Genomic DNA, 56,304 nt, shown 5'->3' with positions numbered 1-56,304 from the left:
GGTCTTCTACGACTGGAGCGGCTCCAACAAGATCGACAACATCGACCACGTGGGCATCGTCACCAGGGTCGAAGGGGACACGATCTTCACGATCGAAGGCAACATCGACGGCGGCATCGCCAAGCGCAAGGAGCGCGACCAGAGCAAGGTCGCGGGCTACGGCTATCCGGAGAAGATCAAGAAGCGGCTCGACGCGGCCAAGCTGAAGGAGGCAGAGGTCGACGGGTCACTGGCGCCCGACACCGAGCCCAGCCAGGTCGACCGGCTCCAGCTGCCGGCGCAGAACGAGACGACGAGCGTCACTGCGCTCATCCCCAGGCACGAGGCCCCCTCGACGGCCCCCTCGGTGTCCGTGGCCGGCCGCGAGCACGCCGTCTCGCCCGCCGCTCCGCTCTCCACCTCCCCGCTCAACACCTCTGCGGTCTCCGCTTCCCCTTCCCCCAGCCCGTCGCCCGGCACCTCGACCGGCACCTCGCGGCCCGCCGAGGCGCCTGTGGCGACCGCCGCGCGGCAGCCCGACACCAACGCACAGCAGCCGAGCGCCAAGAAGGGCAAGCACGCCAAGCCCGCCACCGCCGACACCGAGGCCACCACCCGCGAACCCGTCACGGCCTTCAAGGACGCCTCGTCCACGACGCCGGCGCCCGGCCTCGGCTCTCCCGCGATCATCGGGCCCGTGCTGCTGGCCGCCCTCGGGTTGCTGGCCGTGGCCCGCACCCGCCAACTGCGGGTACGGCCCGCCGCCCCTGCCCCGTCCCGCACGACGCGCCGGCCAGGGCGCCGTTCCGCCGGAACGCGCCGCCGCGCTCCAGGGCAGGCGCGTCCCGAGCCTCTGCTCGCCGCCACGACGACCACCCCCGAACTGGCGCCCCCCACGGCGACCCCGTTCTCCGTCACCGGCCTTCCCTCGGCCGCGCCCCTGCTCACCGGCCTGCCCTCGGTCGCGGACGCGTCCCTCGCCCTCAGCGCCTCGGCCGGTGCGGCGGCGTCGTCGACGGTCGCCGCCACCGGCTCGGCCGCGATCGACGCGCTCTCGCATGCCCGGCGGTCCGGCCTCGACGCGGCCGCCGCACTCGCCGCGGGCCTCGAGGCGTCGAACGCGGTCCTGGCCGAGCTGGAGTCCTCGACCACGGCGACGTTCGACGCCTTCAGCGCGGCCCGCCAGGGCGACGTCCTGAGCACCGACCTCAACCTCTTCGGCGCCGGCGGCAACCCGTTCAGGGACGACGACGCCATCCTGGGCACGGACCTCGACCTGTTCGGCGGCCCCAGCCCCTTCAGGGAGGAAGACGCCACCCTCAGCACCGACCTCGACCTGTTCGGCGGCCCCAGCCCCTTCAGGGAGGAAGACGCCACCCTCAGCACCGACCTCGACCTGTTCGGCGGCCCGAGCCCGCTGAGGCACGACCTCTTCGGCGCCTCGCACGGGGACGCGGCGCCCGCCTCCTGGGAGGGCTCCGCCTTCGCCGCCGCCCAGGAGTCCAGGTCGCTGGGCGGCTACCGGGGCAGGCGCCGCCGCCGGGAACACCCGGTGGAGGAGAGCACCACGTTCCGTCCCGACCTCCCGGCCCGTGGCCGCCGGCACCGCACCACCGAGAACGTCCGCCCCCACCGCGCCACCTCCACGGGCGCCCCCGCCACCGCGTTCTCCCCCGACGCCCCGCTCCGGGGCCGCCGTCACCGCCTCACGCCCGTACCGGCCCACCCGAGCCCGGCCTCTTCAAACCGCCCCACCCACACCGCCGCCGTCAACCCGAGCACGGCGCATGCGGCCCTCACCCACACGGGCGCCACTTACCCGAGCACGGCGCACGCCGGCCTCACCCACACGGGCGCCACCCACCCGAGCACAGCGCACGCCGGCCCCACGCACACCGCCACCGCCGACCTGAGCCCGGCCAGCTCAAACCCGGGTCAGGAGCACGCCGGTCCGGCCCTTCCGGGTTCGTTCCGCACGCTCATCGAGCCGCTCCCGGCGCGCCGCCCCCTCTTCCAGAGCCCGGTCGTCCCGACCCCCGAGCCATGGGACACCCTGTGGGAGGCCGTCGCGAAGGAACCCGTGCTCACCGGCGCAGCCCCCTCCCGCGACACCTCCGCCGACACCGGTTCCGACACCGGTTCCGACACCGGTTCCGACACCGGTTCCGACACCGCAGGCCGTACCTCCGCCCGGAACCGCAGGGGCCGCCACCGCGCCTGACCCCGCCGCCGCGCCGCGCCCTCCCACAGCCCGGCCCGCGCTTCCCACCACCCCGCCCGGGCCTCCCGCCCGGGCACTTCACGACCCGGCCCGTGCCTCCCGCCCGCGCCTCTCGCACCCAAGGCCGCAAGGGCCGCTGCGCCTGGTCCCGCCACCACGCCAGGGCGGCGGAGGTCGGCGCGGCTGACCGCGCTGGGGTCGCACCAGGCCAACCGGCGTGGGCGATCAGATGCCGTGGTCCGCGGCGAAGGCGGTCAGGCGGGCGACGGCGTCCCGTGTCCGGGTCCACGGGCGGACGATCAGGCGGTCCACGCCCATCGCCGCCCACGCGTCCACCTCCCGGGGCGACTCCAGCGAGGAGGCGTGGACGGTGACCGAGAAGGGCCGCCCGTCGCGCAACCGGGCCAGCCGTTCCAGCTGGGGCGCCGCCGACTCCAGCGTGTGGGGCATGCTGATCCAGCCGTCGCACAGCGTGGCGGCCCTGCGCAGCGCCGCCGCCGACTCGCCGCCGGCGAGGATGGGCAGCGGGCGCTGGACGGGTTTCGGCTCGAAGGCCACCTCGGGGAAGGTGAAGAACCGGCCGTGGTGGGCCACCGACCGCTCCGACCACAGGCGGCGGGTGACGGTGATGGCTTCGTCGAGACGCGGGCCGCGGGTGGCGAAGTCGATTCCGGCGGCCACCCACTCGCCCTGGTACCAGCCCGCGCCGACCCCGCAGACGGCCCGCCCGCCGGAGACGACGTCGAGGGTGGCGAAGGCGCGGGCGGAGACGAAGGGGTGGCGCAGCGCGAAGAGGTGCACCGCCGTACCGAGCCTGATCCTGGAGGTGAGGCCCGCCAGCCAGCACAGGTAGGCGGGCGCGTCGAACAGCGGCGTGTGCGGGGTGATGCCGGGCGAGGACGTGCCCGGGTAGCGGGCCAGTGACAGGTCGGTGGCGAACACCAGGTGTTCGGGTATCCACAGCGACTCGAAGCCGAGCTCGTCGGCGGCGACGGCGACGTCCTTCCACGCGGCGGGGTGGAGGAGCCCGAGCGGAACGCCGAACCTCACGCGCCGAACACCGCCTCGGTGACCCTGGCCCGGTGGGCGGCGGTGGTGCCGTAGGCGGCGGTGAGCGACCAGGTCCTGGACAGCCAGAAGCGCAGGTCGAGCTCGTCGGTGTAGCCGATGGCGCCGTGCACCTGGAGCGCGGCGCGGGCGGCGAGCGCGGCGGCCTCTCCGGCGGCGACCTTGGCGGCGCTCACGTCCCGATCGACGTTCTGCCGGGAACCGGCCCGGTCCACCGACAGGGCGGCCCGGTGGACCAGGGGCGCGGCGAACTCCACCGCGATCGCCACGTCCGCGAGCTGGTGCTTGACCGCCTGGAACGCCCCGATCGGCTGTCCGAACTGGGTGCGGGTCTTCGCGTACTCGACCGACCTGGCCAGCAGTTCCCTGGCCACCCCGACGAGCTGCGCGGACACGCCGACCGTGACCCGCCGCAGGAGCGGCCCCGTCGCGCCGGGCCCGGCGGCCACGGCGAGCGGGGCTTCCCGGACGGGGTCCGCGGTGAGTGTCGCCTGCCCCGGGGCAGCGGCGGCCGGCCGTTCCCGGGCGGGGTCCGCGGTGGGCGACGCCTGCCCCGGGCCGACAGCAGCCGGCCGTTCCCCGACGGGGTCCAACGTGAACGGCGCCTGCCCCGGGCCGGCAGCGGCCGGCCGTTCCTGGACGGGGGCCACCGTGCGCTCCCGGTCGACGGCGAACGGCATCCGCCCCGGGTCCACGGCGGCCAGCGGCTCCAGGACGCAGTCCGCCGGCGCGCCGCCCGTGGCGTCCAGCACCACGTCGGCCAGGTCGGCGTCCAACGCCACCCCGTCCACCAGGAGGGCGATCCGCCCCGCCCCCGGCGCGTACGGCGCGGCGGCCAGCGTCTCGACGACCGGCCCCGGCATGGCCGCCCGCCCGGTCTCCTCCACGGCGGGGATGACGTCGATGAGCGCGAGGCCGAGCCCGCCCGCCTCCTCGCCCACCAGCGCGGTGAAGAAGCCCAGCTCGGCCAGCTGTTTCCAGCCCGATCCGCGGTCGGAGGGGTGGCAGTGGTCGCGCAGCGCCTGCCGTACGGCGGCGCCGAGGGAGAGCTGCTCGTCGGTGAAGGTGAAGTTCATCGGGGCAGCCCCAGGACGCGTTCGGCGATGATGTTGCGCTGGATCTCGTTGGTGCCCGCGTAGATCGGGCCCGCGAGGGAGAACAGGTACGCGTCGAACCACGGCGTGGATGCCGCGCGCGGCCCGAGGAGTTCCATGGCGAGGGTGTGCATGCGCACGTCCAGCTCGGACCAGAAGACCTTGCCGAGGCTGGTGGTCGCGCCGAGCTCGCCCATGACGGCCGCGAAGGTGTGCAGCCGGTAGGCCTCGGCGTCGATCAGGCATCGGGCCGCCCGCTCGCGCGGCACGGGTCCGGCGTCCCTGGCGAGGGAGACGAGCCGGTTCGCGGTGGCGAGGAAGCGTCCGGGGCTGCGCAGGGTGAGACCGCGCTCGGACGAGGTGGTGGCCATCGCGATCTTCCAGCCCTGTCCGACCTCGCCCAGCACCATGTCGTCGGGCACGAAGACGCCGTCGAAGAAGAGTTCGGCGAAGCCGTGCGTGCCGTCGAGCTGGGCGATGGGCCGGACGAGCACGTCGTCCAGCGGGAAGAGGAAGTAGGTCAGTCCCTGGTGGCGCGATCCGGAGGTCCTGAACAGGCCGAAGCCGTGGGAGGCGAACGCGGCGCGGGAGCTCCACGTCTTGTGCCCGTACAGGAGCCAGCCGCCGTCGACCTGGACCGCTCGCGAGGCGAGCGCGGCCAGGTCGCTGCCGGCTCCGGGCTCGGACCAGGCCTGGGCCCAGACGTCCTCGGCCCGCGCCATCCTGGGCAGCAGCGTGGCCCGCTGCTCGGGCGTGCCGAAGGCGAACAGGGTGGGCGCGAGCAGGAAGATGCCGTTCTGGCTGACCCTGCCGGGGGCGCCGCAGGCCCAGTACTCCTCTTCGAAGATCAGCCACTCGATCGGGGAGGCGGCCCGCCCGCCGTACTCCTCGGGCCAGGAGACCACTGACAGGCGCGCGCCGGCCAGGGTCGCCTCCCACGCGCGGTGCGCCTCGAACCCTTCGCGCGTGTCCATGGAGGGCAACCGCGCGGGCACGTGAGCGGCCAGCCAGTCGCGTACCTCGGCGCGGAAGTCCTCCTCGGCGGGGGTGAAGTCGAGATCCACCCACCCAACCTAGCGCACGCTTGGTTACTTGAGAAGGTCGGCCACGCGTTCGGCGAGCGGGGTGGCGCTGGCCGGGTTCTGCCCCGTGGCCAGGCGGCCGTCGACCACGACCTGGGGCTGCCAGTCGGGCGCGGGCACGTGCGTCGCACCCTGGGCGACCAGGGCGTCGGCCAGCAGGAACGGCACGACGTGGTCCACCCCCGCGGCCTTCTCCTCGGAGTTGGTGAACCCCGCCACCCGCTTGCCCGACACCAGGGGGGTGCCGTCGGACAGCGTCAGGTTCACCAGGGCGGCGGGACCGTGGCAGACCGCGGCCACCACACCGCCGTTCTCGTAGACCTCGCGGCCGACGCGGGCGACGTCGGGGTCGTTCGGGAAGTCCCACATGGTGCCGTGGCCGCCGGCGAACAGGACCGCGTCGAAGTCGCGGCCGTCGAGGTCGGCCAGCCTGCCCGCGTCGCGCAGCTCGCCTGAGGCGAGGAAGGCGGACTGCGCGGCGTCCTCGGGGTCGTAGCCGTCCTGCGGCGGCTGCCCGCCGAGGACGCTGGCCACCCGCACCTCGAACCCGGCCTCGCGGAAGACGTGCCACGGATGGGCGGCCTCGGAGACGTAGTATCCGGTCTTTCGCACCCCGCCCAGGTCGTCATGACTGGTCAGGGCGATCAGAATGCGCTTGCTCATGCCTCGATGATGCGCGGCGCCCGCCATCGGCCACAAATCGCCGAACCTGCTATCAGACATCAGAATGCTGATATGTCGCTCTCGCTGGACCTCCTCAGGGCCTTTCTCGCTGTGCACCGGACGGGCTCCATCACGGCCGCCGCGCAGACGCTCGGGCTGTCGCAGCCCGCGGTCACCGCGCAGGTGCGGGCGCTGGAGGCGGCGCTGGACCGGCCGCTGTTCGACAGGCTGCCGCGGGGCGTCGCCCCTACCGCCGCCGCCGACGAGCTGGCCAGGCGGGTGGCGGGCGCCCTCGACGAGCTCGCCGCGGTCGTGGGGGCGGAGCTGCCCACGCAGCAGAGCGTGCACCTCGGCGGGCCGGCCGAGTTCGTCTGCGTGGAGGTCGTGCCCGTGCTCGCGCCGCTGGTCGCCGAGGGGCTGGTGCTGCGCACCACGTTCGGGCTGACCGACGACCTGCTGGCCGAGCTGGCGGCGGGCCGGCTCGATCTGGTGGTCTCCACGGTACGGCCGCGCGTGCGGGGCGTGCAGGCCGAGGCGCTCTACGACGAGGAGTTCGTGCTGGTGGCGGCGCCGGGCGTGACGAGGGACGCGCCGATCATCGCCTACGCGGAGGACCTGCCGATCATCAGGCGCTACTGGCGGACGGTCTTCGGCCGGCGGGCCGGCATGACGGCGGGGGCCATCATCCCCGACCTGCGCGGCGTGCTGGCCGCGGTGCGCGCCGGAGCCGGCGTCTCGGTGCTGCCCGCCTACCTGTGCGCCACCGACCTGGCGGCAGGACGCCTGGTCGCTCTCGCCGCGCCGGAGATCCCGCCGCTCAACACCGGCTACCTCGCGGTGCGCGCGGGCGGGCTGGCCAGGCCCGCGGTGGCACGGGTGTACCGGCACCTGCTCGGGGAGTTCCGCGGCAGGCTGCTGGAGGAGTCCTAGCCGGCGAAGCGGGCGGCGAGGGCGTCGAGCTCGGCGACCACCTCGGTGGAGACGGCGCGGCGGGGCAGCCGGGAGGCGAGCGCCGTACCGAAGCCGACCATCCTGACGGTGTCGTCGATGAACCCGTCGAGGTCCTCGGGCCACGGGAAGGACGGCTGGCTGATCAGCAGCGACGCGCACCCGTGCGCGGCCGACCACACCCCCAGGGCGAGCGCCTGCGGGTCGCCGTGGAGCACCCCGGCCGCCACGCACGCCGAGACCGCCGCCACTATGTAGCCGAAGCACGCCTCGGCGGCCGAGCCCGAGCCCTGCCGCATCATCAGCACCCGGTACTGCACGGGGTGGTCGAGCGCGAAGCGCACGTAGACCCGCCCGCACCTGCCGAGCGCCATGAAGGGATGGCCGACGTCGCGCGTGGCCTCGCGCATCCGCCGTTCGAGCTCGTTCCAGGCGCGCAGGCAGACCGCCTCGATGAGCGAGTCCTTGTCGGCGAAGTGCAGGTAGACCGACGGGGTGGACACCCCGGTACGGCCCGCGACCGCGCGCAGCGTCAGCGCCGCCTCGCTGCCCGTCTCGACCAGGAGCGCCTCGGCCGCCGCGAGGATCTCCTCGCGCAGCCGTTCGCCGTGACCCGGATTGGCCCGCACCCGTTTCATCCCATCAGGTTGACATCGTCAGGTTGACGCCGTCAATGTGACCATATGACGACATTTGGGGAAGCGACCGCTGTGGTGCCGCGCGCGGACGGTGGTTTCGACGCCACGCTGGACGAGACGTGGAGCGTCGGCGGCAAGGCGCACGGCGGCTACCTGCTGGCCGTCATGGGCAGGGCCGCCGTGGAGAGCGCGGGCCATGACCATCCGCACGTGACCGCGGTGAGCGGCGCGTTCGTCTCGCCCCCTGCCTTCGGACCCGCGCGGGTCGAGGTGGAGACGCTGCGGCAGGGCAAGGCCGTCACCCAGGTGCGTGCCCGCCTGTCACAGGACGGCGCCCCGCTGGTCGAGGCGCTGATCACGCTCGGCCGCCTCACGGAGGAGGACCCGTGGTGGTCGGACCTGGAGCCGGTGGACCTGCCCGACGAGCAGGAGTGCTGGCTGTCGCCGACCGAGCCGCCCGGAGCGGGGATGCGGGTGCCGCTGATGGAGGTCATCGAGCAGCGGCTCAACCCCGCCCACCTCGCCTTCGCCTTCGGCGAGCCGTCCCGCAGGGGAGTGATCGCGGGCTGGCAGCGTCTGGCCGACGGCTCCGACTGGGACCCGCTGTCGCTGCTGGTCGCCATGGACCCGGTGCCGCCGGTCTCCTTCGACCTCGGCGCGACCGGGTGGGTGCCCACCATCCAGCTGTCGGCCTACATCAGGCGGCTGCCCGCCCCCGGCCCGCTGAGGGTACGGCTGACCGCCTCCGACGTGACCGGCGAGCGGATGGACGAGACCGCGCACGCCTGGGACGCCAAGGGCCGCCTCGTCGCCCAGGCCACCCAGCTCGCCGCCGTCCGCACCCCCGCCCGGCCCTGAACGTGAAGCCCTCATGAGGCCGGCGAGCGTGACCCCGCGCGCCGGACGGCGCTCAGCCGAGGTAGGCGGCGCGGACCACGGGATCGGCCCGGACCGACGACGGCGGACCCGTCGCGATGACCTTGCCGAGGTCGAGGACGACCAGACGGTCACAGGTGTCCATGACGAACCCCATGTCGTGCTCGACCAGCAGCACGGTGGTGTCGAGCGCGGCGATGACCGCGCGCAGCCGGGCGGTCTGGTCGGCGTCCAGGCCCGAGGTCGGCTCGTCCAGCAGGAGCACCGAGGGCCGGTCGGCCAGCGCGCGGGCCAGCTCGACCAGCCGCCGCTGTCCCACGGGGAGCGCGGCGGCGTAGGCGTCACGCAGCGGCAGCAGGCCGCACAGCTCCAGCACCTCGGCGGCCCGCTCGCGCCGGGCCGCCTCCAGGGCGCGCCTGCCGGGCAGGCCCGCCAGGTCGGCGAGCACGCCGCCCCCTCCGCCGCGCCACTCCATGGCGGCCAGGACGTTGTCGGCCACGGTGAGCCGGCCGAAGACCTGCGTGCGCTGGAAGGTACGGCGCAGCCCCGCCCGTGCCCGCCGTACCGCCGGGACGCCGGTCATGTCGGCGCCCGCGACCAGCACCCGCCCCGACTGGGGACGGCGCAGGCCGGAGACGACGTCGAACAGGGTGGTCTTGCCCGCGCCGTTCGGGCCGATCACGCCGCAGACCTGCCCCTCGGGCACGGTGAAGGAGACCTCGGACAGGGCGCGGACCCCGCCGAAGGCCACGCAGACGCCCTCGACGGCCAGCGCGGGCTCGGTCATGGTGACACCCCCAGGTAGGCGGCGGTCAGGCGGTCGGCGTCCACGTCGGCGCGAGGGCCCGTCCAGGTGACGTGGCCCAGGCGCATGAAGGCGACCCGGTCGGCGAGCGCCAGCGCCTCGGTGGCCTTCTCCTCCACCAGCAGCAGCGCCACGCCGCGCTCGCGCAGCTCGGCGAACACGGCGAAGACCTGCTCGACGACCAGCGGGGCCAGGCCGAGCGAGGGCTCGTCGGCGATCAGCACGCGGGGCGGCCTGACCAGGGCGGGCGCGAGCGCGAGCAGCTGCTGCTCGCCGCCCGACAGCGCTCCGGCCGGCACGGTACGGCGGGCGGCCAGCTGCGGCATCCGCTCGTAGACCTGGTCGGGCGCCTCCAGCCAGGTCCGCAGGTTCTCCTCGACGGTCAGCCCGGGGAAGACGCCGCGTCCCTCGGGCGCCAGGAACACCCCCGCGCGGGCACGCCGGTGCGCGGGCCGGCCGGTGACGTCGTGACCGTCGAGCAGCACCCGTCCCGTGGTGACCGGCACGTCCCCGGCGGCGACGGCGCAGGTGGTGGACTTGCCCGCGCCGTTCGCGCCGAGCAGGGCGACGACCTCGCCCGGCCTGATCTCCAGGTCGACGCCCCGCAGGACGGTCACGTCGCCGTAGCCCGCGACGACGCCGTCGAGCGCGAGCACCGGGACGGGATCGGGCGCCCCTTCCCGCCTGACCTCCTCGCCGGGACGCGCGGAGGGAGCCGGCCGCGCCGCCCCGGAGGCGAGCCAGGACCGCGCCGCGGAGGCACCCCCGGACGACCCGTTGGGCGATGGCGCGGAGGGATCCTCGGGCGGCCCGCCGGGCGGTGCCGCCAACGCGGCGGTGCTCACGGTGCCGGCGGTGCCGGCGGTGCCGGCAGTGCTGACCGTGCCGGCGGTGCTAGTGCCGGCGGAGCGGGCGGTGCGGCGGCGGTGGCGGGCCTCGGCGAGTTGGGCGAGGACACCGTCGGGATGCCGGGCGAGGATCATCCCGCCCGTCCCGAACAGGATCGCCCCGACGTGCGCGGAGATCTCCCAGCCGGCGAGCAGCTCGGGGAAGATCGCCGCGATCAGCCCGCCGAGCACCGCGCCGCCGATCCTGCGCACGCCCTGCAGCACCACGACGGCCAGCCACACGAACCCGGCGAACGCCGGCAGGTCCGTCGCCGTGATCGACCCCTTCGACGTCGCGTACAGCACCCCGCCGAGGCCGGCGATCGCCGACGCCAGCGCGAACAGCATGACCTTCGTCCGCGGCCCCGACACCCCGACCGTCGCCGCCGCGGCGGGCGCCGACCTGACGGCCAGGATCGCCCGGCCGGACACCGACCGTTCCAGGTTGCGGACCACCAGCCCGGCCAGCCCGATGAGCGCCAGCAGCAGCACGACCCGCACGCGCGGATCGGTGGTGTCGGCCACGCCGAAGGACAGGGCGGGCAGCGGCCAGCCGATGGTCCCGTTGCTGAAGGCGTCGACCTGGAAGAGCACCTGGTCGGCGAGCAGCGCCAGGGCGAGCGTGGCGAGTGTGAGGATCCTGCCGCCGAGCCGGAGTGCGGGCAGGGCCACCAGCACCCCGACGGCCGTGGCCGCCAGCACCCCGACCAGGATGGCCACGGGCAACGGCCAGCCGGAGGCGAAGGCCCACCCGCAGGTGAGCGCGGCCATCGCGGCGAAGGCCGCCTGCGCGAGGTTCACCATGCCGCCGATACCCGTCACGACCACGAACGAGCAGAAGATCAGCGCCAGCACCAGCCCCTGCGCCACCACGCCGACGTAGAAGTCGTCCGCGGGCCTGGTGAACGTCCACACCAGCAGCGCCGCCAGGCCGGCCAGCCACGGCAGCCGGCGCCGCCAGACGGGCAGGTCGGCCAGGTGGTCGGGCGGCGGCGCGTCCTGGGCGGCGCTGCCGGCCACCCGCTCCCGCGACCTGTTCAGCAGCACGAGCCCCACGAACAGCAGGATCACCGGGACGGCCGTGCGCAGCCCGGTGATCTCGGCCGCGAAGTCCGCGTAGCCGGCGACCAGGTTCTGCACCACGCCCAGCCCGAGGCCCGCGGCGAACGTCCACGGGATCGAGCGCAACCGGCCGAACACCGACGCCGTCGCCGAGGCGAACAGCAGCACGGTGAACGCCCCCGAGTCCAGCCCCACCACCGGCAGGGCCAGCACGCCTGCCAGGCCCGCCAGCCCGGAGCTGAGCGTCCACGCCAGCGCGGAGGTCGCGTCGGCGTCGATCCCGCGCAGCGTGGCCAGGCCGCGCCGGTCGACCGCGGCCCGCATCCGCAGCCCGTACGGCGTGTGCCGCATGAACAGCCACAGCCCCGCCGCCACCAGCGCCGCCACGCAGAAGGTGATGACCTGGTCGGAGTCGAAGCTCATCCCGCCGAGCGAGACCTGCGCCGCCGGATAGGGGCCGACGCCGTGCGGCAGGGCGGTGGCGTCGGCGGGCGGCAGGCCGAGCGGCTCGTCCAGCAGGTCGGCGACGAGCAGCCCGAGCGCGGGCAGCGCGATGGTCAGCCCGATCGTCGCCACGATCTGCGCGGTCTCTCCCGCGTGGGCCAGACCCCTGAACATCGCCTTGTGCAGGCCGTAGCCGAGCAGCGGGGCGAACCCGGCGACGGCGAGCAGGGCCGCGGCCCATCCAGGCCAGCCCAGACCGACGTTGAGCTCGAAGAAGACCAGCGCGGTCAGGAAGCCGACCGCTCCGTGGGCGAAGTTGAACACGCCGGTGGCGGCGTACGACAGGGTCAGGCCCGACGCCATCACGGCGAAGACGGCGCCGGTGACCAGCCCGCTCAGGACGTAGGCGAGCATCTACTTGAGCGGGACGTTGTCGAAGCACTTCATGTTCTTGGCCACCTGGTAGGCCCCGGCCTGGAGCCTGACCAGGGCGCCGCAGCCGTTGGGCTCGTCGTGGTCCTTGGGGTAGCGGATCCTGCCGAATCCGGCGTTCTCGTAGCTGAACGAGCCGTTGCCCGTGGCCAGGAACTTCTCGCGGGTGAGGTCCTTGCCGGTCTGTTCGAGCATCTTCAGGAAGATGTCGGCCGACCAGTACCCGATGGCCAGGTGCTGGGTGAGCGCGGTGCCGGGGGCGATCTTCTCCACGTCCTGCCTGAGCTGGGCGATCTCGGGGGCGCTCGACTCGAAGGGCTCGAACATGGGGGCGGCGATCACGCCCTCGAGGGCCTGGGCTGTGGCGGCGTCCTTGAGGATGGCCGCGTCGTAGCTGGTGGCGTCGCTGAGCACGCCCTTGTAGCCGGCCTTCTTCAGCGCGGAGTAGAGGCCGACGTTGAACTTGGTGCCGGCGATGATCGACACCACGATGTCGGGTGGCCCGCCGCCGTCCGAGGTCATGATCTTGTCGACGTAGGGCAGCCAGTCGGCGGGCGGCGCGGCGGCCGGCAGCGCCGAGTTGAGCCCGACGAGCTCGAAGCCCGCGGCCTGGAAGGACTGGGAGATGGTCTTGCCGCCGTACTTGCTGCCGCTGGAGTCGGAGGTCTGCACGTAGACGGTCTTGCCCGCGGCGCCGCCGAGCAGGTCGGCCATCTGGTTGCCCCACCAGGTCTGGGAGCCCGCGCCCGGCTTGGGCGCCAGGCAGCCGTTGTATCCGAAGCCGGTTCTGGTGCCGCACCACTGCGGGCCGGTCGCCCAGCCGAACCACGGCACGCCCTGCTGCTCGAGGAAGACCGCGCCGCCGAAGTTGGGGGCGTGGACGGGGACGAGGGCGAACACCTTGTCCTTCTGGACGAGCTTCTTGGCCGCCGCGTCGCCCTTGGCGGCGTCCTGGGTGTCGTCCTCGGCGCCGACGAACTCGATCTTCCGGCCGTGGACGCCGCCGGCCGCGTTCGCCCGCTCGAATCTGGCCCTGGCGCCGATCTCGGCGTCCTTGGTGGAGTAGCCGCTGGCGCTGGTCTTGGTGAGTACACCGCCGACCCGCACCGTCGTGTCGGTCACCCCCGGGGTCTGCCCGCCCGGAGCCGCCGCCTTCTGTTGCGCCGCGCATCCCGCGATCGCCATCACCGTTGCCAGCACCACGAGTTCTCGCCGCAACCCAGCCTCCGCCTTTTTGGCCTAGCGCTCGCTTGGTTTTGCGTCAGAGTAGGTTCGGGCCGAATAGGTGTCAACGCTTCTCAACCAAGCATGTGCTTGCTACGGTTCGGACATGCTGATGCGCGCCGCCGTCCTGACCGGATTCCACCGGCCGATGGAGATCCGCGAGGTGGAGATCGCCGATCCCGGCCCGGGCGAGGTGCGCGTCCAGATCAAGGCCTCCGGCGTGTGCGGGTCCGACCTCAAGGCCATCGACGGCAAGAGTCCCGTGGTCCGGCAGCCGCCGTTCATCCTCGGCCACGAGAGCGCGGGCATCGTGGAGAGCGTCGGCGAGGGCGTGACCGCGGTCGCGCCGGGCGACCACGTGATCATCTCCATGAGCGGCCCGTGCGGGAAGTGCCGGCAGTGCGGGGCCGGCCGCTTCCACCTGTGCTCGGGCCCCGCCAGGATGACCGCGATCATGGGCGGCGAGCCCAGGGTCACCATGGACGGGCAGGAGACGCGCCGGTTCATCGGCATCGGCGCCTTCGCCGAGTACGCCGTCGTCAGGGAGGCGATGTGCGTGAAGATCGCCCCCGACGCGCCGTTCGACGCCATGTGCCTGCTGGCGTGCGGCGTCATCACCGGGGTCGGCGCCGTCCTGAACGTCGCCCGGGCCGGCCAGGGCTCCAGCGTGCTGGTCGTCGGCTGCGGCGGCGTCGGGCTGAACGTCGTCCAGGGGGCGGTGCTGGCGGGCGCCACCACGATCATCGCCGCCGACGTCGTCGAGCAGAAGCTCAAGCTCGCCGCCCGCTTCGGCGCCACCCACACCCTGCTCGCCGGCGACCTCCCCCGGCAGGTCGGCGAGATCGTGCGCGGCGGCGTCGACCACGCCTTCGACGCCACGGGCGTCGCCGGCGTCCTCGGCCAGGCCTTCGCCGCCACCCAGCCGGGCGGCACCACGGTCATGGTCGGCAGCCCCGCCGCCGCCACCCCCCTGACCATCGAGCCCGGCCTGCTGTTCGCCTCCCGCCGCCTCATGGGCACCCAGGGCGGCGACGCGGCCCCCCACCGCGACCTGCCCATGCTGGCCGCGCAGTACCAGCGCGGCCGTCTCGATCTCGACGGCCTGATCACCGAACGCCTCCCCCTGGCCGACATCGACCAGGCCGTCGCGCACGTCCGCCAGGGCACCGTCGCCCGCTCCGTGATCGTCTTCTAGCCCGCCGTCCGCCACGGCGCCGCCCGGCCCTACGATGGTGTGATCATTGGCGACGGCCCCGGGCGGAAGCGGGACGATGACCACACTCGAGCAGGGACGCGACACCCGCACCAGGATCCTGGCCGCCGCCCGCACGCTGTTCGCCGAGCGCGGCTACGCCGCCACGTCGCTGGCCGACATCGCCGCCGCGGTCGGGCTGACCAAGACGGCCGTCGCCTACCACTTCCACCCCAAGGACACGCTGGCCGCCGAGCTGATCGCGCCCTGCGCCGACGACATGCTCGACCTGCTGGGCACCGACTTCGCCGACCGGCGCGCGCTCGTGACGGCGCTGGCGGCCTTCACCGTACGGCACCGCGCGGTGATCAGGCTGGTCATGGAGGACCTGGGCGGCGCCGACGACGCGCCCGCCGGATCACCGGGCGAGGCCATCAGGACCTTCCGCGACGAGATCTTCACCAAGCTCGTCGGCCCCGAACCGACGCGGGAGACGCGGGTACGCGGGTGGGCGGTGCTCGGCGCGCTCCAGTGGGGCGTCGTGCAGACGATGGACCTGCCCGAGGAGAGCGTGCTGCCCGTGCTCACCGCGGCCGCCCTCGCCATCTGAGGAGGGGGCGGCCGGACGGTCGTCAGTCCGCGGGCGATCCAGCGCCGGAGGTCGGCGCGGGAGTCGGCTCGGGGTCGGTGCCCGCGGGCGGATCGACGTCGGGTGGCGTGCTCGGCTCGCCAGGGTCGGGGAACGACTGACCCGCCACGCCGACCGTGATCACGATCGGCTGTCCAGGCGCGGCGCACGTGCCGGGCGACACGCTCTGCCCGAGCACCGAGTCCACCTGGCCGATCTCGCCGACGATCTGGGGCCGCTGCCGTACCGCGAGGCCCGCGTCTCCCAGCACGGCCCGAGCCTCACGCCTGGACAGCCCCACCACCTGCGGCACCCGCACGCCGTGCCGGGCCACCGTCAGCGCGACCGCGCGGCCCGCCGTCACGCGCGCGCCCGCCGCCGGCCTGCTGCTGATCACCTGGTCGTCGGGCAGGTCGGAGCAGCTCATGCCGATCCTGCCCACCTTCAGTCCCGCCGTCTTCAGCGCCGCCTCGGCGGCCTCGCGCGACATCCCCGTCAGCGCGGGCACCTCCACACCGCCCGCCGACACCTTCAGGTCGACCCTGGTGCCCCTGGACACCCTCGCTCCCGGTCCAGGCGTGCTCCCCAGCACCTCGCCCGACGGCCGTGAGGATTGGCTCGATCGCACCGACCCCACGACGAGCCCCGCGCCCTCGATCGCCCTGATCGCCGCGGCACGGTCCAGTCCCACGACGCCCGGCACCGCGTACAGGACCGGCTGAGCGGGCACCGTGAGCGGCGGGCGCTTGACCGTCGCGGGGCTGTCGCTGATCCTGCCCGAGCCCTGCTGGACCGTCGCCGGGGTGGGCGTCCCGGTCACGACCGCGGACCTGGGCGCGGCGGCGGCCGGTGTCCTGGCGCTCGGCAGGGCCGGCACCAGGACGGCGACCAGCACCGCGGCGCTGATCAGCAGCGCGGAGGAGACCGCCAGCGAGACGCGGTTGGCGGCGGGCCCCGCCCAGCGGCCCGGATGGGTGGCCTCCGGTGTCCAGCCCGCGGGTCCCGGCCACGAGGGATGGCCTTCGCCCACGTCACCCACCGAATGCACCGGCCGGGGGCCCGCCGGATCCCCCGACGTCCAGTGGCCCGCCGGATCCGCCAGATCTCCCGCCGGCCGGGCGCCCGCGGGATCCCCCGCCGGCCAGGGGTTCGAGGGATCCGCCGTCGGCCGGGGGCCCGCCGGACGCCTGGCGGGCGCCGCGCCCGAGCCGGAGGCCCGGACCGCTTCCCTCAGCCTGGCGCCCGCGACCGGCTCGGCGCCGCGCTGCGCCGGGATCTCCGGCAGCAGGTAGCCGCCCGAGGCCCCGGTCGCCTCCGGCTCGGCCAGCGGGTCCGGATCCACGCGCAGGATGTGCGGCGCGGGCGAGCGCAGCACCTCCGCCGGCACGCCCTCACCCGCGCCCAGCAGCGCCAGCAGCAGTTCCCCGCTGGCCGGCCGGTTGCGCGGGTCCTTGTCCAGGCAGCAGGCGACCAGGCCGCGCAGCCGCCCGTCGAGCCGCCCCAGCTCGGGCTGCGCGGTCAGGATGCGGTGCAGCACCGGCGCCACCGAGTCCTGCCCGAACGGCGCGGCGGCGTTGGCCGCGAAGCACATCGTCGCGCCCCATGCGAACACGTCCACCGCTCCGGTGATCGCCGAGGCGGTGATCTGCTCGGGCGCCATGTAGGCGGGCGTGCCCACGCCCCTGCCACTCACGGTCGCCGCCGCGTCCAGCACCTTGGCCAGGCCGAAGTCGATCACGCGGGGGCCGTCGGAACCGAGCAGCACGTTCTGCGGTTTTAAGTCACGGTGCACGATGCCGGCGCGGTGGATGGCGGCCAGCGCGGTGGCGGTGCCGACCGCGAGCCGTTCGAGGGCGCCGCCGCCGCGCGGGCCCTCGAGTGCCACGTCCCTGGCCAGCGAGGGTCCTTCGACGTACTCGCTGACGATGTACGGCCTGCCGTCGTCCAGCCCGGCGTCCACCACCTGCGCCGTGCAGAACCGCGCGACCTGCTTGGCCAGCTCGACCTCGCGCAGGAAAGCCGCAGGCTCCTCGCCCACGGGTCCGTGCAGCAACTTGATCGCGAAAGAGTGCTCGCCTAACTCGCCGAGGTAGACGATCCCCTGACCGCCCTCCCCCAGCCGCCCGGACAGTTCGTAGTCGCCCAGTCGCTGAGGGTCCCCCGCCCGGAGCGGTTTCGGCACGGGCGCCTCCCCTCGCCGCCCACCGGTTACCTCTCTACTGAAGTCGAGGGATCGCGGCGCGTCAACGGACCGTGACGCCGTTGTGATGTCCTATTTCTGGATACTTCCCGTGTAGCGAGGGGTGTCCTCGCCCGCTCTGATCACCTGAAACGTGTACCCGCGCGCGTCCTCCGCGGCGAACACCACCCGGCCGGGATGGCATCCCTCACCCCTGACCTGCGACAGGTCGTAGGTGGCCGGGTCGACTCTGGTCAGGACGCCGTCACAGTGGAGGCTCTGGCCCCACCGCATGGTGCCCCCGGCCGCGTCGCCCCGCAGGCTCAGCTGTATCGGGAAGGTGACCTTCGAGCTAGGGTGATGGGCCGCGCCGGACCACTCGCCGGCGAGCGGCGGCGGATCGCCGCGCCACGGGCTCGCCAGCGCGAGCGCGCCCGCCGCCAGCGCCAGCGCGCCGGCCACCGCCGCCGCGATCCACCACCGCCACCACCGCCGCGGCCACCGCCCGGCACGGCTCGGCCGTGCCGGGTGCTCCGCGGCCACGAGCGTGCCCTCGTCGGTGCGGCTCGCGGCTGCGCGCTCGGCCGCCGAGACCGGTGGGCGCCCCGGCGCCGCCGTCCCCTGGACCGAGCGGGGCGCGGGCGGGCAGGCCACGGGCGGAACGGCGCCGGGCAGAGTGGCGGTGGACGAGGCGCCGGCGGGCGGGGTGACGGCGGGCGGGGCGGCGGGCCCGCCGAGCAGGACAGCCAGCGCCTCCTCCGCCGTAGGCCGCTCCTGCGGCGCCCTGGCCAGGCACGCCACCACCAGCTCCCGCAGCGTTCCCGACAACTGCCCGAGGTCCGGCGTGCCGTACAGGATCCTGCCGAGCACCGCGGGATAGGAGTCGGCGGCGAACGCGGCCCGCCCGCTGGAGGCGAACGACATGGTCAGCCCCCACGCGAACAGGTCCACCGGCGTGCCCGCGGGCTCCCCGCTGATCTGCTCGGGGGCCAGGTAGGCGGGCGTGCCGACCGGTTGGGCGCCGACGGTGCTGGTGGAGTCGATCAGCCGCGCGATCCCGAAGTCGATCACCCGTGGCCCCTCCGGGCCGAGCAGCACGTTCTGCGGCTTGAAGTCGCGGTGGACCACGCCCGCACGGTGGATCGCCGCCAGCGCGGTCATCGTGCCCACCGCGAGCCGGTCGAGGGCGCCGCCCGTGCGCGGCCCCTCCCGTGTGACGAGCACGTGCAGCGACTCGCCTTCGACCAGCTCGCTGACGACGTACGGCCTGCCGTCCGTCACCCCCGCGTCGAGCACCTGCGCCGTGCAGAACGGGGCCACCCTGCGGATGCTCTCGAGCTCCGCCCGCAGCCGCCGCTCGGTGCGCAGGCCCTGCGCGTCGTCGGAGCGGGCGTGCAGCCACTTGACCGCCACGCGCTTCCCGCCGGGCGACAGCGCCTCGTAGACCACGCCCTGGCCGCCCTGGCCGAGCCGGGCGAGGACGCGGTATCCCTGAAGGTCCTGCGGATCGCCCGGTTGGAGGGGGCTCGACGGCATGCCGACAACTATAGGAAGGCGGCGTACCGGTCGAGAACCGGCAGCACCTCGTCGGCCGTCCCGCTGGGCAGCGACAGCACGGTCTCCTCGATGCCGAGCGCGGCGTAGTAGTCGAGCTTGCCGCGGGTGGGCAGGGTGCCGAACGGGATCACCTTCGCCGTCGCCGACGCCTCCCGCAACGCGGGCAGCGCCGCCTTGATGCCCTTGCCGCCGATCGGCATCCAGCCGTCGGCGTACTCGGCGACGTGCGCGAACAGGGTGGGTCCCGCGGCTCCGCCCACGTAGACCGGCGGCCCCGAGACCGGCTTGGGCCACGACCACGACGGCTCGACGCCGTCGAAGGCCGCCACCTCCCGGCTCCACAGGGCCTTCATCGCCAGCACGTGGCGCCTGGCCACCTGCCGCCGCTCCCGGTACGGCACGCCGTGGTTCTCGATCTCCTCCACGTTCCAGCCGAAGCCGACGCCGATCACCACGCGCCCGCCCGACAGGTGGTCCAGCGTCGCGATCGCCTTGGCGGTGACGATGGGCTCGCGCTGGGCGGCCAGCAGGATGCCGGTGCCGAGCGTGATCGTCGAGGTCACGGCCGCCGCCGAGGCCAGGGCGACCAGGGGGTCGAGCGTGCGCCGGTACTCCTCGGCGAGCTGCGGCGTACCGGTGGGCGGCGGGGTGCGGCGGGACACCGGGATGTGGGTGTGCTCGGGCAGGTAGAGGGAGGAGAAGCCGCGTTCCTCGGCCGCCCTGGCCAGGTCGGCGACGGGCATCGCCAGGTCGGTGCTGAACATCGTGACGCCAAGCCGCATGACCGCTCCTTAACCAAGCGATTGCTCGGGACCGGTTCTTAGAGTAGCTTGCCGCTCATGGGATTCGCTGCGGTCGCGGGCGTGCGGCTGTTCTACACCGACGACGGCTCAGGCGACACGACGCTGCTGCTCGTCCACGGCTGGGGCGCCGACTCCCATCAGTGGGCGCGACACATCCCCACCCTCGCCGGCAGGCACCGTGTCATCGCGGTGGACCTGCGCGGACACGGCTACTCCTCGGCGGAGGACAAGGGCAACAACCCCGTCCGCATGAGCGAGGACCTCGTCGACCTGCTCGACCTGCTCGACGTCGAGCGGTGCTTGGTCGTCGGCCACTCCATGGGCGCGGTGATCGCCTCCCGCCTGGCCGTCGAGCACCCCGCGCTCGTCACCGCCGTCATCGGCGTGGACCCCGGCTACGGACGTCCCGACGAGGTCGTGGCCATGGCGGTCGCGATGCGGGAGGCCCCCGCCGTCCAGATCGACCAGTGGTGCTACACCCCCGCCTCCCCCGGCTGGCTGCGCGAGTGGCACCGGCGGCGGCTGCTGGCGACACCGCCGCACGTGCTGGCCGAGGCGTACGACGGGCTGTGGTCGGGAGAGGAGGCGATCGGCTCGCGCGGCGCGGCCGAGCCGTACCTGTCTCGCCGGACCTGCCCCGTGCTCACGTTCTGGACCGACCCCGCGCAGGCGGCGTGGGAGACGGGCCTGTTCACCCACCCCGCCTCGCGCACGGTCTGCTGGCAGGGCAGCGGACACCGGCTGCACGAGGAGCGGCCCGCCGAGTTCTTGCTCGTGGTCAACCAATGGCTGAAGGAGATCTCCCGGTGAAGTTCGCCATCTTTCTGAACCCCCAGATCCCCGGCTCGGGGTACGCGGCCGAGGAGAACGCGCGGGCCAAGCGGCCGATCGGACGGGACACCGAGTCGTACCAGAGGCTGCTGCACGAGGTGCGGGAGATCGCGGTGCACGCCGACCGGATCGGCTTCGACGCGCTCATGATGACCGAGCACCACTTCCACTCGGAAGGGATGGAGTTCTCGGTCAACCCGCTGATGTTCCTGACCGACCTGGCCGCGCGAACCGAGCGCATCCTGCTGGCGCCGCTCGGACTCGTGCTGCCCGCCTGGGATCCGATCAGGGCGGCGGAGGACGTGGCGCTGCTCGACCAGTTCTCCAAGGGACGGCTGCGGCTGGGCGTGGCGCGCGGCTACCAGAACCGGTGGATGAACGTCCTTGGCCAGCGCTGGCACGCGGCGGCGGCCAGGTCGGACGGCTCGTCGAGCGACAACCGCAACTTCGACGTCTTCGGCGAGATCCTCAAGATCATGAAGATGGCCTGGACGCAGGAGACCCTCCGCTACAAGTCCGACGTCCTCGACTACCAGGTGCCGTATCCCTTCGAGGGGATCGAGGGGTGGCCCGCCACCGAGTGGACGCGGACCTTCGGCGCGCCCGGCGAGCTCGACGACGAGGACCGGGTCCAGGCGGTCAGCGTCTGCCCCCGGCCGTACCAGAACCCGCACCCCGAGCTGTGGCAGCCGTTCACGATCTCCGACCGCTCGGTCATCAGGGCGGCGCAGGAGGACATCCTGCCGTGGATGTTCACCCCCAACCCCGACGACCACGCCGCGAAGGCCAAGCTCTACCAGGAGGAGTCGGCCAAGCAAGGCCGTCGCTACAAGCTGGGCGAGCACACCGGCATCCTCAAGATCGTCGGGATCGCGGACACCACCGAGGAGGCGATCAACACCTACGGCAGGAACATCCCCAAGGACTTCGCCGCCTTCTTCGGACCGTTCGGCTACCTCGAGGTGCTGCGCAAGAAGGAGGACGACAAGCACCGGCCGATCTCGCCGGAGAAGGGCGACGTGCGGCGGATGAACGACGTCGAGATGGCGCTGTTCGGCTCACCCGACGACGTCAAGCGCGGCATCCAGCGCATGCTCGACCGCATGCCCGACCTGGAGTGGTTCGGCCTGTACATGCAGGGCCAGCAGGGCGTGCTCCCGCTCGACACGGTCAAGCGCAACCTCGAACTGTTCGCCACCAAGGTCATCCCGGAGTTTCTGTGAAGTTCTGGCTCGGCGCCTCCTTCTGCGACACCTCCGAGTTCCTCGACCTGGCGGTGGCCGCCGAACGCTGCGGTTTCGACACCTTCACGCTGTCGGACCACCTGTTCTTCGCCGACTTCAGCACGCCGTACCCCTACGGCAGGATGCGCTGGACGGCCGAGACGCACTGGCCGGACGTGTGGGTGACGATCGGCGCGATGGCGGCGGTGACCACGCGGCTGCGCTTCTCGCCCAACGTCTACATCGCGCCGGCGCGCGACCTGATCACCGTGGCCAAGCAGGTGTCGACGGCCGCCGTCCTGTCCGGCGACCGGGTGAGCTTCGGGGTGGGCGTCGGCTGGTGCAAGGAGGAGTTCGTCGCCACCGGGCAGGACTTCCACACGCGCGGGCGCAGGCTGGACGAGATGATCCCCCGTCTGCGGGAGCTGTGGTCGGGCGAGCAGGTGGACCTGCCGGGGCTGCCGCCGCTGTCGATGTCGCCCGTGCCCGCCGCGCCCGTCCCGATCTACGTCGGCGGCGACAGCGAGGCGGCGCTGCGCAGGGCGGCCAGGGTCGGTGACGGCTGGATCGGCAACCGGATCTACACCGAGGAGCAGATCGACGCCGTCCTCGCCGACCTGCGCCGCTACCTGAAGGAGTACGGCAGGCAGGAGGACGCGCTCGAGATCATCGCCCCGCTGGCGGTGCTCCCGGAGGCGGCCACCTACCGGCGCTTCGCCGACAAGGGCATCACCGGCACGATGGCCGCGCCGTGGTGGCTGTCGCCCGAAGAGCCCAAGGTCGACACGATGGAGCGCTTCGCCGAGGAGGTCATCGCCAGGATGTGAGACGTGCCGGGGGCCCGGTCGGCGGCGGGCGGCCCCGGGGGCGTGGTCGGGCGGGCGGCGCGGGGCCGATAGCCTCGACGCATGCTGGAAGAGATCATGGCGACCCGCTATGTGACCCCGTTGCGGGAGGGTGGGTCGCTGCCGGGGGTGGTCGAGGCCGACGACCTCGGCACCTACGTCGTGAAGTTCCGTGGTGCCGGGCAGGGCCCCAAGGTGCTCGTCGCCGAGATCATCTGCGCCGAGCTGGCCAGGCGGCTCGGCCTGCGCACCCCCGAGCTCAAGCTCGTCGACCTCGACCCGCAGATCGGCCTGCGCGAGCCTGACTTCGAGATCCAGGCGCTGCTGCAGGCCAGCGCCGGGCGTAACGTCGCGGTCGACTTCCTGCCCGGCGCCCTCGGCTTCGACCCCCTGTCCTGGCGGCCCGACGCGGGCTTCGCCGCCGAGGTGCTGTGGTTCGACGGCCTGATCCACAACGTCGACAGGACGTGGCGCAACCCCAACCTGCTGGTCTGGCACCACGACACCTGGCTCATCGACCACGGCGCGGCGTTGTGGTTCCACTACAGCTGGAAGAGCGCCGACCCGCAGCGGCCCTTCGACGCCGCGGACCATGTCCTGGCGCCGTTCGCGGCCGACGTGTCCCTGGCGGGCGACCGGCTCGCCGCGAAGATCACCAGTGAGCTGCTGGCCGAGGTGACCGCGCTCGTGCCCGACGAGTGGCTGGAGGGCGAGCAGGGCTTCGAGTCGGCGCAGGCCGTACGCGAGGCGTATGCCGACCACCTGCTGGCCCGCGCCCACGGCCCGCGCGAGTGGCTGACGGCCGCGGCGAAGGCCGCGCCGAAGAGCGGGCCGGGCTCGGTCGGCGCTTTCTGGAAGCAGGGAGACAAGTGATGGGACGCGACGTCTACGAGTACGCCGTCATCCGTGTCATCCCGCAGATGGAGCGCGGCGAGCAGATCAACGTCGGGATCCTGCTGTACTGCCAGCCGCGCGACTACCTGTGCGCCCGTGTGGAGCTCGACGAGGACCGCCTGCGCGCCCTCGACCCCGCCGCCGACCCCGGCGAGGTACGGCTCGCGCTGGCGGGCTACGAGCTGGCCTGCGGTGAGGCGGCGGGGCCGTTGGAGCGCGAGTCGCTGGGCAGCAGGTTCCGCTGGCTGACCGCGCCACGCAGCACGGTCGTCCAGACCTCCCCGGTCCACGCGGGGCTGACCACGGACCCGGAGGCCGAGCTCACCCGCCTGTTCGACCGTCTCGTCCGTCTGTGAGGGCGGCGGGCCGGACGCCAGGCTCACGACACCGACCATGAGGAGCCCTCGATGACCGTTCGCCGTGTCGTGCCCAACTTCACCTGCGCCGCCGACCCCGGCGGCCGCGTGATCAACGTCCTGGGCCACCGCTAGCCGAGCGGGCGGGGGCTGGTCCGCCCGGTCGCCGGAGCGTTACCGTTGAAGAAAAACTGCTCCGTCCCCCAGCGGTGGCCGATCGGTGCGCTCGACAGCGCCGGAGGTGCCCATGAACGACTACCCGCCGATCGCGGACCACGGCATAGTCGGGGATCTGCAGACCGCCGCCCTCGTCTCCGGTACGGGCACCATCGACTGGTGGTGCACGCCCCGCTTCGACTCCCCGAGCCTGTTCGCCTCCATCCTCGACAGCGATCGCGGGGGGCACTGCCGGCTCGCCGCCGACCTGGACGACGTCCCCGAGGCGACGGTCCGGCAGCTCTACCTGCCGGACACCGCGGTCCTGGTCACCCGCTTCATGGCGCCCGGCGGGGTCGGGGAGGTCGCCGACTTCATGGAGCCGGACACCTCCACCACCCCGTCGGACCGGCACCGCCTGGTGCGGGCGATCCGGATGGTCCGCGGCAGCCTGCCCTTCGAGCTGGTCTGCCGTCCCCGCTTCGACTACGGCCGGGCGCAGCACACCCTCGCCTTCCTCGACGACGGGTCGGCTCTCTTCCACGGCCCCGGCACGGACCTCCACCTGCAGGCCAGCTTCCCTCTCACTCTGCATCCGGACGGCAACGACGTCACCGCCCGCTTCACCCTCCAGGCCGGCGACGTGGTCGCCATCACCCTGACGAGCGACCGCAGCGGCCGGCCCACGACCCCGCTGACCGGCGACGACGTCCTTCGCAGTTTCGAGGCCTGCACGGGCTTCTGGCTCGGCTGGCTGCGCGCGTCGCGCTACCGCGGCCGCTGGCAGGACATGGTGAACCGGGCGGCGATCACTCTCAAGCTGCTCACCTACGCGCCCACCGGCGCGCCGATCGCCGCGGCCACCATGGGGCTGCCCGAGCAGATCGGCGGCGAGCGCAACTGGGACTACCGCTACACCTGGGTCCGTGACGCCTCTCTGTCGGTCAGGGCGCTGATCGACCTCGGCTTCGTCGAGGAGGCCCACGCCTTCCGCCGGTGGCTGCGTGACCGTCTGCTCGACGGCGGCACCACCTCGGGCGAGCCGCTGCAGATCATGTACCGGATCGACGGCGACCCGCACCTGACCGAGGAGATCCTGCCCCATCTGGAGGGCTACCGGAAGTCGGCGCCGGTCCGGGCCGGCAACGCCGCCGCCGGCCAGATCCAGCTCGACATCTACGGCGAGGCCGCCGACGCCCTGGCGCAGACCCGCAACGTGGGGAGCATCCGCGGCTGGCAGGCCCTCGCGGGGCTGCTCGACTGGCTGGCCGACAACTGGGACCGCCCCGACGAGGGGATCTGGGAGACCCGCGGCGGGCAGCAGGAGTTCACCTTCAGCCGCCTGATGACCTGGGTCGCCTTCGACCGCGGCATCCGCATGGCCACCACGCACTCCCGTCCCGCCGGCCTGGCCCGCTGGCTGAACGCCCGCGACGCCGTCTTCGACCAGATCGTCACGCGCGGCTGGAACACGGACCGGCGGGCGTTCGTCCAGCACTACGCCACCGACGTCCTGGACGCCTCGCTCCTGCTCATGCCGCGCGTCGGGTTCTTCGATCCCCGTGACCCCGACTGGCTGAGCACTCTCGACGCCATGGACAGGGAGCTGGTCAGCGACAGCCTCGTCTACCGCTACGACCCGGCCGCCTCCCCTGACGGGCTGCGCGGCTCGGAGGGCACCTTCAACCTGTGCAGCTTCCTCTACGTGGAGGCCCTGGCCCGCTCAGGGCGGCTGCGGCAGGCCCGCTACGCCTTCGACAAGATGCTCACCTACGCCAACCACGTCGGCCTGTTCGCCGAGGAGATCGGCCCGTCGGGCGAGCAGCTCGGCAACTTCCCGCAGGCCTTCACCCATCTGGCGCTCGTCGCCGCGGCCATGGCCCTGGACGAGGAGCTCGACCGCGCGCACCAGTAGGGCCGCCGCGCGCCTCGCGGCTAGGGGCGGGCGTCGATCTGCCGGGCCAGGCCGTCCAGCAGCATGTCCAGCCCGAAGCGGAAGGCGCCCTCGGGGTCGCTGGCCATGCCGGTGGCCTCGCCGAGGCTCGTCGAGACCCGCCGCGCGACCGGATAGGCTGTGCCCGCCGTCGCCGCGGCCAGGGCGGGGGCGACGCCTTCCCACCACTGCACGTCGGTGAGCGCGCTCTCCTCCCTGATGCGCCGCAGCGAGATCACCCAGCGCGCCGCGCTGGAGACCAGCCCGAGGATCGCCGTGAGCGCCCGGTCCATCTCGATGTCGCTCAGCCCCAGCCCGTCGAGGGCCGAAAGCTCGGCCTCGTACTTGCCGGACACCCCGGGGCCTGGCACCGGACGGCCGGGCGCGGCCTCCACCGTCCACGGATGGGCCATGTGGTGGTCCCAGTTGGCCTGCGCGATGCGCTCGGCCCTGGCTCGCCACGGTCCGGCCTGCGCGGGTGGCGCTCCCTCGGCGTAGACCTCCGCGGCGACGGCGTCGAGCATGAGCTCGATGAGTTCCGAGCGGCCCGCGATGTAGGGGTAGAGGGCCATCGGGCTGACGCCGAGGTCGCCGGCCACCCTGCGGATGGTGAGCGCGTCGAGCCCCTCCTGGTCGGCCACGGCGATCGCGGCGTCCGTGATGCGTTTGGGGGTGAGCCCTGATCGGCTCACCGCCTCGGCGGGCCGCCACAGCAGCCCGATCAGCTTGATCGGGTCTCCCGGCCGCTCGGCTCTCTTCGCCACCGTCAACTCCCTTCGGTTTACGCTGTACTATACATTGTCCGAAACGATGGGAGGGCACGTGAACAGCGAAATGACCGTTCCTACCCCGATCCAGGCGAGGGGGGTGCGCAAGCGGTTCCCCGGCACCGAACGTCCCGCGCTCGACGGCGTCGACCTCACGGTGGCGGCGGGCCGGATCTGCGCGTTGCTCGGCGGCAACGGCGCGGGCAAGACCACGATGGTCAGGATCCTGGCCACCCTGACCAGGGCGGACGCGGGCACCGTCCACGTCGCCGGCTGGGACGTGGACAAGGCGGCGACACGGGTGCGGGCCGCGATCGGGCTCGTCGGCCAGTACGCGGCGCTGGACGAGCTGCTGAGCGCCCGGGAGAACCTCGAACTGTTCGGCAGGCTGGCGGGCCTGGACCGGCGCCGCGCCCGCGCACGGGCCGGCGAGCTGCTCGACACGGCGGGGCTGACCGAGGCGGGCGGGCGAGCGGTGGGCGCCTTCTCCGGCGGGATGCGCAGGCGCCTCGACCTGGTGACCTCCCTCATCACCACGCCGAGCGTGCTCTTCGTCGACGAGCCCACCACGGGCCTCGACCCGCAGGCGCGGCGCGACCTGTGGAGCTCGGTGCGCGCCCTCGCCCAGGCGGGCACGACCGTCCTGCTGACCACCCAGTACCTCGAGGAGGCCGACGCGCTGGCCGACGACGTGGTGATCCTGCGCGAGGGAAGGGTCATCGCCCAGGGCACGCCCGAAGACCTCAAGAAGCTCGTCGGCGAGCCCCGCATGGAGCTGCGCGCGCCGACCCTCGAAGACGTCTACCTCCACCTGTACGCCACCTCACCCGCCGGAGCGCCCTCATGACGACCATCCCTCTGGCAGGCTCCACGGCGGCGCCGGTGCGGACGCGCCTGTGGCGCGAGGCGGCCATCCTGGCGGGCCGTACCATCAGGCACTGGCGGGCCAGGCCGGCCGCCTTCGCGGTCCAGCTGCTGTTCCCCGTGCTCGTCATCCTCATGATGGGCGGCCTGCTCGGCGGCGCGATCGCGGGAAGCGCGGGCAACTACATCCTGTTCGTCATCCCCGGTGTCCTGGCGTTCACGATGCTGTTCGGCGTCGAGACGACGATGATCGCGGTGACGACCGACGCGGCCAAGACGGTGACCGACCGGTTCCGCTCCATGCCCATCTCGCGGGGCTCGGTCCTGCTCGGTCGCGTGCTCGCCGACATGCTGACCTCGGTCGTGGAGGTCGTCGTGATCACGCTGGCCGGCCTGGCCCTCGGATGGCGGTGGGAGAACGGCGTCCTGCCCGCCCTGGCCGCCTACGGGCTGCTGCTCTGGTTGCGCTTCGGCCTGCTGTGGGTGGGGGTGTGGGCCGGGCTGACGGTGGGCTCGCCGGAGGCGGTGAGCGCCGCGCAGCTGCTGGCCTGGCCGATCGGCTTCCTGTCGACCGTGTTCGTCCAGCCGGTCACGATGCCGGTCTGGCTCGGCGCGATCGCCGAGGCGAACCCGCTGTCGGCCACGGCGACCGCCGTCCGCGAGCTGTTCGCCGGTGTCCACCAGCCGGGGCTGACGTGGGCGGCCGCGCACCCGCTCGTCATCGCGCTGGCCGCGCCACTCCTGCTCACCGCGGTCTTCGGGCCCCTGGCGGTGCGCGCGTTCAAGGGGCTGGGCCGATGAGCCCCTACGACGAGGTGATCCGCGTCCGCGGCGCGCGGGAGAACAGCCTCAAGAACGTCGATGTCGACATCCCCAAGCGCCGGCTCACCGTCGTCACCGGCGTCTCGGGATCGGGCAAGTCGTCGCTGGTCTTCGACACGCTCGCGGCCGAGTCCGGACGGCAGCTCAACGAGACCTTCACGGCCTTCGCGCAGGGGCGGCTGCCCAGCTACGGCCAGCCCGACGTCGACCACCTGGAGAACCTGTCCGCGGTGATCATCGTGGACCAGAAGCGCCTGTCGGGCGGCCCCCGCTCCACCGTGGGCACCGCGACCGACATCGGCGCCCGCCTGCGGCTGCTGTTCTCCAGGCTCGGCGAGCCCCCGGCCGGCTACTCCAACGCCTACAGTTTCAACGACCCGGCGGGCATGTGCCCGAACTGCCAGGGTCTGGGCGTGGCCGCCACGGTCGTCGAGTCCGAGCTCGTCGACGACGACCGGTCGCTGGCCGAGGGCGCGATCACGTTCCCTGCGTTCGCGCCCGGCCAGTGGATGTGGAAGGCGTACGCCCGGTCGGGCTTCTTCGACGTCGACAAGAAGATCCGCGACTACACCGCCGAGGAACGCGACATCCTCCTGCACGCTCCCCCCGACACGCTGAAACCGCCCGCGGGCATGGACGCCGTCGGCACCGCCTACGAAGGGGTGCTGTCCCGGTTCTCGCGCATCTACCTGCAACGGGAGCCCGAGTCGTTCAAGGGGGCGCAGCGAGAGGCGTTCGAGCGGATCGTGGCCAGGCGCCGCTGCCCCGAGTGCGACGGCTCCCGCCTGGCCGCGCCCGCCCGGGCCAGCCTCATCGGCGGCCACTCCATCGCCGACTGCAACGCGATGCAGGTCGACGACCTGCTGGAGACGATCGGCGCCGTCGACCGCCCCGAGGTCGCGCCGCTGCTGTCGGTGCTGCGCGAGCACCTGCGCCGCATGGTCACCCTGGGGCTGGGATACCTCAGTCTCGACCGCGCCACCTCGACCCTCTCGGGCGGCGAGTCGCAGCGCGTGAAGATGGTGCGCCATCTCGGCAGCGCCCTCACCGACATGCTGTACGTCTTCGACGAACCCACCGTCGGCCTGCACCCGCGCGACGTGGACACGCTCGGCGAGATGCTCCTCGCCCTGCGCGACCGCGGCAACACGGTGATCGTCGTCGAGCACGCCCCCGAGGTCATGGCGATCGCCGACCACTGCGTCGACATGGGGCCGGGAGCGGGGGCCGCGGGCGGCCGCGTCGTCTTCGAGGGCACCTACGCCGAGCTCCGCCGGGCCGACACCCCCACCGGCGTGGGGCTGCGAGCCGACCGGGCCAAGCGCGGCGACCCGCGGCAGGCCACCGGCTGGACGGTGATCGAGCACGCCCGCTCGAACAACCTGCGCGACGTCACCGTGCGCGTCCCGCGCGACGTCATGACGGTGGTCACGGGGGTCGCCGGGTCCGGCAAGAGCAGCCTCGTCCTCGGCCACCTGCCCGCCGCCGAGCCGGACGCGGTCGTGATCGACCAGCGGCCCATCCGCGGCTCCCGCCGCTCCAGCCCGGCGACCTTCACCGGGCTGCTGGACTCCGTCCGCCAGATCTTCGCCAGGGCCACCCGCCGGCCGGTCGGCCTGTTCACCCCCAACTCGACCGGCGGGTGCCCGGCCTGCGAGGGGACCGGCCTGATCTACACCGACCTGGCGTTCATGGAGGGCGTCACCACCCGCTGCGAGTCCTGCCGGGGCAGGCGCTTCACGGCCGAGGCGCAGCGGCACGCGGTCAACGGGCGCACGATCGCCGACGTCTTCGAGATGAGCGTCAACGACGCCCAGGCCTTCTTCACCCAGAATCCCGTCAGGGAGGTCCTCGACCGCCTCGACGCCGTCGGTCTCGGCTACCTCACCCTCGGCCAGCCGCTCACCTCCCTGTCCGGCGGGGAACGCCAGCGGCTCAAGCTCGCCACCGAGCTGGCCGCCCCCGGCCGGACCATCATCCTCGACGAGCCGACGACGGGGCTGCACATCGCCGACGTCGAACGGCTCGTCGGCCTCCTCGACCGGATGGTGGACTCCGGCTCGACCGTCGTCGTGATCGAGCACAACCTCGACGTGATCCGCGCCGCCGACTGGATCATCGACCTCGGGCCTGAGGCCGGGCACGACGGCGGCCGGATCGTCTTCGAGGGCACGCCGCGGGACATGGTCGCCACCTCCTCGACCCACACCGCCCGGCACCTGCGCCGGCACCTGGAGGCCACCGGTCTCGCCTGAGGGCCGGGGCGCGGCCGGGACCGGGTGACCCGGCTCACGCCCGGCGGCCGCGGGCCGGGCGCCGCCCCCCTCGGGGGAGGCCCACCGGCTCTCAGGGTGGTTTCAGGGTCGTCCCTGAAGGCGAGTCCCCGCGGGTGTAGGAACGTAAGATCCGTGAAGACGAAAAAGATGATCGTGATGGCGGGGCTGCTGGGCCTCGGCGTGCTGACGACAGGCTGCGGCGTCGTGGGCGCCGAGCAACGCGAGAACTCCTCCTACGACGTCACCGACAAGGTGTCGGGCGTCAGGATCGAGGGCGACGCGGGCAACGTGGTGGTGACCGAGTCCGACCGCGAGGGCATCCACGTGTCGGAGACCCTCATGTGGCGTAACACCAAGCCGACGGCCACGCACACGGTGCGGGACGACACGCTGGTGCTGACGTTCTCCTGCCCGCCCGCGGTCGGGATCATCAGCTGCGACGTCGACTACGAGGTCGAGGTGCCACGCGGCCTCAAGATCAAGGCCAAGGTCGACTCCGGCGACGTGACGCTGCGCGCGCTGTCCGGCGAGGTCGAGGCGACCAGCGACTCCGGCACCATCGAGGCCAGCGACCTGACGGCCAAGCGCGTGACGGCCGAGAGCGACTCGGGCGACCTGAACCTCGCGTTCACCGCGCAGCCCGACCGGGTCAAGACGACGACGGACTCAGGGACGACCGAGGTGCGCGTGCCGCAGGGGCCGTACAAGGTCATGGCGAAGACCGGCTCGGGGGACAAGAAGGTGAACACGGAGACCGACGCGTCGGCCACCCGGGTGATCGACATGCGCAGTGACTCGGGCGACGTCGAGGTCGTCACCCCGTAGCGGGCGCCGGCTCACCGCCCGCCGACGGCGCCCGGCGCGATACGGGTGCCGCCGCCGGCCGGCGGACAGCGGCGCGGGACCGGTGAGGGGGTGCACCTGGCCCTCGTGCCCGTCGGCGCCCTCGGGAACCCCGCTCCGGCCGCGGGTCAGTGCTCGACGGTCACCACGATCTTGCCGATCTGCGCGTTCGACTCCAGGTACCGGTGGGCCTCGACGATCTGGCCCAGCTCGAAGGTACGGTCCACGACGGGCCGGAAGGCGCCCGAACGCAGCCCGGAGGCCACGAAGGCCGCCGCCCGGCGCATCCGCTCAGGCTGCCGGGCCGTCTCGAGCATGGTGTACGTACGCATGTTCACGGCAGGCATGCCGAGCTCGATCGCCGGATAGGGGGTCGGCTCGCCGCTCAGCGCCCCGTACACGAGGAGCGTGCCGTCGGCGGCGACCACCCTGGCCAGGTCACGCACGCCGGGACCGGCGACGGCGTCGAAGACGAACTCGGCGCCCCGGCCGCCGGTGGCCGCCAGCACCCGCTCGACCGCGTCCTCCGACCCGGTGACGATCACCTCCGCCGCGCCCTCCTTCAGCAGGGCCTCCTTCTTGGCGGCGGTACGGGTGAGGGCGATCGGCGTCGCGCCGACACGCTCGGCGACGTGGATGGCGGCCAGCCCCACGCTGCTGGACGCGGCGTTCAGCACGACCGTGTCGCCGGGCCGCATCCCGCCGACCTCCACCAGCGCGCCGTAGGCCGTCACGTACGGCATCCACACGGCCGCGCCCTCGACCGCCCCCAGCCCCTCGGGACGGGACACGACCGCCGACGCGGGCACGATCGCCCGCTCGGCGTAGACGCCGTTGTCGTTCTGCGAGAAGGCGGGCACGGTGCTGACGGGCTGCCCCGGCGTGAACCCGGTGACGCCCTCCCCGACCGCCTCGATCACGCCGGCGGCCTCGGAACCCAGCCTGGCGGGGAAGCGCCGCACCGGCTCGATGTAGTGGCCGGTGCGGAACAGCACCTCGGCCCTGTTCAGCCCGATCGCGTCCACCCGGATGCGCACCTCGCCCGGACCCGGCTCACCGGCCTCCACGTCCTCCAGCCGCATCACCTCGGGGCCGCCGAGCTCGTGGAACAGCACCGTCCTGGCCATCACGCCATCCTTTCGCCGTGGGAACGATGGTCCACTCAACCCTGGAAGTACGACGGCTGTCAAACTTCGATGGCTGTCGTACAATGGCGGGCATGGAAGACGATCGCATCCCACCGCACCCCGACGTCCGGACGATCACGCTTCAGCAGGTCCTCGAGGCCCTCGTCGACCCGGTACGGCGGAGCATCGTCACGCAGCTCCACGACGCCACCACCGACGTCCGGTGCGGGGGGTTCGACCTGCGCGTGAGCAATTCCACGGCCACGCACCACTTCCGGGTCCTGCGCGAGGCCGGCCTCATCCGGCAGTACTACGTCGGCACCTCGCGGATGAACGCGCTGAGGCGCGAAGAGTTCGGCGCGGCCTTCCCCGGCCTGCTCGACGCCGTCGTCACCGCCGAGCGCGCCGCCACGCCACCGGCGCACGACGCCGCCGGCCGCGGGCGAGCCGTCTAGAACAGGACGGACATGAAGGTGTCGACCTCGTGGAAGCCGACCTTGCGGTAGACGGCCCGGGCCGCGTGGTTGTAGTCGTTGACGTAGAGCGACACCACCGGCGCGAAGCAGGACAGCGCCGCCTCCACCACCGCCGCCATCCCCGCCACGGCGTGGCCGTGACCGCGCAGCGCGGGGTTGACCCACACGCCCTGGATCTGGCACGCCTGCGGGGTGACCGCCCCGATCTCGGCCTTGAAGACCACCGCGCCGTCGTCGATGCGGGCGTAGGAGCGGCCGATGCGGATCAGCTCGGCCACCCGCGTGCGGTAGAGCGCGCCGCCGTCGCCGCCGTTGGGCGAGACACCCACCTCCTCGGTGAACATCGCCACGCAGGCCGGCAGCAGGATGTCGAACTCCTCGGGCCGCACCCGCCGTACCAGCGGGTCGGCGGGCACCGGCGGCTTCTGGGAGGTCGCCATCACCGGCTGCGACCAGCGGATCGCCCTGGCCTGCCCCCAGTACGGCTCCAGCCGCTCCCACAACATCTCGACCGCGGTGGCCGGGCCCACGATCGACGAGCACCTGCGCCCCTGCTTGCGGGCCCGCTCGGCGAAGGCGTGCACGGCCTCGGGGCCGGCGTTGACCGGCACGAGGTTGGCTCCGGCGTAGCAGAGCGAGGTGAGCGCGCCACGCGGCCCGAACCCCCACATCTGCCCGCCCAGGCGCGTCGGGTGCAACCCGACGCTCCGCACCCTGGAGGCGACGAAGACGTTCGCGACAGGATCGGTGTCGAGAAGTGCGAGCACTTCGTCCCTGTCGCTGTCATCGAGCACGCGCGACGCCGATGTCCGCAGCATCACACCGGCCAGCCTACGCGACCTGCCCCCTTTTGACAGGAACCAGCGCACCTATCGGACGCCGAGCAGCCCCGGCAGCGGCGCCGGCGCGGTCTCCTCCGCCGCCATGCGGTTGGTGACGACCGGCGCGGGGCGGCCCCGGCAGGAGGTGTCGGCCGCCGGGAGGGTGCCGTCCTGCAGGTAGCGGACCAGATGCGCGTCGACACAGCTGTTGCCGGCCAGCGAGACGCCGTGGTTGCCGCCCGGCTCGACGACCATGCGGGCGCTGGGGAAGCGCCGCCGCAGGTGCATGGCCCCCTCGTACGGCGTGGCCGCGTCGCGGCGCGACTGGAGCATCAGGATCGGCGGCAGCGCGGGGTCCGCCTTGACGGTGACGGGCGTGCCCCCCGGCTCGGCCCAGAACGCGCACGGCGCGTTGTACCAGGCGTTCGGCCAGGTCATGAAGGGCGCGACGCGGTGCATCCTGGTCATGTCGGCGTGCCACCTGGACCAGTCGCGTGGCCACGCCGCGTCGCGGCACTGCACGCCCAGGTAGACCGCGTAGGAGTTCTCGTCCTCGGCGTCCTGGACGGCGTGCTGGCGCCAGGCGGCGACCAGGTCCTGCACGTCGCCCTGCCGGACGTAACGCGACCACGCCCCGGCCAGCTGCGGCCAGACCGCGTTGGCGTAGCCGCCCACGGTGAACAGGTCGTCGAGCTCGCTCGGGCCGACCACGCCGCCCGCGGGCCTGGCGGCCAGCCGCCGGCGCATGGAGTAGTAGGCGAAGGAGGTCTGCCTCGTCGTGCGGCCCAGGCCGTAGACGTTGTTGTGCCTGGCCGTCCAGTCCAGGAAGTCGCGGTGGCGCCGCTCGAACGCCGTGTTCTGGGCGAGGTTGGTCTGGTACCAGTTGCCGCTGGGGTCGACCGAACTGTCGAGGACCAGGCGCTTGACCCTGCCGGGGAACAGGGTGGCGTAGACCGCGCCGAGGTAGGTGCCGTAGGAGTAGCCGAGGTAGCTGATGCGGTCCTCGCCCAGCGCGGCCCTGATGCGGTCGAGGTCGCGCGCGGAGTTCTCGGTGGTCAGGTACGGCAGCATCCAGGCCCACAGGTTGCCGCAGCGGGCGGCGTAGTCCTTGGCCCTGCCGAGCAGCGCCTGCTCGGCAGCCGGCCCGCTCGGCACCTGGTCGGGGCGCGGCGCGGCGAAGTAGCGCTCCGGGTCCACACAGCGCAGCGCGGGCTCGCTCTTGCCCACCCCGCGCGGGTCGAAGCCGATGACGTCGAAGCGGCCGGCCAGCTGCGGCGGCAGGCTCGCGGCGACGTGCTTGGCCATGTCCTGGCCCGACGCGCCGGGCCCGCCGGGGTTGACCAGCAGGACGCCGAGGTGGTTGGCGTCGCGGGAGACCGAGCCCTTGATCCGGTTGAGCGCCAGCGTGATGTGCTGGCCGTACGGGTCGCGGTAGTCGAGGGGCACCCTGACCTGCCCGCACTCCACACCCGGCTGCTCCGGCTCGACCGCCGCCGGCGGGGTGATCCCCACCCCGCCGAGCACCCGGTCGGTGACCGAGGTCTGCTTCCCGCACGGCCCCCAGACCACCTGGCCGGCGATCGCCCTCGTCTGGGCGTCCGCGGCACCGTTGACTCCTGTGGTCAGCAGCGCCAATACCGCACCGATCCCGACAACCCGCTTCACCCGGCTGCACTCCCTCTGCTCAATGGGACGAAGCGATGATGCCGTGAGCGACCAGACGAACACGCAACGTATCCAGGATTGATTACCAATCTGTAACGTTCTTCTTGCTCTCCGTACGCATGGGACTCGCGGCCTCCGGGGAGGGCGCGGGTCGGGCCAGGACGATCACGCAGACGGTCGCGACGGCGGCGAGACAGGCCAGCGCCAGGCACACCGTGTGGAGCGCGCCGGTGAAGGCCTCCCCCTCCAGCCGCCCGCCGCTGAGCGCGGCCAGCATCGCCCCGGCGCCCGCCAGCATCACGGTCTCGATCGCCAGCCGCGCGGTGTTGAACAGCCCGGCAGCCGCGCCGACCCGCTCGCGCGGCAGCTCCGCGATCGCCAGGCCGTCCAGCACGCCGTTCGACAGCCCGACCCCGACCCCGACGAGCGCGAACGGCGCCAGCATCCCCACCGGCGCGCTGTCAGGTCCCACGGTGACCATCAACAGCGCGCCGAGGCCGCTGGTCGCCACGGAGGCCGCCACGGTCGTCACGGGCCACGCCCGCGCCAGCGCCGCGCCGGCGGGCGGCAGCACCACGGCGGGGACGGTGAGCATCAGCAGCCACAGCCCGGCCTGCCCCGGCTCTACGCCGACGACGGAGATCAGGTAGGAGGGCAGGTAGACCACGAGCGGCACCAGGATCCCCATGAGCGCCCCCGCCGCCAGCGCGAACGCCAGGAAGCGGCGGTCCGCCAGCAGGTCGAGCTGGACCATGGGGTCGGCCGAACGCCGTTCCACGACCACGAACAGCGAGGCGAGCAGCACCGCGGCCGCCAGCGCGCCGACGACGAGCGGGCTGCCGAACCCCAGCGCGGGCCCCTCGTCGAGAGCGAAGATCAGCAACAGGAGCGAGGTGGTGAACAGCGCCGCGCCCGGCCAGTCGACGGTACGGCCCTCGCCGCCGCCGAACCTGGGCAGCACGCGCACCAGCGACAGGACGACGGCGGAGATCGCCGCGGGCACGGCGAAAACCGCCCGCCAGCCCAGCCACTCCACCAGCAGCCCGCCGACCGTGGGCCCGAAGGCCAGCCCGGCGCCGAGCACCGTGCCCAGCAGGCCGAAGGCCCGCGCCCGCGCCCGGCCGTCGAAGGCCGCGGCCAGGATCGACGAGCCGCCGGTCGTGGCCGCCGCGGCGCCGATGCCGCCCAGGGCGCGTACCAGGTTGAGGACGACGATGTCGCCCGCCAGAGCCCCGGCCAGGCTGCTGACGCCGAACAGCGCCACGCCGCAGGCGAAGACGCGCCGCCTGCCGAGCACGTCCGTCAGCGAGCCCGCGAACACCAGGAAAGCGGCGAAGCAGGCGTTGTAGCCGTTGACCACCCACTGGGTCGCGGCCAGGCCCGCGCCCAGCTCGGCCCTGATGCCGGGCAACGCGACCGAGGCCCCGGTGATCGTCAGGGGGATGGTGAGGAAAGAGACAAGAACGATGAGAAGGGTTTTGCGCACCGCGCGCTCCGCAGATCAAGAAAGGAGCCGGGGCAGCATTGATGGCCGCACCGGCGAACTGACGGGCTGATGCGGCGGCTCAGAAACGGGTTGACGCCGCCGCTAGAGGCGGCGGGCTCTGTCCGAGATGGGCACGGTCCATCTCTATCGATGATCGCGTCGCGCGTCAAAAACTTTTCGGCGGACCGAAGCCACCCCCGACACCCCGGCGCCCCAGCGACCCGCCCCGCCCTGCCGCCTCGCCTCGCCCTGCCTGGCTGCAGTGCCTGCCTTGCTGCCGTGCTCGCCTCGCAGGCGACGTCCAGCCTTACGGGCAGCACCCGGCCCACCACACCCGGTCTCACGGGCGGCACCCGGCGCGCGGTAGTGGCCACCGAGCGGCGGCCACCGGCCTTCGTGACACCGAGCGGCGCCTCCCCCCACCGGGCGGCGTCTCCATCCGCTCTGCGGTCGCGGCGTCCGTACCTGGCCAAGCGCCAAGCCCCGCGGTCGCGGCATGCGCACCCGCCGCGATTCAAGCACCGCAGCCCCGCCGCGCGCCAAGCTCGGGACGACGGGTACGGCGGGGACGACGGGTACGACCGGTACGGCAGGCGGAACGCCGGAGGTCAGCCGACGGTGACCCGCACGCCCGCGTCTTCGTCGTCGTCGAGGTCGACCTCCACGCCCATGTCCTCGGCGATGCGCAGCGCCTCTTCGATCAGCGTCTCGACGATCTGCGACTCGGGAACGGTCTTGATGACCTCTCCCTTCACGAAGATCTGCCCCTTGCCGTTGCCGGAGGCCACGCCGAGGTCGGCCTCGCGCGCCTCGCCGGGCCCGTTGACGACGCAGCCCATGACCGCGACGCGCAGCGGCACCTTCAGACCCTCGAGCCCGGCCTGAACCTGCTCGGCCAGGGTGTAGACGTCGACCTGGGCGCGACCGCACGACGGGCAGGAGACGATCTCCAGGCCGCGCTCGCGCAGGCCGAGCGACTCCAGGATCTGGGTGCCGACCTTGACCTCCTCGACGGGAGGGGCCGACAGGGAGACGCGGATGGTGTCGCCGATGCCCTCGGCCAGCAGCGCGCCGAAGGCCACGGCGGACTTGATGGTGCCCTGGAAGGCGGGGCCCGCCTCGGTGACGCCGAGGTGGAGCGGGTAGTCGCACTGCCGGGCGAGCTGCCGGTAGGCGTTGATCATCACGACCGGGTCGTTGTGCTTGACCGAGATCTTGATGTCGCGGAAGTCGTGCTCCTCGAACAGGGAGCACTCCCACAGCGCGGACTCCACCAGCGCCTCGGGGGTGGCCTTGCCGTACTTCTGCAGCAGGCGGGGGTCGAGGGAGCCGGCGTTGACGCCGATGCGGATCGGCACGCCGTGGTCCTTGGCCGCCCTGGCGATCTCGCCGACCTTGTCGTCGAACTTCTTGATGTTGCCCGGGTTGACGCGGACGGCCGCGCAGCCGGCCTCGATGGCGGCGAAGACGTACTTCGGCTGGAAGTGGATGTCGGCGATGACGGGGATCTGCGACTTCTTCGCGATGATCGGCAGCGCGTCGGCGTCGTCCTGGGACGGCACGGCGACCCGCACGATCTGGCAGCCGGAGGCGGTCAGCTCGGCGATCTGCTGCAGGGTGGCGTTGATGTCGGCCGTCACCGTCGTGGTCATCGACTGGACCGAGACCGGCGCGTCGCCGCCCACCGGCACGTTGCCGACCATGATCTGGCGGGAGTGGCGCCGCTCGGCCAGCGGCTTGGGACGGACCGACGGAATGCCCAGTGCTACGGAAGTCACGTCCCCCAGTCTAGGCAGCGATACGGACCGGCCGGTGCCGTGGTTCAGAACATCCCTTTAGCGGTACTCCGCGCCCATGCGTCGGCGGCGAGGACTTCGTCCACGGATGTGGCCGGCGTCGTGACATGCCGTTCGACCACCTTCGCGACGGTGTCGACGATCCCGAGAAAGGAGAGCCTGCCCTGCTGGAAAGCCTCGACGCACACCTCGTTGGCGGCGTTGTAGACGGCCGGGGCGGTGCCGCCCTCGGCGCCGACGTGCCTGGCGAGGGCGACCGCGGGGAAGGCCTCGTCGTCGAGCGGCTCGAAGGTCCAGGTGTGCGCCCTGGTCCAGTCGACGGCCGGGGCGGCGCCCGCGACACGGCCGGGGTGGCCGAGCGCCAGCGCGATGGGCAGCCGCATGTCGGGCGGGCTGGCCTGGGCGATCGTGGAGCCGTCGACGAACTCCACCATGGAGTGGATGATCGACTGCGGGTGGACGACGACCTCGATCCTGTCGAAGCCGATGTCGAACAGCAGGTGCGCCTCGATCACCTCCAGGCCCTTGTTGACCAGGGTGGCCGAGTTGATCGTGATCACCGGCCCCATGGACCAGGTGGGGTGCGCCATCGCCATCTCGGGCGTCACATCGGCCAGCTCCGACCGCGTGCGCCCGCGGAACGGCCCGCCGCTGGCGGTGACGACGAGCCGCCTGACCACCTCGGGGTCGTAGCCGCTTCCCGGCGGAGCCGCCGCCCACAGGCTCTGCTGCAGCGCCGAGTGCTCGGAGTCGACCGGCAGGAGCTGCCCCGGCTTGGCCAGCCGCTTGACCAGCGGCCCTCCGATGATCAGTGACTCCTTGTTGGCCAGGGCGAGCGTGCGGCCGGCCTCCAGCGCGGCCAGCGTGGAGGTCAGCCCGAGCGCGCCGGTGATCCCGTTCAGCACGACGTCGGACTCCACGGCCGCCACCTCGGCGACCCCTTCGGGCCCGCCGAGCACCGTGACCCCCGGCAGCGCCTCCTTGAGAGCGGGTACGGCGGCCGCGTCGGCCACCGCGACCGTCTTGGCCCCGGTCCGGACGGCCTGCTCGATCAGCAGGTCGACCCGCCCTCCCCCCGCGGCCAGCGCGGTGACGCCGAACCGCCCGGGGTTGCGGTCGATGACGTCGAGGGCCTGGGTGCCGATGGATCCGGTCGATCCGAGCACGGTCACGGAGCGGGAGAGGTCTGAGTCCACGGCCCCATTGTTCCGCATGCCCGCAACTCCCGTTAACCAGGTGAATTCATGTAAATAAATGTCCGAATAACGCTATATCCGTCTGAGCAAATCTTGAGAAATCTGGATATTGGTGCCGCTAACTTCCAACCTCAGTTCCGGTCAATGGAGGTACGCATGCACCGCAGACTCGCTCTGCTTTCCATCCTCACCCTCGCCGCCGGCGCCACCGCCCTGCCGGCGGCGTCGGCACAGGCGGGAGCGGGACCGAAGCCGGTTACCGAGGAGGCCGCCGAGACCAAGACCGAGCAGAAGGCGGTCGCGCGGTACTGGACCCCGCAGAAGATGGAGGACGCCCAGCCGCTCAACCCGCCCGCCCCCCGCTCGCGCGCCGCGTTCGGCGTGCCCGGCGAGCCCACCACCGGCATCCCGTGGGAGGCCCCGCCGACGAGCGCGGCGCCCACCGACCCGCAGGCGGCGCAGGCGAGCTCGGGCAGCGCGTGGACCGGCGGCGGCGCGATCACCAAGACCGCCGGACGGGTGTTCTTCACCTACCAGGGCCGCAACGCCTCCTGCTCGGGCAACGCGGTGACCAGCGCCAACAAGAGCGTGGTGCTGACCGCCGGGCACTGCGTGAAGATGGGCGGCGCCTTCCACACCAACTGGGTGTTCGTGCCTGGCTACGACAAGGGCGCCAGGCCGTACGGCACGTGGGTGGCCACCAAGCTGCTGACCACCCCGCAGTGGGACGCCCGCGAGGACATCAACCACGACGTCGCCGCCGTCGTGGTCGCGCCGCTGCAGGGCAGGGCGCTGACGGACGTCGTGGGCGGGCAGGGCGTGGCCTTCAACCAGGGGCGGCGCCAGCAGATGCACTCCTTCGGCTACCCGGCCGCCGCGCCGTACGACGGGTCGAGGCTGATCTACTGCAGCGGCAGGACCTTCGACGACTTCCTGATGTCCAAGGACCACGGGCTGACCTGCAACATGACCGGCGGCTCGAGCGGCGGTCCGTGGTTCGTCGGCTTCGACGAGAAGACCGGGCTCGGCACCCAGAATTCGGTCAACAGCTTCAAGTACAATTTCGCGCCCAACTGGATGTTCGGCCCGTATTTCGGCGCCGAGGCGCAGGCCGTCTACAACGCCGCCCAGAACACCAACGCCCTCTGAGCCGATTTACCGAAAGTAACCACAAGGACACATCTTGTAGTGCAGACTCGGGGCTCATGACTTCGAGCCTCCCCCTGCTTGCGTCCGCGCCGCTCGTCGCGGGCATGATGGGCGCGGCACTGATCGGCGCCGCGCCCGTCCACCACCCGTCGAAGCAGGACGCCGCCGGCGCGCGACGGCCGGCCGACGTCGTCGAGCACGTGGCCGCGCGCAGCACCGTCGAGCAGCGCCGCGTGCTCGACTACTGGACACCGCAACGGATGTCGCGGGCGCTGCCCATCGGCCTGCTCGACAGCGTGGCCAAGGGCGCGCTCGACAAGGACGCGCTGGCCAAGGGCTCGCTCACCAGGGGCTCGCTCACCAGGGGCGCGGCGGCGGAGGGTGCGCTGCCCAAGGACGTACTACCCAAGGACGTGCTGCCCCAGGGAGTGCTGCCCCAGGGAGTGCTGCCCAAGGGAGTGCTGCCCAAGGACGGCGGGCTGCTCAGCGGGCTCAGCAACAGGGCGGGCCTGGCCACCGCCCCCGACCTGTCCGGCGCCACGGGCTCGGTGGGCGCGCCGCGCCGGCAGAACAGCCGCCCGTCCGCGACCACCAGCGGCTCCCGGTGGATGACGGGAGGCGCGGTCACCCGCACGACGGGGCGGGTGTTCCTGACGATGGACGGCGTCGACTTCGTCTGCTCGGCCAGCACGATCAGGAGCGCCAACAAGGACGTCGTCGTCACCGCCGGCCACTGCGTCAAGGACGGCACCGGCAGTTGGGCGGCCAACTGGACGTTCGTGCCGGGCTACGAGGCCGGTGGCGGCCGGCCGTACGGGACCTTCACCGCGCGCCGCATGTTCGTGGCCGGCCCGTGGTCGCGGTCCGGCGACGACAGCTACGACCTCGGCATGGTCGCGCTCAACACCGCGGGCGGGCGGCACGTCACCGACGCGGTCGGCATGCAGGAGATCGCGTTCAATCCCACCCGAGGCGGGCAGACCTACGGCTTCGGCTTCCCCGCCGACCCGCCCTTCGACGGCGAGCGGCTCATCTACTGCGCCGGCCGGGTCGGCGAGGACCCCCACGGGCAGACCCGCGACCAGGGCCTGCGTTGCGACATGACCGCGGGTTCCAGTGGCGGCCCGTGGCTGACCTCGTTCGACGCGGTCACCGGGCGCGGCATGGTGACCTCGGTGAGCAGCTTCAAGTACAGCGACGACCGCGGCACCATGTACGGCCCCTACTTCGGCGACTCCGCCAAGGCCCTGTACGCGAGCGCGGAGCGGGCCTGACCGGCGCGGCGTCCGGCTTCCTGCCCGGAGGAGGGCGGCGGGGCGGTGAGAGCGATGACACACGGGTGAAACACCGCTCCCGTTAGCCTCCTGTCCATGCAGGTCACCAGAGTTCCCGCGGAGTCGCCGCGGATCGTCGAGTTGTGCGCCGAGCAGCAGGCCGAGCTGGCCTGGCGGCAGCGTGAGGTCGTCGACGACACGCCCAAGCACCTCGGCCCCCGCATCTCCTTCCTGCTGCTGCACGAGGGAGAGGAGGTGGCGGGCTGCGCGGGGCTCCAGCCGCTGGAGCCGGGGGTGGGCGAGCTGAAGCGCATGTACGTCCGCCCGGACCACCGCGGGCGCGGTCACGCGCGCCTGCTGCTGACCGAGATCGAGAAGCTCGCGGTCGAGTACGGCATGCGCACGCTCCGCTTGGAGACCGGCCGCCTGTTCGACGAGGCGATCGGGCTCTACACCTCCTGCGGCTACCGCCCCATCCCCCGCTTCGGCCCCTACGCCGAGTGCGCCGAGAGCGTCTGCTTCGAGAAGAGCGTCTGACCCCACAACCCCACACCTCTGTTCATCAGGGGTTTCGTTCGATATTTGGCTGAATGACCAGTCAGTGGATAGGGTTCGCGGCATGAGAATCCTGCTTGTGGGAGCCGGCGGCGTCGGCTCCGCCGTGGTGCCCATCGCCGCCCGCCGACAATTCTTCGAACACATCGTGGTGGCCGACTCCAAACAGAACCGGGCGGCCGAGGCCGTCGCCCAGGTGGACGACCCCCGGTTCAGCGCCATCCAGCTCGACGCCGCCGACCGTGCCCAGGTCGCCGCGGCCCTGCGCGAGCACCGCTGCGACGTGCTGTTCAACGCCGTGGACCCGCGCTTCACCATGCCCCTGTTCGAGGCCGCGCTCGAGGCCGGCGCCCACTACCTCGACATGGCCATGTCCCTGTCCAGGCCGCACCCCCGCAGGCCGTACGAGCTGACGGGCGTGAAGCTCGGCGACGAGCAGTTCGCGCGCGACGCCGAGTGGCGCGCGAACGGCAGGCTCGCGCTGGTCGGGATGGGCGTGGAGCCCGGCCTGGCGGACGTGTTCGCCAGGTACGCCGCCGACCACCTGTTCTCCAGCATCGACGAGGTGGGCATCAGGGACGGCTCCAACCTCGTCGTCGAGGGCTACGACTTCGCGCCGACCTTCTCCATCTGGACGACGATCGAGGAGTGCCTCAACCCGCCGGTGGTGTGGGAGGACGGCGACTGGCGCACGACCGAGCCGTTCAGCGAGCCGGAGGTGTTCGACTTCCCCGAGGGCATCGGCCCGGTGGAGTGCGTGAACGTCGAGCACGAGGAGGTCCTGCTGGTCCCGAGGTGGATCGACGCCAGGAGGGTGACGTTCAAGTACGGCCTGGGCGAGGAGTTCATCGGGGTGCTGAAGACGCTCCACAAGCTCGGCCTCGACGGCACCGACAAGGTCAGGGTCGGCGACAAGGAGGTGGCGCCGCGCGACGTGGTCGCCGCCAGGCTGCCCGACCCCGCGACGCTCGGCGACAGGATGCGCGGCAAGACCTGCGCGGGCACCTGGGTCAAGGGCGTCGGCAAGGACGGCCGCCCGCGCGAGGTCTACCTGTACCACGTGGTCGACAACGCCTGGTCGATGCGGGAGTACGGCGCGCAGGCCGTGGTGTGGCAGACCGCCATCCACCCCGTGGTCGCCCTGGAGCTCGTCGCGCGGGGCGTGTGGAAGGGCGAGGGGGTGCTCGGTCCCGAGGCGTTCGACGCCGTGCCGTTCCTCGACCTGCTCAGCGAGTACGGCTCGCCGTGGGGCATGAGGGACCAGTCGGAGGACCGGGCCGCCTAGCTGTACCTGGCGCCCGGGAAGGCCACCACCTCGGCCGGAACGATCGGGAACAACGCCTCCGCGCAGTCGGCGCACGCCATCACGCGGGAGTCGTCGGGGAGCCGGCCGACATGCACCCTGGGGCGCGGCCAGCGCTTGTGGCAGACGACGCACGCTTCACCGTCGCGTTGCGCCTCACTCATGCCGTCGGCGTCGAAGGTCACCAAGCCGGGCCAGTCCATCACGCTCCTCGCGCCTCGCCGCTGGGGGGTGCACCGGAACCGTTATAGCTCGGTGATCGTTTAGCGCGTTGCCAAGCGAGAGTGAAAACTCGGCGATGGCCATACGCAAAAACGGGCATCCAGCGCAAGCCGGATGCCCGTTTTTCGCGTCGTTATGCGGACAGCGCCTTTTCGAGGATGCCGAGGCCCTCTTCCAGCAGGTGCTCGGGGATGACGAGCGGCGGCAGGAAGCGCAGCACGTTGCCGTAGGTGCCCGCGGTCAGCACGAGCAGGCCCTCGGCGTGGCACCTGCGGACGACCTCGGCCACCGCCTCGGGGTTCGGCTCCTTGGTGCCGGGCTTGACCAGCTCGATCGCGATCATCGCGCCGCGGCCGCGGACGTCGCCGATGATGTCGTGGCGCTCCTGCATGGCGCGCAGCCTGGGCAGCATGATCTCGCCGATACGGCGGGCCTTGCCGACCAGGTCCTCGGCCTCGATGGTCTCCAGGACGCCGAGCGCGGCCTCGCAGGCCAGCGGGTTGCCGCCGTAGGTGCCGCCGAGGCCGCCCACGTGTACCTTGTCCAGCAGCTCGGCGCGGCCGGTCACCGCGGCCAGCGGCAGGCCGCCGGCGATGCCCTTGGCGGTGGCGATGATGTCGGGCACGACGCCCTCGTCCTCGCAGGCGAACAGGTGGCCCGTACGGGCGAAGCCGGTCTGCACCTCGTCGGCGATGAAGACGATCCCGTTCTCGCGGCAGAACTCGGCGATGCGGGGCAGGAAGCCCTTGGCCGGCTCGATGAAGCCGCCCTCGCCGGCGATCGGCTCGATGACGACGGCGGCCACGTTGGTGGCGCCGATCTGCTTGGTGATCGCGTCGATGGCCTGGGCGGCGGCTTCCTCGGCGCAGTTCTCGGGCCCGGTCGGCCAGCGGTACGGGTAGGCCAGCGGCACCCGGTAGACCTCGGGCGCGAACGGCCCGAAGCCCTGCTTGTAGGGCAGGTTCTTGGCGGTGAGCGTCATCGTCAGCAGCGTGCGCCCGTGGTAGCCGTGGTCGAAGACGACGACGGCCTGCCTGCCGGTGGCCAGACGCGCGACCTTGACCGCGTTCTCGACGGCCTCGGCGCCGCTGTTGACCAGGAACGAGCGCTTCTCGTGGTCGCCGGGCGTGAGGCTGTTGAGCTTCTCGCACACCTCGACGTACGACTCGTAGGGCGTGACCATGAAGCAGGTGTGGGTGAAGTCGGCGACCTGCTTGCCGACCCGCTCGACCACGCGCGGCGCGGAGTTGCCCACGCTGGTGACGGCGATGCCCGAGCCGAAGTCGATCAGGGAGTTGCCGTCGATGTCGACGACCACGCCGCCACCGGCCTGCGTCACGAAGACCGGCAGCGTCGTGCCGATGCCGGGCGGGACGGCCGCCTGCTTGCGCGCGAGCAGCTCCCGCGACTTCGGGCCTGGGATCTCGGTGACGAGGCGGCGCTCCTGCGGAAGCGCCGGACCTCCCTGCTGGTTACTCATGCTTGTGACGCTACGGCGGGCGGCGCCGTGTGCCGATGTGTCGCGATGGCACAATGGGCCTAGCTCGCTTTGCCGGAATGGACAAACACTCGATGGCGCCTTCTCTGCAGACAGTGGTGCGCCGCATGCGCCTGATCCCGCTGGCCGGTTCGCTCGACCGCCCCGTGCGCTGGGTCGCGGTCAGCGAGCTCGAGGATCCGACGCCCTTCCTGGAGGGCGGCGAGCTCGTGCTCACCACGGGGATGCGCCTGACGACCGGCTTCGCGCCGTACGTCGGCAGGCTGGTGGAGCGCGGGGTGGCGGGCCTCGGCTTCGCCGTCGGGCTGACCCACGAGCACGTGCCCGCCGAGCTGGTCGAGGCGGCCGCCGCGGCGGGGCTGCCGCTCCTAGAGGTGCCGCGCGAGACGCCGTTCATCGCCATCGGCAAGACGGTCAGCGACCTGCTGGCGGCCGAGCAGTACGAGGAGATCAGCAGGGCGTTCGCCGCCCAGGGCAGGCTGACACGGGCCGCGCTGCGGCCCGAGGGCACCCACGCGGTGATCGACAGGCTGGCCAGGGAGGTCGACGGCTGGGCCGTGCTGCTCGGCGAGTCGGGCGACGTCGAGCACGCCACGCCGGACGCCCGTCTCGGCGCCGTCCTGCCGGTCCTTCACCGGTTGCGCCGCGCCTCGAAGGACGGTGCGACCGGTGCGGGCCCGGCCGAGCGGCCGCTGGCCAGCGTGGCGCTGTCGTCGCCGGGCGAGCACGTGATCGTGCAGCCGATCGGGGGCGCCTCCAGGCGCATCCGGGGCTTCTTCGCCGTGGGCGCGCCGCACCCCTTCTCCCCCGTCGCGCACACCGTCGTCAACGCCGCGGGCTCGCTGCTCACGCTCGCCCTGGAGCAGGGCCGGACGCTGGTGGCGGCCGAGCGCGGGGTGCGCGCGGCCGTCCTGACGCTGCTGCTGGCCGGCGAGGTCGACCAGGCGCGCGCGGCGCTGGCCCCGCTCGGCGCGGTGCTGCCCGAGGAGCCCTTCACCGTGCTGGCGGCCGACGCGGAGACCCTGGAGCCGCTGGAGCCGCACACGTTCACCAGCGGTGGCATAGCGCTGGTCGAGCAGGTTCCCCCGCTGGGCGAGGCGCCCGCAGGGGTCAGCGCGCCGGTGCCGTACGCCGACCTGGACAGCGGCATCGACCAGGCGGGCCGCGCGCTGGAGGCGGCGCGCAAGGCGGGCGGCACGGTGCGGTTCGCCGACCTCGCGGGGCAGGGCCTGCTGGCGCTGCTCGATCCCGCGGCCGCCGGCGCGTTCGCCGCGGCCCTGCTCGCGCCGCTCAACGAGTACGGCTCGCGGGCCGACCTCATCGAGTCGCTGCGGGCCTACCTGACGGCCAACGGCCACTGGGACGCGGCGGCGCAACGGCTCGGCGTGCACCGGCACACGCTGCGCTACCGGATGAAGCGCGTGTCCGAGCTGCTCGGCCGCGACCTCGACGATCCAGGGGTGCGCGCGGAGCTGTGGGTCGCGCTCAACTCTTCGGGGCCAGGTAGCCGGAGATCGTCGCGGTCGTGACGGCCTCGTAGGTGCGGCCGTCGCGCAGGTGGCCGGCGCGCTCGAGGCTGATGGCGCCCTGCGCGGCCGCCCAGAGCGCGTCGGCGATCTTGCGCGGCTGGGTGGGGACGAGGTAGCCGGCCGAGATGCAGTCGGAGATCACCCTGTCGAGGATGTTGAGCGCGGCGCGGGCCAGGGTCCTGGCGCGCTCGCTGGGCTCGAAGCCCGGGATGGCCTTCTCGAACATCAGCGGGTAGAAGCCCGGCTCGGCCATGCACGCCTCGCGGTAGGCGGGGCCGAGGGCGCTGAGGTACTCGAAGGGGTCCTTCCTGGCGGGCACCGCTTCGAGGAAGCGGCGGAACCGCTCGAACCCCTCCAGGTAGAGCGCCTCGGCCAGCCCCTCCCTGCTGCCGAACATGGTGTAGACGACCGTGGTGGAGCAGCCCGCCTCGGTGGCGATCCGGCGCATCGACAGGCCGCCGGCGCCCTCGGCGGTCAGCAGGGTGGCGGCGACGTCGAGAAGACGGCCACGCAGCTCGTCGTGGGATGTCCGCTCACCCAGCAGATAGGCACCCTGAAGCCCCAGCGGCGCAGTGGAGGTCATGGGGCTTGGCCTTTCACGCTCGGGGGAACCGCACCAAGAGGACTTAGCCAGGACGGAGATCCCTCAAACCACTCGACAACCTAAACATCCCGAAATAGCACTACTTCCGTTACACAATCGGGAAGGAGAGTTTGTTCGTAACGGCCTGCTCCCTCCTCGCTGTTGTGCAACGTGGAGAACTTACCCGCCTCGGGTTCTGGCATAGCGTCGAGGTATGGACGTGCGCACCTTCTGGCTCGCTGGACGCCCCGCCAAGGGGGACACCGAGCTCACCGTTACCAACTCCCACGACGGTCGCGTGGTCGGCATCTACTCGGTGCCCACCGAGGCTCAGGTCGAGGAGGCGATCGCCGCGGCGGCCGCCGTACAGAAGGAGGCCGCGGCGCTGCCGGTGCACGTACGCGCCGAGGCCCTGGCCCACGTGGCCAAGCGGCTGGCCGAGCGGGCCGAGGAGATCGCCCAGCTGATCACTGGCGAGAACGGCAAGCCCATCTTCTGGGCGCGCGGCGAGGTCAACCGCGCGATCTCCACCTTCCGCTTCGCGGCCGAGGAGACCAGGCGCTGGTCGGGCGACGTGCAGCGGCTCGACACCGAGCCGGCCGCCACCGGCCGCCTCGGCTACGTCACCAGGCAGCCGCGCGGATCCGTGCTGGCGATCACGCCGTTCAACTTCCCGCTGAACCTCGTCGCGCACAAGGTCGCTCCCGCCATCGCCGTCGGCGCCCCCGTCATCGTCAAGCCCGCCCCCGCCACGCCGCTGTCGTCGCTGGTACTGGGCGAGATCCTGGCCGAGACGGACCTTCCGGCCGGCATGTTCTCGGTCCTGCCCGTCGAGAACGAGCGCGCCGCCGCGCTGGTGCAGGACCCGCGCCTGCCCGTGGTGTCCTTCACCGGATCGGGGCCGGTCGGCTTCGCGATCATGGACCAGGTGCCGCGCAAGCACGTGACGCTGGAGCTCGGCGGCAACGCCGCGGCCGTCGTGCTCGCCGACGCCGACCTCGACTGGGCGGCCTCACGCGTGGCGCTGTTCTCCAACTACCAGGCGGGCCAGAGCTGCATCGCCGTCCAGCGGGTCATCGTCGAGGAGTCGGTGCGCGAGGCGTTCGAGGAGAAGCTGCTCGCGGCGGTCTCCACCCTGGTCACCGGCGACCCGCTCGACGAGAAGACCCAGGTGGGACCGCTGGTCTCGCTGGCCGCCGCCGAGCGCGTGTCCGCGTGGGTGGACGAGGCCGTCGCCGCCGGCGCCCGCGTGCTGGCGGGCGGCACCCGCGACGGCGCCACCGTCACGCCGACCGTCCTCACCGACGTCGCGGAGGACTCGAAGGTCTCCTGCGAGGAGGTCTTCGGCCCGGTCATGATCCTCAAGTCGGTGGCGTCGGTGGACGAGGCGTTCGCCGAGGTCAACAACTCCAGGTTCGGCCTGCAGGCGGGCGTGTTCACCCGCTCGCTCGACACGGCCTTCCGGGCCAACCGCGAGCTGGAGGTCGGCGGCGTGATCATCGGCGACGTCCCGTCGTACCGGGCCGACCAGATGCCCTACGGCGGCGTCAAGGAGTCCGGTGTCGGCCGCGAGGGCGTCCGCTCGGCGATGGAGGACCTCACCTACGAGAAGGTCATGGTCCTCACGGGCCTGTCCCTCTGACCGTTCGCGAGCCTGCGGGGCGGCTGCCGTCCCGCAGGCTCGACGCCTGGTCAAGGCCGCAGCGCTGCCAGCTGCTGTTCGAACGGCACGACCTCGTCGTCCTCCTGGATGACGGGCCGCGCCCCGCCCACCAGGCCGGCCAGTTCGCCGGCCGCGCGTTCGACGCGCTCGGGCAGCCCCTCGGCGCCCCAGTCCTCCGACGCCGCGTAGACGGCCGTCGGCACCACGATCGCCCGCAGGTAGGCGAACATCGGCCGTAGCGCGTGCTCCAGCGCCAGGGAGTGCCTGGCCGTACCGCCGGTCGCGGCGATCAGCACCGGCTTGCCGGCGAGGGCGTCGTTCTCGATCACGTCGAAGAACGACTTGAACAGGCCGCTGTAGGAGGCGGTGAAGATCGGCGTGACGGCGATCAGGCCGTCGGCCGAGGTGACCGCCTCGACGGCGCGGCGCAGCTTGGCTGCGGGGAACCCGGTGACCAGGTTGTTGGCGATGTCGACGGCCAGGTCGCGCAGCTCGATGACCTCGATCTCCGCCCCGGGCAGCCGTGCGGCGCTCGCCGCCGCCAGGCGGTCGGCGAGCAGGCGGGTCGAGGACGGCTGGCTGAGACCGGCCGAGACGACGGCGAGCTTCATGGGTCACACTCCTACGGCAGCGGTGGCCTTGGCCAGCAGCGACTGGTGGGTGGGGGCGTCGGGCACGTTGGCCGGGCGGCCGACGGCGAACTCCTTGCGGAGCACGGGCACGACCTCCTCGCCCAGGATGTCGAGCTGCTCCAGCACGGTCTTCAGCGGCAGGCCGGCGTGGTCCATCAGGAACAGCTGGCGCTGGTAGTCGCCGAAGTACTCCCTGAACTTGAGCGTCCGCTCGATGACCTGGTCGGGGCTGCCGACCGTGAGCGGGGTCTCGGCCATGAACTCCTCGAGCGAGGGGCCGTGGCCGTACACGGGGGCGTTGTCGAAGTACGGGCGGAACTCGCGGATCGCGTCCTGGGAGTTCTTCCGCATGAACACCTGACCGCCGAGCCCGACGATGGCCTCCTCGGGCAGGCCGTGGCCGTAGTGCGCGTAACGCCGCCGGTACAGGCTGATCAGCCGCTGGTAGTGCTCCTTCGGCCAGAAGATGTTGTTGGCGAAGAAGCCGTCACCGTAGTAGGCGGCCTGCTCGGCGATCTCGGGGCTGCGGATGGAGCCGTGCCAGACGAACGGCGGCACGCCGTCGAGCGGCGCCGGCGTCGAGGTGTAGCCCTGCAGCGGGGTGCGGAAGCGGCCCTCCCAGTCGACGACCGGCTCCCGCCACAGCCGGTGCAGCAGCGAGTAGTTCTCGATGGCGAGCGGGATGCCGTCGCGGATGTCCTTGCCGAACCAGGGGTAGACGGGTCCGGTGTTGCCGCGGCCCATCATGAGGTCCACCCGGCCGTCGGACAGGTGCTGCAGCATCGCGAAGTCCTCGGCGATCTTCACCGGGTCGTTGGTGGTGATCAGCGTCGTGGACGTCGACAGGATGAGCCGCTCGGTCCTGGCCGCGATGTAGCCGAGCATCGTCGTGGGCGACGAGGCGACGAACGGCGGGTTGTGGTGCTCACCGGTCGCGAAGACGTCGAGGCCGACCTCCTCGGCCTTGAGGGCGATCGCGACCATCGCCTTGATCCGCTCGGCCTCGGTCGGCGTCCTGCCGGTGGTCGGGTCGGTGGTGACGTCGCTGACCGTGAAGATACCGAACTGCATGGCGATCTCCGCTCCTCCATGTTGAAGTTTCAATCGTCATGAACAGTGACCACTCGCAGGATATTCCACCCGGCAGGACGTGGCAACGGGGGGTAAAAGAAAGGAGCGCCCCGGGGTCGGGGGAAACACCCGGGACGCCCCTGGCGAGCGTCGCCCAGCGGGGGGACGGGCACGCCCGCGGCATGGTCAAGCGAAGGTCGACAGGCCCCCGATCAACCCACCAGTTCACTCCACCGTTTGGTCCAGGTGGCGTAGTCAGTGCATTCCCCGTCCCGGGGTTTGCAATCCCCCGGTGGGCGTACCGCAAAGGTGATCTTTTTCAGCTTCGCCGGGTCATCGGCTTCGTAGGCCGCGCAGATCCGCTTCGCCCGCCCCTTGCACGCCGCGGGGTTGGCGGGGGCCAGGCCCGCCCACGCCGCGGCGTCGCGCTGGGTCTCGGCCGTGGCCGTCAGGCTCAGCCAGCGGTAGGCGCAGTCGAGGCTGGGCGTGTTCGCGTTCAGCATCCAGGAGTCGACCCAGCCCGTGGTCGGGGCGCCCAGCGCCCTGACGTCCCTGCCCGCCTTCTGCAACAGCATCCTGAAGTACGGCGTCGCCTGCGCGATCTCGACCTCGCCCGTGGCGAACGCCCGCACCAGCGAGATCGGCTCCCGCCAGTAGAGCCGGTGCTTGTTCTTGCCCAGCAGCGTCACGGCCTCGTCGAGCTGCTCGGTCGTCAACTCGTAGGGGTGGGCGACCTCGTCCGCCACCGCCGCGTCGGCCAGGCTCAGCGGGCTGTCGGGCACCGCCGACCGCTGGCTGTCGTAGAGGGCGAGCCGGTCGCGGGGCTTGATCTTCGCGGCGTCGTAGATGATCTCGTTGACCCCCCACAGGTACGGCACGCCGTACACCTTGCCGCCGACCACGCTCTGCTCGCGCAGTTCCTCGGCCAGTTCGTCGTACCCGGTGACCTTGGCGGTGTCGATGGGCTGCACCTGGCCGGCGGCGATCAGGCTCGCGGCCACCTCGGGGCCCGCCGAGATCACGTCGTAGACGCGCTCGCCCACCTTGGCCTGCATCTCCTGCGCGGTCTGCACCACGTCCAGCCTGGCGATGCGGCAGCCCGTCCTGCTCTCGAACTCCGTCACCCAGTTCTTGCCGCCCCCGCCCCACTCGGCATGCCCCTTGTAGGTGAGGATCTGCAGGGTGCCGTCGCTCTGCGGCGCGCTCGCCGTGGCCGTGGGCGTGGCCGTGGGCGTGGTGGTGGGCGTGGCCGTGGTGAGTGTGGTGGTGGGTGTGGGCTTGGCCGAGGGGGTGGGGCTCGCGCTGGGGGCGACCCGCACCGAGGTGGTCCGGCCGGCGGTCGCGTCCGCGCACCCGATCAACGTCAGGCACGCCACGCCGGCGACCGCCATGGCAGGTATGCGGTGCTTCACGAAGTCCCCCTTGTCCAGCCTGGAGCTTACCGGGGACGGCAGGCGGCGGCGCGCCGGTCGCACCAGGCAGGTGACGCCCGCGGGCCCGGACGGCCGCCGACACCCCGACGCCTCCAGGGCCGGACGCCCGCCGACGCCCCGACGCCTCCCTGGCCGGATGCACGCGGACACGCGAACGCCCCGCGGGCCCGGTGCCCGCGGGGCGTGACGCGCCGTGCGCGGCCCTGACTACTTGTTGGTCGGGAACCCGAGGTTCACGCCGCCGTGCGACGGGTCGAGCCAGCGGGAGGTGACGACCTTGCCGCGCGTGTAGAAGTGCACGCCCTCGGCACCGTGGACGTGGGTGTCGCCGAACAGCGACGCCTTCCATCCGCCGAAGCTGTAGAAGGCCATCGGCACGGGGATCGGCACGTTGATGCCGACCATGCCGACCTCCACCTCGTTCTGGAAGCGCCGGGCGGCGCCGCCGTCGTTGGTGAAGACGGCGGTGCCGTTGCCGTACTCGCCGCCGTTGATCAGCTTCACGCCCTCCTCGTAGGAGGAGACGCGCACGATCGACAGGACGGGGCCGAAGATCTCCTCGGTGTGGACGCGCGAGCCCGCGGGCACGTGGTCGAGGATCGTCGGGCCGAGCCAGAAGCCCGGCGTGTCGGCCGCCTTGCCGCCGCCGAGCACCGGCGTCTCCCTGCCGTCCACCACGAGCTTGGCGCCCTCGGACAGGCCCAGGTCGAGGTAGGAGGCCACCTTGTCGCGGTGCGCCTCGGTGACCAGCGGGCCCATCTCGGAGCGCGCGTCGTCGCCGGGGCCGATGGTCAGCTTGGCGACCCTTTCGACGATCTTGTTCACCAGTTCGTCGCCGACCGGGTCGACGGCCAGGACGACCGAGATCGCCATGCACCGCTCACCCGCCGAGCCGAAGCCGGCCGAGACCGCCGAGTCGGCGACCAGGTCGAGATCGGCGTCGGGCAGGACCAGCATGTGGTTCTTCGCGCCGCCGAGCGCCTGGACCCGCTTGCCGTGCGCGGTGCCGGTCTCGTAGACGTAGCGGGCGATCGGGGTCGAGCCGACGAAGGAGACGGCCTTGACGTCCTCGTGCTCCAGCAGGCGGTCGACCGCCACCTTGTCGCCCTGGACGACGTTGAAGACGCCGTCGGGCAGCCCCGCCTCCTGCCACAGCCGCGCCATGAGCAGCGAGGCCGAGGGGTCCCTCTCCGACGGCTTGAGGATGAAGGCGTTGCCGCAGGCGATGGCGATGGGGTACATCCACATCGGGACCATCGCGGGGAAGTTGAACGGCGTGATGCCCGCCACCACGCCGAGCGGCTGGCGGATGGAGTAGGAGTCGACCCGGGTCGAGACCCCTTCCGAGAAGCCGCCCTTGAGCAGGTGCGGGATCCCGCAGGCGAACTCCACGACCTCCAGGCCCCTGGCCACCTCGCCGAGCGCGTCGGAGTGCACCTTGCCGTGCTCGGCGGAGATCAGCGCGGCGAGCTCGTCGCGGTGGGCGTACATCAGCTCGCGGAAGCGGAAGAGCACCTGCGACCGCTTGACGAGCGAGGCGTCGCGCCAGGCGGGGAAGGCCCCGACCGCGGCGGCGACGGCGGCGTCCACGTCGGCGGCCGAGGCCATCGCGACCTTGCCGCTGACCTCACCCGTCGCCGGGTTGAAGATCTCGGTCGTGCGGCTGTCGCCGTCGACCCGAGAGCCGTTGATCCAGTGGTTAACGAACTTCATCGTTGATGGTCTCCAGAGCGTTGACGATGATGCCGAGGCCCTCTGCCGCCTCGTCCATCGTCAGGGTGAGCGGGGGCGCCATGCGGATCGCCGTGCCGTACAGGCCGCCCTTGCCCGCGAGCAGACCGAGCTTCTTGGACTCCTCCATGAACCTGGCGGCGAGCTCGGAGCCGGCCAGCTCCACCGCGAACATCAGGCCCTTGCCGCGGACGGAGGTGACGATCGGCAGCCGCTTGGCGGCCTCGCGCAGCCCGTCGATGATGAGGGTGCCCGTCCTGGCCGCGTTGGCCTGCAGGTCGTGGTCGAGGACGTAGTCGAGCGTGGCGTTGGCGGCGGCCATCGAGATCGGGTTGCCGCCGAAGGTGGCCAGGCCCACCGCGTGCAGGTTGTCGAGCAGGTCGCCGCGGGCCACGATGCCGCCGACCGCGAACCCGTTGCCCAGGCCCTTGGCGAAGGTCATCATGTCGGGGGTCACGCCGTGGTTCTGGATCCCGAAGAAGGCCGAGCCCGTCCGGCCCCAGCCGGTCTGCACCTCGTCGGAGATGAACAGGATCCCCTCCTCGTCCAGCACCTCCTTGTAGGCGGCGAACAGCCCGTCGGGGGCCATCGTGAAGCCGCCCACGCCCTGGATCGGCTCGGCGATGAGCGCGGCGACGTCGTTGGAGACGCCGGTGGCCAGCACGTGGCGCAGGTCCTCGACGCAGACCTTGATGTAGTCGGCGTCGGACAGGCCCGCGAACTGGGGCAGGTGGCGGTCGGCGCCGTGCAGGAACGTCGCGTTGACCGGCGAGTAGGAGTTGTTCTTCCACGCGCGGTTGGAGGTGACGCCGATCGCGCCGAAGGAACGGCCGTGGTAGCTCTGCCGCATGGCCAGCACCTGGTCGGACTTGCGCGCGTAGGTTGCCAGCAGCAGGGCCGTCTCGTTGGCCTCGGTGCCCGAGTTGGTGAAGAAGACCTTCGCGTCGGGGATGCCGGAGAGCCTGGCGATCTTCTCGGCCAGCTCGATCTGGCCGCGCAGCAGGTAGACGGTACTGGTGTGCACGACGCCCGTGGCCAGCTGACGCTCGACGGCCTCACGGACCTCGGGCACGTCGTACCCGATCATGTTGGTGAGGATCCCTGCGAAGAAGTCGAGGTAGCTCTTGCCCGAGGCGTCGACGACACGGTTGCCCTTGCCGCTGACGATCTCGATGGGCTCGTTGTAGTAGAGGGCCACCCAGTTGGGGATTACCGCCCTGTGGCGCGCGAGAAGGTCCGACATGCTCCGAGTATCGCGGTTATTCACTGAACATCCCACCGCCAACGTGTCGGCATGACGCAATTTCCGCTTACACTCTGCCCACACAGAATGTGTCAGGACATCGTGACTTCCCGCCCCGGCCGCCCCGCCCGCCGTCCCCCGGGTGACGCGCCCCGCCCCACCCCCTAGTACTACATCACTAGATCCGGATGACCTGGAGGCGTAGGCGCTGCTTGAAGTGGTTCCTGCGCGCCCTGGCTTGGTGGGCGCGGCGCTGGGT

48 protein-coding genes (1 of these 48 only partly in view) are annotated in these 56,304 nt (G+C 72.4%); 22 read left to right on the top strand and 26 right to left on the bottom strand.

Features of this window, described 5'->3' with window-relative positions; genetic code table 11:
• On the top strand, positions 1-2,200 hold the 3' portion of the coding sequence (locus ABZX22_RS35180) for a CHAP domain-containing protein (protein ID WP_354917989.1). It extends 278 nt beyond the left edge of the window; 2,200 of the gene's 2,478 nt are visible here — the last part of the coding sequence; its start codon lies beyond the left edge, outside the window; its stop codon occupies positions 2,198-2,200.
• 225 nt (positions 2,201-2,425) lie between these two features.
• Here ABZX22_RS35180 and ABZX22_RS35175 read toward each other — a convergent pair whose 3' ends face one another.
• The 4 genes from ABZX22_RS35175 to ABZX22_RS35160 are packed head-to-tail and all read right to left on the bottom strand — an operon-like array spanning position 2,426 to position 6,107.
• Entirely contained in the window at positions 2,426-3,250 is an 825-nt protein-coding gene (locus ABZX22_RS35175; protein ID WP_354917986.1) for a TIGR03619 family F420-dependent LLM class oxidoreductase, read from the bottom strand.
• The gene (locus ABZX22_RS35170; RefSeq protein ID WP_354917983.1) at positions 3,247-4,344 is read right to left on the bottom strand and encodes an acyl-CoA dehydrogenase family protein; all 1,098 of its coding nucleotides are present in this window, start codon (positions 4,342-4,344) and stop codon (positions 3,247-3,249) included. Before ABZX22_RS35170 ends, ABZX22_RS35175 begins: the two co-directional genes overlap by 4 nt.
• Positions 4,341-5,426 (bottom strand): acyl-CoA dehydrogenase family protein, encoded by a 1,086-nt coding sequence (locus ABZX22_RS35165; RefSeq protein WP_354917980.1) that lies wholly within the window; start codon positions 5,424-5,426, stop codon positions 4,341-4,343. Before ABZX22_RS35165 ends, ABZX22_RS35170 begins: the two co-directional genes overlap by 4 nt.
• Positions 5,427-5,450: 24 nt before the next feature.
• Positions 5,451-6,107, bottom strand: coding sequence for a type 1 glutamine amidotransferase domain-containing protein (locus ABZX22_RS35160; RefSeq protein ID WP_354917977.1), 657 nt, complete (start codon positions 6,105-6,107; stop codon positions 5,451-5,453).
• A gap of 72 nt (positions 6,108-6,179) precedes the next feature.
• Here ABZX22_RS35160 and ABZX22_RS35155 point away from each other — a divergent pair, with 72 nt between their 5' ends.
• A complete protein-coding gene (locus tag ABZX22_RS35155) occupies positions 6,180-7,037 on the top strand; it encodes a LysR family transcriptional regulator (RefSeq protein ID WP_354917974.1) in 858 nt (285 codons plus the stop codon).
• Here ABZX22_RS35155 and ABZX22_RS35150 read toward each other — a convergent pair.
• Complete coding sequence (locus ABZX22_RS35150) at positions 7,034-7,693, bottom strand: TetR/AcrR family transcriptional regulator (RefSeq protein WP_354917972.1); 660 nt, start codon at positions 7,691-7,693, stop codon at positions 7,034-7,036. The two genes, ABZX22_RS35155 and ABZX22_RS35150, sit on opposite strands and share 4 nt — an antisense overlap.
• Before the next feature lie 45 nt (positions 7,694-7,738).
• Between ABZX22_RS35150 and ABZX22_RS35145 the strand changes: the two genes are divergently transcribed.
• Complete coding sequence (locus ABZX22_RS35145) at positions 7,739-8,551, top strand: thioesterase family protein (RefSeq protein WP_354917969.1); 813 nt, start codon at positions 7,739-7,741, stop codon at positions 8,549-8,551.
• A gap of 52 nt (positions 8,552-8,603) precedes the next feature.
• Here the strand turns inward: ABZX22_RS35145 and ABZX22_RS35140 are convergent, their stop codons facing one another.
• Genes ABZX22_RS35140 through ABZX22_RS35130 form a run of 3 tightly spaced genes read right to left on the bottom strand, consistent with a single transcriptional unit; the run spans position 8,604 to position 13,417 of the window.
• On the bottom strand, positions 8,604-9,356 hold the full coding sequence (locus tag ABZX22_RS35140; protein WP_354917966.1) for an ABC transporter ATP-binding protein: 753 nt from the start codon (positions 9,354-9,356) through the stop codon (positions 8,604-8,606).
• Positions 9,353-12,181 (bottom strand): ATP-binding cassette domain-containing protein, encoded by a 2,829-nt coding sequence (locus ABZX22_RS35135; protein WP_354917963.1) that lies wholly within the window; start codon positions 12,179-12,181, stop codon positions 9,353-9,355. The genes ABZX22_RS35140 and ABZX22_RS35135 overlap by 4 nt, the downstream gene beginning before the upstream one ends.
• The gene (locus ABZX22_RS35130) at positions 12,182-13,417 is read right to left on the bottom strand and encodes an ABC transporter substrate-binding protein (RefSeq protein ID WP_354917960.1); all 1,236 of its coding nucleotides are present in this window, start codon (positions 13,415-13,417) and stop codon (positions 12,182-12,184) included.
• 112 nt (positions 13,418-13,529) lie between these two features.
• Between ABZX22_RS35130 and ABZX22_RS35125 the strand changes: the two genes are divergently transcribed.
• Both ABZX22_RS35125 and ABZX22_RS35120 read left to right on the top strand, forming a co-directional pair.
• Complete coding sequence (locus ABZX22_RS35125; protein WP_354917957.1) at positions 13,530-14,618, top strand: alcohol dehydrogenase catalytic domain-containing protein; 1,089 nt, start codon at positions 13,530-13,532, stop codon at positions 14,616-14,618.
• Positions 14,619-14,694: 76 nt separating this feature from the next.
• Entirely contained in the window at positions 14,695-15,225 is a 531-nt protein-coding gene (locus tag ABZX22_RS35120; RefSeq protein WP_354917955.1) for a TetR family transcriptional regulator, read from the top strand.
• Between the two features lie 22 nt (positions 15,226-15,247).
• Here the strand turns inward: ABZX22_RS35120 and ABZX22_RS35115 are convergent, their stop codons facing one another.
• From ABZX22_RS35115 to ABZX22_RS35105, 3 genes are all read right to left on the bottom strand, one after another.
• Positions 15,248-17,425, bottom strand: coding sequence for a PASTA domain-containing protein (locus ABZX22_RS35115; RefSeq protein ID WP_354917952.1), 2,178 nt, complete (start codon positions 17,423-17,425; stop codon positions 15,248-15,250).
• A 90-nt stretch (positions 17,426-17,515) separates the two neighbouring features.
• Positions 17,516-18,958 carry a serine/threonine-protein kinase gene (locus ABZX22_RS35110; RefSeq protein ID WP_354917949.1) on the bottom strand — a complete coding sequence of 481 codons (1,443 nt, stop codon included), beginning with the start codon at positions 18,956-18,958 and terminating at the stop codon, positions 17,516-17,518.
• 8 nt (positions 18,959-18,966) lie between these two features.
• Positions 18,967-19,761 (bottom strand): TIGR03619 family F420-dependent LLM class oxidoreductase, encoded by a 795-nt coding sequence (locus ABZX22_RS35105; RefSeq protein WP_354917946.1) that lies wholly within the window; start codon positions 19,759-19,761, stop codon positions 18,967-18,969.
• Positions 19,762-19,818: 57 nt separating this feature from the next.
• Here ABZX22_RS35105 and ABZX22_RS35100 point away from each other — a divergent pair, with 57 nt between their 5' ends.
• The 6 genes from ABZX22_RS35100 to ABZX22_RS35075 all read left to right on the top strand — a co-directional run bounded on the left by ABZX22_RS35100 (position 19,819) and on the right by ABZX22_RS35075 (position 26,002).
• Complete coding sequence (locus ABZX22_RS35100; protein ID WP_354917943.1) at positions 19,819-20,592, top strand: alpha/beta hydrolase; 774 nt, start codon at positions 19,819-19,821, stop codon at positions 20,590-20,592.
• Positions 20,589-21,836: an LLM class flavin-dependent oxidoreductase gene (locus tag ABZX22_RS35095; RefSeq protein WP_354917940.1), complete on the top strand. Its 1,248-nt coding sequence runs from the start codon at positions 20,589-20,591 to the stop codon at positions 21,834-21,836. Before ABZX22_RS35100 ends, ABZX22_RS35095 begins: the two co-directional genes overlap by 4 nt.
• Positions 21,833-22,663 (top strand): TIGR03619 family F420-dependent LLM class oxidoreductase, encoded by an 831-nt coding sequence (locus ABZX22_RS35090; protein ID WP_354917937.1) that lies wholly within the window; start codon positions 21,833-21,835, stop codon positions 22,661-22,663. Before ABZX22_RS35095 ends, ABZX22_RS35090 begins: the two co-directional genes overlap by 4 nt.
• 81 nt (positions 22,664-22,744) lie before the next feature.
• Complete coding sequence (locus ABZX22_RS35085; RefSeq protein WP_354917934.1) at positions 22,745-23,554, top strand: HipA family kinase; 810 nt, start codon at positions 22,745-22,747, stop codon at positions 23,552-23,554.
• Positions 23,554-23,931, top strand: coding sequence for a DUF3037 domain-containing protein (locus ABZX22_RS35080; protein WP_354917931.1), 378 nt, complete (start codon positions 23,554-23,556; stop codon positions 23,929-23,931). Before ABZX22_RS35085 ends, ABZX22_RS35080 begins: the two co-directional genes overlap by 1 nt.
• Before the next feature lie 247 nt (positions 23,932-24,178).
• Positions 24,179-26,002 (top strand): glycoside hydrolase family 15 protein, encoded by a 1,824-nt coding sequence (locus ABZX22_RS35075; protein ID WP_354917928.1) that lies wholly within the window; start codon positions 24,179-24,181, stop codon positions 26,000-26,002.
• A 20-nt stretch (positions 26,003-26,022) separates the two neighbouring features.
• Here ABZX22_RS35075 and ABZX22_RS35070 read toward each other — a convergent pair whose 3' ends face one another.
• Positions 26,023-26,784, bottom strand: coding sequence for a TetR/AcrR family transcriptional regulator C-terminal domain-containing protein (locus tag ABZX22_RS35070; protein ID WP_354917925.1), 762 nt, complete (start codon positions 26,782-26,784; stop codon positions 26,023-26,025).
• A gap of 58 nt (positions 26,785-26,842) precedes the next feature.
• On the opposite strand from ABZX22_RS35070, the gene ABZX22_RS35065 reads away from it, so the two are divergent.
• From ABZX22_RS35065 to ABZX22_RS35050, 4 genes are all read left to right on the top strand, one after another.
• The gene (locus ABZX22_RS35065; protein WP_354917922.1) at positions 26,843-27,634 is read left to right on the top strand and encodes an ATP-binding cassette domain-containing protein; all 792 of its coding nucleotides are present in this window, start codon (positions 26,843-26,845) and stop codon (positions 27,632-27,634) included.
• On the top strand, positions 27,631-28,452 hold the full coding sequence (locus ABZX22_RS35060; protein WP_354917919.1) for an ABC transporter permease: 822 nt from the start codon (positions 27,631-27,633) through the stop codon (positions 28,450-28,452). The genes ABZX22_RS35065 and ABZX22_RS35060 overlap by 4 nt, the downstream gene beginning before the upstream one ends.
• On the top strand, positions 28,449-30,728 hold the full coding sequence (locus tag ABZX22_RS35055; protein WP_354917916.1) for an excinuclease ABC subunit UvrA: 2,280 nt from the start codon (positions 28,449-28,451) through the stop codon (positions 30,726-30,728). Before ABZX22_RS35060 ends, ABZX22_RS35055 begins: the two co-directional genes overlap by 4 nt.
• Before the next feature lie 153 nt (positions 30,729-30,881).
• Entirely contained in the window at positions 30,882-31,574 is a 693-nt protein-coding gene (locus ABZX22_RS35050; RefSeq protein WP_354917913.1) for a DUF4097 family beta strand repeat-containing protein, read from the top strand.
• 146 nt (positions 31,575-31,720) lie between these two features.
• Here ABZX22_RS35050 and ABZX22_RS35045 read toward each other — a convergent pair whose 3' ends face one another.
• Positions 31,721-32,719 (bottom strand): zinc-dependent alcohol dehydrogenase family protein, encoded by a 999-nt coding sequence (locus ABZX22_RS35045; RefSeq protein ID WP_354917910.1) that lies wholly within the window; start codon positions 32,717-32,719, stop codon positions 31,721-31,723.
• Between the two features lie 92 nt (positions 32,720-32,811).
• On the opposite strand from ABZX22_RS35045, the gene ABZX22_RS35040 reads away from it, so the two are divergent.
• Positions 32,812-33,174, top strand: coding sequence for a helix-turn-helix transcriptional regulator (locus ABZX22_RS35040; protein ID WP_354917907.1), 363 nt, complete (start codon positions 32,812-32,814; stop codon positions 33,172-33,174).
• Here the strand turns inward: ABZX22_RS35040 and ABZX22_RS35035 are convergent.
• From ABZX22_RS35035 to dxr, 5 genes are all read right to left on the bottom strand, one after another.
• Positions 33,171-34,013 carry a GNAT family N-acetyltransferase gene (locus tag ABZX22_RS35035; protein WP_354918152.1) on the bottom strand — a complete coding sequence of 281 codons (843 nt, stop codon included), beginning with the start codon at positions 34,011-34,013 and terminating at the stop codon, positions 33,171-33,173. The genes ABZX22_RS35040 and ABZX22_RS35035 overlap by 4 nt on opposite strands.
• A gap of 51 nt (positions 34,014-34,064) precedes the next feature.
• The gene (locus ABZX22_RS35030; RefSeq protein ID WP_354917905.1) at positions 34,065-35,681 is read right to left on the bottom strand and encodes an alpha/beta hydrolase; all 1,617 of its coding nucleotides are present in this window, start codon (positions 35,679-35,681) and stop codon (positions 34,065-34,067) included.
• An 82-nt stretch (positions 35,682-35,763) separates the two neighbouring features.
• Positions 35,764-37,167 (bottom strand): MFS transporter, encoded by a 1,404-nt coding sequence (locus ABZX22_RS35025; RefSeq protein WP_354917902.1) that lies wholly within the window; start codon positions 37,165-37,167, stop codon positions 35,764-35,766.
• A 608-nt stretch (positions 37,168-37,775) separates the two neighbouring features.
• A complete protein-coding gene (ispG, locus tag ABZX22_RS35020) occupies positions 37,776-38,945 on the bottom strand; it encodes a flavodoxin-dependent (E)-4-hydroxy-3-methylbut-2-enyl-diphosphate synthase (protein ID WP_354917899.1) in 1,170 nt (389 codons plus the stop codon).
• A gap of 44 nt (positions 38,946-38,989) precedes the next feature.
• The gene (gene dxr, locus ABZX22_RS35015) at positions 38,990-40,177 is read right to left on the bottom strand and encodes a 1-deoxy-D-xylulose-5-phosphate reductoisomerase (RefSeq protein ID WP_354917896.1); all 1,188 of its coding nucleotides are present in this window, start codon (positions 40,175-40,177) and stop codon (positions 38,990-38,992) included.
• A gap of 138 nt (positions 40,178-40,315) precedes the next feature.
• Here dxr and ABZX22_RS35010 point away from each other — a divergent pair, with 138 nt between their 5' ends.
• From ABZX22_RS35010 to ABZX22_RS34995, 4 genes are all read left to right on the top strand, one after another.
• On the top strand, positions 40,316-41,308 hold the full coding sequence (locus ABZX22_RS35010; RefSeq protein ID WP_354917893.1) for a peptidase: 993 nt from the start codon (positions 40,316-40,318) through the stop codon (positions 41,306-41,308).
• 56 nt (positions 41,309-41,364) lie between these two features.
• Positions 41,365-42,582 carry a hypothetical protein gene (locus ABZX22_RS35005; RefSeq protein ID WP_354917891.1) on the top strand — a complete coding sequence of 406 codons (1,218 nt, stop codon included), beginning with the start codon at positions 41,365-41,367 and terminating at the stop codon, positions 42,580-42,582.
• 96 nt (positions 42,583-42,678) lie between these two features.
• Positions 42,679-43,119, top strand: coding sequence for a GNAT family N-acetyltransferase (locus tag ABZX22_RS35000; protein ID WP_354917888.1), 441 nt, complete (start codon positions 42,679-42,681; stop codon positions 43,117-43,119).
• Between the two features lie 82 nt (positions 43,120-43,201).
• Positions 43,202-44,422, top strand: a complete 1,221-nt coding sequence (locus ABZX22_RS34995; RefSeq protein WP_354917885.1) for a saccharopine dehydrogenase C-terminal domain-containing protein — start codon at positions 43,202-43,204, stop codon at positions 44,420-44,422.
• Here ABZX22_RS34995 and ABZX22_RS34990 read toward each other — a convergent pair.
• Positions 44,419-44,643, bottom strand: a complete 225-nt coding sequence (locus tag ABZX22_RS34990) for a hypothetical protein (RefSeq protein WP_354917882.1) — start codon at positions 44,641-44,643, stop codon at positions 44,419-44,421. The two genes, ABZX22_RS34995 and ABZX22_RS34990, sit on opposite strands and share 4 nt — an antisense overlap.
• A gap of 152 nt (positions 44,644-44,795) precedes the next feature.
• Positions 44,796-46,142, bottom strand: coding sequence for a 4-aminobutyrate--2-oxoglutarate transaminase (gene gabT, locus ABZX22_RS34985; protein WP_354917880.1), 1,347 nt, complete (start codon positions 46,140-46,142; stop codon positions 44,796-44,798).
• 125 nt (positions 46,143-46,267) lie between these two features.
• Between gabT and ABZX22_RS34980 the strand changes: the two genes are divergently transcribed.
• A complete protein-coding gene (locus ABZX22_RS34980; RefSeq protein WP_354917877.1) occupies positions 46,268-47,689 on the top strand; it encodes a PucR family transcriptional regulator in 1,422 nt (473 codons plus the stop codon).
• Here ABZX22_RS34980 and ABZX22_RS34975 read toward each other — a convergent pair.
• Positions 47,646-48,272, bottom strand: coding sequence for a TetR/AcrR family transcriptional regulator (locus tag ABZX22_RS34975; RefSeq protein ID WP_354917874.1), 627 nt, complete (start codon positions 48,270-48,272; stop codon positions 47,646-47,648). The genes ABZX22_RS34980 and ABZX22_RS34975 overlap by 44 nt on opposite strands.
• Positions 48,273-48,486: 214 nt before the next feature.
• Between ABZX22_RS34975 and ABZX22_RS34970 the strand changes: the two genes are divergently transcribed.
• Positions 48,487-49,914, top strand: a complete 1,428-nt coding sequence (locus ABZX22_RS34970) for an aldehyde dehydrogenase family protein (RefSeq protein ID WP_354917871.1) — start codon at positions 48,487-48,489, stop codon at positions 49,912-49,914.
• Positions 49,915-49,964: 50 nt separating this feature from the next.
• On the opposite strand, the gene ABZX22_RS34965 is transcribed toward ABZX22_RS34970, so the two are convergent.
• The 5 genes from ABZX22_RS34965 to ABZX22_RS34945 all read right to left on the bottom strand — a co-directional run bounded on the left by ABZX22_RS34965 (position 49,965) and on the right by ABZX22_RS34945 (position 56,045).
• Positions 49,965-50,546, bottom strand: a complete 582-nt coding sequence (locus ABZX22_RS34965) for an FMN reductase (RefSeq protein ID WP_354917868.1) — start codon at positions 50,544-50,546, stop codon at positions 49,965-49,967.
• A gap of 3 nt (positions 50,547-50,549) precedes the next feature.
• Positions 50,550-51,638 carry an LLM class flavin-dependent oxidoreductase gene (locus ABZX22_RS34960; protein ID WP_354917866.1) on the bottom strand — a complete coding sequence of 363 codons (1,089 nt, stop codon included), beginning with the start codon at positions 51,636-51,638 and terminating at the stop codon, positions 50,550-50,552.
• A gap of 212 nt (positions 51,639-51,850) precedes the next feature.
• Positions 51,851-53,050: an extracellular solute-binding protein gene (locus tag ABZX22_RS34955; protein WP_354917863.1), complete on the bottom strand. Its 1,200-nt coding sequence runs from the start codon at positions 53,048-53,050 to the stop codon at positions 51,851-51,853.
• 228 nt (positions 53,051-53,278) lie between these two features.
• On the bottom strand, positions 53,279-54,784 hold the full coding sequence (locus ABZX22_RS34950) for a CoA-acylating methylmalonate-semialdehyde dehydrogenase (protein WP_354917860.1): 1,506 nt from the start codon (positions 54,782-54,784) through the stop codon (positions 53,279-53,281).
• Positions 54,771-56,045 (bottom strand): aspartate aminotransferase family protein, encoded by a 1,275-nt coding sequence (locus ABZX22_RS34945; RefSeq protein ID WP_354917858.1) that lies wholly within the window; start codon positions 56,043-56,045, stop codon positions 54,771-54,773. Before ABZX22_RS34945 ends, ABZX22_RS34950 begins: the two co-directional genes overlap by 14 nt.
• Positions 56,046-56,304 lie beyond the last annotated feature (259 nt).

It is taken from the genome of Nonomuraea sp. NPDC003804, from assembly GCF_040610675.1.
Taxonomy (GTDB): Bacteria; Actinomycetota; Actinomycetes; order Streptosporangiales; family Streptosporangiaceae; genus Nonomuraea.
The sequence above is the reverse complement of the archived record's forward strand: the minus strand, read 5'-3'. Positions and strand labels throughout refer to the sequence as shown.

Excerpts from the sequence above, each read along its gene's own strand:
- ABZX22_RS35125 (WP_354917957.1), top strand. The coding sequence starts at position 13,530 with ATGCTGATGCGCGCCGCCGTCCTGACCGGATTCCACCGGCCGATGGAG.
- ABZX22_RS35060 (WP_354917919.1), top strand. The coding sequence starts at position 27,631 with ATGACGACCATCCCTCTGGCAGGCTCCACGGCGGCGCCGGTGCGGACG.
- ABZX22_RS35160 (WP_354917977.1), bottom strand. The coding sequence starts at position 6,107 with ATGAGCAAGCGCATTCTGATCGCCCTGACCAGTCATGACGACCTGGGC.
- ABZX22_RS34990 (WP_354917882.1), bottom strand. The coding sequence starts at position 44,643 with ATGGACTGGCCCGGCTTGGTGACCTTCGACGCCGACGGCATGAGTGAG.
- ABZX22_RS35150 (WP_354917972.1), bottom strand. The coding sequence starts at position 7,693 with ATGAAACGGGTGCGGGCCAATCCGGGTCACGGCGAACGGCTGCGCGAG.
- ABZX22_RS34950 (WP_354917860.1), bottom strand. The coding sequence starts at position 54,784 with ATGAAGTTCGTTAACCACTGGATCAACGGCTCTCGGGTCGACGGCGAC.
- ABZX22_RS35080 (WP_354917931.1), top strand. The coding sequence starts at position 23,554 with ATGGGACGCGACGTCTACGAGTACGCCGTCATCCGTGTCATCCCGCAG.
- ABZX22_RS35170 (WP_354917983.1), bottom strand. The coding sequence starts at position 4,344 with ATGAACTTCACCTTCACCGACGAGCAGCTCTCCCTCGGCGCCGCCGTA.
- ABZX22_RS35120 (WP_354917955.1), top strand. The coding sequence starts at position 14,695 with ATGACCACACTCGAGCAGGGACGCGACACCCGCACCAGGATCCTGGCC.
- ABZX22_RS35145 (WP_354917969.1), top strand. The coding sequence starts at position 7,739 with ATGACGACATTTGGGGAAGCGACCGCTGTGGTGCCGCGCGCGGACGGT.
- ABZX22_RS35100 (WP_354917943.1), top strand. The coding sequence starts at position 19,819 with ATGGGATTCGCTGCGGTCGCGGGCGTGCGGCTGTTCTACACCGACGAC.
- ABZX22_RS35155 (WP_354917974.1), top strand. The coding sequence starts at position 6,180 with ATGTCGCTCTCGCTGGACCTCCTCAGGGCCTTTCTCGCTGTGCACCGG.
- ABZX22_RS35005 (WP_354917891.1), top strand. The coding sequence starts at position 41,365 with ATGACTTCGAGCCTCCCCCTGCTTGCGTCCGCGCCGCTCGTCGCGGGC.
- dxr (WP_354917896.1), bottom strand. The coding sequence starts at position 40,177 with ATGCGGAACAATGGGGCCGTGGACTCAGACCTCTCCCGCTCCGTGACC.
- ABZX22_RS35105 (WP_354917946.1), bottom strand. The coding sequence starts at position 19,761 with ATGCGGCTTGGCGTCACGATGTTCAGCACCGACCTGGCGATGCCCGTC.
- ABZX22_RS35040 (WP_354917907.1), top strand. The coding sequence starts at position 32,812 with ATGGAAGACGATCGCATCCCACCGCACCCCGACGTCCGGACGATCACG.
- gabT (WP_354917880.1), bottom strand. The coding sequence starts at position 46,142 with ATGAGTAACCAGCAGGGAGGTCCGGCGCTTCCGCAGGAGCGCCGCCTC.
- ABZX22_RS34980 (WP_354917877.1), top strand. The coding sequence starts at position 46,268 with ATGCGCCTGATCCCGCTGGCCGGTTCGCTCGACCGCCCCGTGCGCTGG.
- ABZX22_RS34960 (WP_354917866.1), bottom strand. The coding sequence starts at position 51,638 with ATGCAGTTCGGTATCTTCACGGTCAGCGACGTCACCACCGACCCGACC.
- ABZX22_RS35000 (WP_354917888.1), top strand. The coding sequence starts at position 42,679 with ATGCAGGTCACCAGAGTTCCCGCGGAGTCGCCGCGGATCGTCGAGTTG.
- ABZX22_RS34975 (WP_354917874.1), bottom strand. The coding sequence starts at position 48,272 with ATGACCTCCACTGCGCCGCTGGGGCTTCAGGGTGCCTATCTGCTGGGT.
- ABZX22_RS35055 (WP_354917916.1), top strand. The coding sequence starts at position 28,449 with ATGAGCCCCTACGACGAGGTGATCCGCGTCCGCGGCGCGCGGGAGAAC.
- ABZX22_RS34995 (WP_354917885.1), top strand. The coding sequence starts at position 43,202 with ATGAGAATCCTGCTTGTGGGAGCCGGCGGCGTCGGCTCCGCCGTGGTG.
- ABZX22_RS34970 (WP_354917871.1), top strand. The coding sequence starts at position 48,487 with ATGGACGTGCGCACCTTCTGGCTCGCTGGACGCCCCGCCAAGGGGGAC.
- ABZX22_RS35045 (WP_354917910.1), bottom strand. The coding sequence starts at position 32,719 with ATGGCCAGGACGGTGCTGTTCCACGAGCTCGGCGGCCCCGAGGTGATG.
- ABZX22_RS35140 (WP_354917966.1), bottom strand. The coding sequence starts at position 9,356 with ATGACCGAGCCCGCGCTGGCCGTCGAGGGCGTCTGCGTGGCCTTCGGC.
- ABZX22_RS35075 (WP_354917928.1), top strand. The coding sequence starts at position 24,179 with ATGAACGACTACCCGCCGATCGCGGACCACGGCATAGTCGGGGATCTG.
- ABZX22_RS35110 (WP_354917949.1), bottom strand. The coding sequence starts at position 18,958 with ATGCCGTCGAGCCCCCTCCAACCGGGCGATCCGCAGGACCTTCAGGGA.
- ABZX22_RS35085 (WP_354917934.1), top strand. The coding sequence starts at position 22,745 with ATGCTGGAAGAGATCATGGCGACCCGCTATGTGACCCCGTTGCGGGAG.
- ABZX22_RS35135 (WP_354917963.1), bottom strand. The coding sequence starts at position 12,181 with ATGCTCGCCTACGTCCTGAGCGGGCTGGTCACCGGCGCCGTCTTCGCC.
- ABZX22_RS34965 (WP_354917868.1), bottom strand. The coding sequence starts at position 50,546 with ATGAAGCTCGCCGTCGTCTCGGCCGGTCTCAGCCAGCCGTCCTCGACC.
- ABZX22_RS35035 (WP_354918152.1), bottom strand. The coding sequence starts at position 34,013 with ATGCTGCGGACATCGGCGTCGCGCGTGCTCGATGACAGCGACAGGGAC.
- ABZX22_RS35010 (WP_354917893.1), top strand. The coding sequence starts at position 40,316 with ATGCACCGCAGACTCGCTCTGCTTTCCATCCTCACCCTCGCCGCCGGC.
- ABZX22_RS34945 (WP_354917858.1), bottom strand. The coding sequence starts at position 56,045 with ATGTCGGACCTTCTCGCGCGCCACAGGGCGGTAATCCCCAACTGGGTG.